Origin of the sequence: uncultured Ferrimonas sp. (genome assembly GCF_947489035.1) — a bacterium.
Classification (GTDB): domain Bacteria; phylum Pseudomonadota; class Gammaproteobacteria; order Enterobacterales; family Shewanellaceae; genus Ferrimonas.
In genome coordinates, this window is the sequence record NZ_CANLCI010000011.1 from 1 (window position 1) to 57671 (window position 57671).

Genomic DNA, 57671 nt, shown 5'->3' on the forward strand with positions numbered 1-57671 from the left:
TAGTTAAAGCTATGATTTTACGACTTTTTCTTTATGAGTCGCCTGCTCTAACCAACTGAGCTAAGGGGCCTGATTGTGTGCCGGTGTTGCACCAGCGAGGCGACAGTATACTCAAGCCATTTGTGCCTGTCATCAGCCCTAAGCCACTGTATTAGTGCAAGTGGGCAACAATTCGCCAGCAACGGTTTGGTCACCACTGCTGGCGCTGAGGGTTCAGTCTTTCAATCGCACCATCAGTACGTCGCAACCCACATTGTGCAGCACGCTGTTGGCGGTCGACCCCAGCAAAGATCGCAGCCCCGATTGGCCGTGGGTGCCAATTACAATCAGATCGATATCCAGCTCTTTTGCCGCCCGATGGATCTCATCAGAGGCCACCCCTTCGCAATGCAGTAACCGTTCTGAACTTACCCCTAAGCGTTCGCCAATATCCAGCAGTTGCTGCTTGGCGTTTTCTCGAATGGTTTGCTTCATCGCCACCATTTGATTCGCAAAATCGACCGCGGCCAGTGTGTAGGCGGTGCTGATGGGCTCCATCACGTGCAGCAGGTGCAGTTCGGCTTGATGATCGGCGCAGATCTGTTGCCCTTTAACGATGATCTGCTCATTGTCGCTGTGAAAATCCAGCGCCATTAATACTTTGTTGTATCCGTTCATGCTGACTCTCCTTATTGATGATGCCGCAGCGTGGCGGCCCCTGCCCTGACTGACATATCCAACCTTGGCAGCATGCCCAACAGGGGGATCTGAGTGCCTTTCTATCAAAGCGCGAATTGGCCACCCTCGCCATGATCCTAATCAACAGGGTAATCGATAGTTGTGCTTGCATGGCCGCCACTGACAGCGTTTAGTGCGATAAATGCTGGCGTTTAAAGTAAATTAATTCGCAATTCGGCGGTGTTGAAAGCACTGCTGCGCCCTGCCGGTCTGCTTTTGCACTGCGTATTAACAAGGAAGGAAAACACAATGAAACGATTTTCACTGTTCGGGCTGCTGGCGCTGCTGGCGTTGCCGGTGTTGGCGCAAGTGGCCGACAAACCCGAGGCCGTCTCGCCGCTGCTTAATGGCATGGATGTGCCACCGATTAAGGTGCAAAACAGCGATGGTAAGCTGCTGTCGCTCAATAAGCTGTTGGCACAAAAGCCCTCTTTAGTGCTGTTTTACCGTGGCGGCTGGTGCCCTTACTGTAATGCTCAGTTGGCGGGATTGAAGCAAATTGAAGCCCAGCTGGATGCGCTGGGGGTGCAAGTTTTGGCGCTGGCACCAGAGCCGCCAGAGGCGCTGAAAGAGGGGGAAGGCAAAGGCAATTACACCCTGTTGTCGGATCGCAATTTAGAAGCCACTAAGGGCTTTGGTTTGGCGTACACCCTATCTGGGGCAACCAACATCGCTTACAAAGCTAAGATGGGCGATCGCTTAACCCTAAGCGATAACGGTAAGGTGATTTTGCCCGCGCCCGCCGCGTATTTAGTGGATGCCGATGGCTTGGTGCAGTTCTCTTACGTTAACCCCAACTTTAAGGTGCGTGCCCACCCAGAACTGCTGCTAAAAGCCGCCGAGCTGATGGTGGCGAACAAGTAATGCAGGGTTAACAGCGAAGCTGCGGCTTTGAATAGAAGCCGCAGCCGGGGTTGCTGCCCTGTGGATCCCAAGCTTAACGCGCCGTTTGGCGGCGTTCGTTCAGCGCATTCATCCAACCGTTCAGCGCCCCCTCTTAGATCACAACGGGGCGATGGCCACAATGTTGGCTTCGCGCCGCCCTAATCGAGTCAGCACTAAGTTGCCTTGCTGATCCCGCGACAGGCTGCGATTAATTTTGATGCTGCCCCGCGCAAAGGTCTGTTGCACCGTTACCTTACCCGCCTGCCACAACAACAGCTGATCCGCTTCGGTGGCGCGGTGCAGATAAAGGATCCCGTCGGCGGTCAGCGCCCAGTTGCCCCAATCGTCACTGGCCAGATCATCAATCACCCGTTGGCTGGGGCCATCGCCCTCTTTCAGCCACAGCCCCGCTTCGTTGGGGCGAGTAAACCACAGCCGCCCTTGGGGATCCCGCCGTGCAAACAAGCCGCCGTTGTCCGTCAGTTGCTGCATCTGCCCAGATTGCAGTTCTAACTGCCAGATCTGCCAACTGCCGCTGCGGTTGCTGGCCAGCAACAGCGATTGACCATCGGGGCTCCAATGGGGGTTACGGAACTGGAACGACTCTTGAAGCAACGTGCGTTTCTGGCCGCTGACCAGATCAAACATAAGGATCCGGCTTAAGTTGCTGTCGGTTGCCGCCAGTGGCACCACCAAACGCTGCCCATCCAAAGACCAAGCGGGCAGTTCCACCAAGCCCTCTTTTTGCGTCAACGGCCGCGCATTGCTGCCATCACGCGCCGCCAGCCACACTTCAAACTGGCCAGAACGGTTGGATAAAAACGCCATTTGCTCGCCATCGGGCGACAGGTTGCCATACAGATCGCGGCCTGCGGAATCGATGTCTTGGCTGCGTTCGCCCGCCCAACCTTGCAGGTATTCTTGCGAGGCGTGGCGGCTAAAGGCGTAATGATCCGGCTTGGCTAAGGCCACAATATTGAACGGAGTGAAATCGCGATACAGCGGGCGCAGGCTGCCGCTATCCAGCTGCAGCTGCCACAGGCTGTGGCCGCCATCGCGCATGGTGTTGATCACGATTTTTTGATCGTCGCGGCTCCAGCTCAAGCCGTGGATGGCGGCTCGGTCAAAGGTCAGCTGGCGCTCATTGCCATTAATGTCCACCGTGTGCAGATCCGCCCAATACGCCCCTTGCGAGCGCACAAACGCCAGTTCATCTTTTTGATGAGCCCAGATCAGCTGGGTGTCGCGCTGCCCTTGCTGCGGTTGGGTTAGCTGACGCCGTTGGTGGCTGTTGAGATCATACAAAAACACCGCGCTGTGCTCTTGTTGCGGCACCTTATCCACCACCGCCAAGTAGCGGCCAGAGGGCGACCAGCTCAACACGTGATGAAAGCGTTCTTGCACGCAGGTGGTGATCCGATGCTCCTCTAATGTATCAAGGGATTTGATCCACACATCGCACTGGCCGCTGTCATTTAAGCGCAAAAAAGCCAGCTGGCTGCCGTCCGGCGACCAACTGGGGTTGGATTCATTTTCGTTGCCAAAGCTGATTTGTCGCAGCGACGCGCTGGGCTGCTGCAGATCTTGAATAAAAATGCGCCCCGGCTCGCGATCTCGTTCCCACATAAAGGCCAAATAGCGGCCATCGGGCGACAACGCAGGGGTTTCTTCCACCCCTTCTAAATAGGTTAGGGGCTTGGCTTCGCCGTACTCCGGCAACCGCTCTGTGGTTTGTGGCCAACGCTGCCACATCAAGAGCGCCAACAGCCCCAACGTTATCGCCAGCAACCCAGTAATGCCGCGTTTTTTCAGGCTGGGATCTGGCCGCACTTCGGCGGGCTCTGCCGTGGCTTGTGCAGGGATTTCGATCACCGGCAACAACAACAACTGATAACCGGTTTTGGCAATGGTGCGGATCGCTTCCTCATCGCCGTTATTCAGTAGCTTACGCAGCATATAAATGGCGTTGGTAATGCCACGACTGCCCACCGCTTGATTGCCTTGCCAAATGGTGTCGATCAGGGTTTGACGAGAGACGGTTTGACCGGATTGCTGCACCAATTGCAGCAGCACTTCAAACACCTTGGGCGGTAGGGTTTCTTCTTGATTTTTGCCTTCATCTTGGCGCGTTAGCCGCAGCTGTGATGGGCTAACGTGCCAGGCTCCAACTTGATACTCACTGGTATTCATTCAGGCCCCATCCTTGCCGTTTTTATTGTTCTTATGCCTTGCAGGAATACCATATTCAACCCCGCCAGTGCCAGTTTCAATTGCATAAAGCCAAGGGCAAAGGTGCATAAATCACACAGAACAATAGGCGTTTCTCTACCCCCTAAGCTATTGATAAAAAACATAATGACAAATAAATGACAATAACTTGAGGCGCAACTGATGCGGTTTTCTTTCCAAATTTATTTTGCTTCGGTATCAACGATGAAGGCCGCAAAGAACGGCCACGGTAAAACCTGTTAACGGCGTAAAAATAACAATATCAAACGCGCCTATACCCAACCCAAAAGGAACCCAGGGATGCAAACAAACCACTTTACCCTATCGAAATTGGCACTGTGTGTGAGCTTAGCGGTGGCGCCATCCGCCCTGCTGGCCAGCCAGCAAACCGACGCTCGTTTACAGCACGTGAGCGCTGAACAAGCAACCCAGACCAACGACTACATTGTGGCGCTATCAACCCCGGGTAGCTGGAAGAGCGGCGATGCCTCTGCCGAGCAAGCGCAGCAACGCCTGCTGGCTTACGTGCGCTCTTTGGATGCCGAAGTGCAAGTGGTTGCCAGCAACACCAAGCTGACCAACAGCCTGCATTTACGTGTTTCTGCTGCCGTTGCCGCGCAGCTGCAGCAACACGCCGATGTGGCCTCCCTTAGCCAATTCCACGCGCAAGCCACCACGGTTGATACTTCAATCCAACGCATCCAGCAGCAACAGCAGCAAGCGGCAATGGCCGCCATGCCAGCGCTGACCGACATGGCCGATGCAGGCAAAGGGGTGAAGATCGCGATCCTGTCTACCGGCATCGATTACACCCACGTTGCGTTGGGTGGTGACGGCAGCGAAGACAGCTACAACAGTGCCTTAGCCAACGCCGCCACCGACTATGACGGCTTCCCAACCGCCGTTGTGACCGGTGGTCACGATTTTGCTACTGAAGCCGGTTTCGGCGAAGATCAGAACCCGTTGGATGGCAACCTCGAATTTACCAATTGGAATGGTTACGAATTTCCAACCGGTCGCGGCACCATGCTGGCGTCGTTGGTGCACCGCTTAGCCCCAGGTGCAGAGCTGATGGCGTATAAAGTGGCCGGCGTGTCTGATCCTTACGGCAATGGCCCGCAGATGACCGTACCGTCCATCCCCACCATCGCCAACGCCATTGAGCACGCGGTTGAAGCCGGTGCCGACATCATCATGGTTGACCACAGCATCTACGGTTACCACGTTGCTGCCTACAACGAGCCAGGCGAAGGCCAAGGCTCGCCACTGTCACTGGATATTGAGATGGTCGCCACCGCAGCGGCCAAAGGGGTATTGGTGGTGAGCACCGCCGGTGCTGCTGGCACCTTGCCATCGAAATACAACATCGCTTGGATGGGCGCGGCTGACGACGCCTTGACCGTAGGTGGCATTGTGGCCGACGGCGACAACGCCATGAGCACCGCTGAGTGGAGCCCACACGGCCCGGTACGTGGCAGCCAAACCATCAAACCCGATTTGGTCAGCTACGCCAGCGATGACGCCCTAGCGGTAGCCGGCAGTGGCGACCAGGTCGCGGCGCTGGATACCCCCGATCTGTCGGTGGCCCGCATGGCCGCCGCTGCCGCCATCATTCAATCCAGCCGCGCCGATCTGTCCAATCTGGAAATCAAAGCGCTGCTGACCAACACCGCCAATCACAACATCAATCGCAACGGCAGTGGCCAACAGGCGTCCGTGACCCAAATCGGCAGCGGTATCGAAAACATCGATGCGGCGTTAACCACTCCAGTGGCGCTGTGGGAACAGGGCAGCAACCAACCGCACCTCAGCTTTGGCCATCAAGTGGTGGACAACAACGCCCGCCTGATGAAAGAGATTGTGCTGCGCAACTACAGCGACAGCGCCCAAACCTATCAGCTGAGCATGGAAGTGGGTGCCGATCGCGATGGCAACGCCGCCATCAACTGGAGCTACCCAGCATCGGTCACCGTACCGGCCAACAGCACCATTACCGTGCCGATGATCTTGGAAATTGACGGCGCTAACCTGCCGCAATGGGCCCTAACCAAGACCGACGATTACAGCATCGAAAATTGGGAAAAGATGGAGCTTAACGGCTACCTGCAGTTAAGTGCTGAATCCCAGCCAACCTTGAGCATGGGCTGGTCGGTACTGCCCCGCGCCAAAGGCGAAATTAAGCGCCATTTCGAAACCTTTGAAGATTACTTCGACGGCGACCACACCCTGCCTTGGAGCCAGTTTACCGAAGGCCGTAAGCAATCCTTCACCAACGCTGGCGCCCACACCATGAACATGATGGCGCTGCCAATCATGCATTCGCGGGTGAATCGCCCTGAAAGCAAGTACGACACCAACAACCTCATGAAGCACGCCGCGGGTGGGGTATTTGATGCCCAGCAGTGTGACTCCGGCAAAAAGATGGTGCTGGCCACCAACATGCACGCGCCGATGGACATCGCCATGTCGAACCACTTCGATAAGCTGGGCGAAATGGTGGTCTACTTCGACATCTTCAGCAACGACATCGTGGTTCAACTTGAGCTGGATAAAGTGGTTGCCGGCCAACCCTACGTGGAAGACAGCGATCGCATCGGTTACGGCTGGGTCAGCTTGGATGCGAACGGCCAACCGGTCACCACCATCATTGATCTGAACCAACCTTACGACCACGCCACCCCAACCGCCCGTTACAAGCAATCGAAGCTGCCCGCTTATTTTGTGCCCGGCGGCACCAATGTAGTGGCTCAGTTCTGTTTGGAAGAGATGTACCACCACGACGTGGACAGCGTTGAGGACTTTGACCAAGAGATGGGGTTTATCTTCTCCACCGATCGTGATGCCTTTCCCGATTTAGGCGAGCCAATCGTCATGTTTAACCCGGTGAAATATGGCGCCGAAGTCACCACAACCCGTTTTGACTGGTTTAGCGGCATGGAGATCGAATCCACCAGCTACGGCACCGCCGAACTGCGGATGAATAAGATCGGCGCCGACGGGGTGGAAGGCGATGACTGGAGCATGAGCATGGAGCTGGCCCCAGGCGAGTCCGCCATGTTTTACGCCCAAAAAGATGGCGCCTGTGGTGGCCCAAGCTTAGGCGGCGGTGATGGTTGCTCGCCATCGGGCATGCTGCTGATGGACTTAAACAGCGACTTAACCATCGCAGGTGAAAGCCAGCCTACCGGCAACACCGTCACCAGTGTCAAAGCCAACCAGCACTTTGATGTTGCCGAAAACATCGAAAACGGCACCGTGATTGGCCAGCTTGAAAATGACATCCCCGGCTTCTTTGGCCTTGGTGGCCCAACGGAAGATGAATGGCGTGCGGTTGACTTTCAGCTGGCTCGCGCCATTCCTGGCAACCCAGTTACCGTGGAAACCGATGGCACCATCATCGTCGCTAACAGCGCTGCCTTTGATTACGAAAACCAGCAACAGCTGATGCTGCAAGTGCAAACTCGTCAGGGCAACTTAGTTACCCCTGAGCAAGCGGTTTACATCAACATCAGCAACGTCAACGACATCGCCCCAACCGTTACTGGCAGCCTTGACGCGGTCAGCATCACCGAAGGTGACGCAGTGAACCTGTCACTGGCGGGCTTGTTTAGCGATGCCGAAGGCGATCTGTTGACCTACACCGTTTCTGGCTTGCCAGAGGGCGTTAACTTTGATGCCGACAGCATGACCATCAGCGGTACCCCAACCATGGCAGGGGAATACACCGTTACCGTTGAAGCCAGTGATGGCACCAACACCGCAACCTCCAGCACCACCATCAGCGTGGCAGAACAGCCTTCAAGCAGCAGCGGCAGCTTGGGCTTTGGTTTGCCATTGCTGGCATGGCTGATGTGGCGTCGTCGTCGCTAACAGCCATAGGGCAGCCACCGAGCGGTGGCTGCCCGCAACATAATTACAATAAAAGAGGAATCAACGATGTTCCGACTTACCTTACTTGCCAGCGTAATCTCCTGCTCTGCCATTGCCGCAGACGGGCCAACCAATTCTTTAGCGGATCCCATCGCGCCAATGGCGCCAGCGGCGTTAAAAGCGCAGCAAGGGGATCGCTACTTTGTCCACTTTGCCCAGCAACCGTTAGCCTTTGCCGCCCAAACCCTGCGGGCGTCTGGGGTGCAATCGATGCACGACGCCAACCAGCGTCTTAACGTCAACAGCCGCGCCAGCAGCAGCTACCTAAGCCAAATTGCCCAAGGCCGCGAACAAAGCCGCCAGCAGTTAAGCAAGGTGTTGGGGCGCACGCTGTCGTTTGAGCACCAATATGGGGTGGTACTGAATGCCGCTGTGATGCGCTTAAGCCAAGCGGAAGCGCAGCTGCTGGCCACACAAGACGGCGTTACCTTGGTCGATAAAGTCACCACCCATCAACTGCACACCGATTCTGGCCCAGAGCTGATCGGCGCCAACCAAATTTGGCAAGGGCTTGGCAGCGATCTGCCCAGCAAAGGCGAAGGCATTGTGGTGGGGATCATTGATACCGGCATCGACGCCGATCACCCCTCTTTTGCCGCCACCGCCAGCGATGGCTATGAACACGTTAACCCACTGGGCGACGGCAACTATCTTGGCGATTGCCAAACCCACGACAACATCTGTAACGACAAACTGATTGGGGTCGTTAGCTACTCGGAACTGCGCGAACTCTACCCGAGCCCTAACGCCGATTTTGACCGCACCGAGATCATCGAAACCGGTTGGGACATGCAGGGTCACGGCACCCACGTGGCCTCGACCGTGGCCGGTAACCCGTTGACCAACGTGCCGATGTACAACACCAGCGGCAATCAGGCTGAATTCGTTATGGGGCAGATCAGCGGCGTGGCCCCACGCGCCAACATCGTCTCTTATCAGGTGTGTGTGCCAGAAGGGGTTGATGGTGGCTGTTATCCAGAGCTGACCGCCCGCGCCCTAGAGCACGCCATCGCCAACGACGTGGATGTGATCAACTACTCGGTGGGTGGCGGCGCCCAAAGCCCGTGGAACAGCACCGACGCCATCGCCTTTTTGGCGGCCCGTGCTGCAGGCATTCACGTGGCGACGTCGGCCGGTAACAGCGGCCCAGATCCGCAAACCGTCGGCACCCCCGGCAACGCCCCGTGGATCACCACCGTGGCAGCCTACACCCACGATCGCGGCTTTAGCGACAAACAGTTAACTGACTTCAGCGGCGGCGCCAGCAGCTTGCCCGCCCTGGATGGCAAAGGCGCCACCAGCGGCATCACTGCCGCCATTGTCGACGCCAACAACTACGGCGACGGCAGCTGTAACAGCGAATTTAGCGCCAACACCTTCAACGGCGAAATTGTGGTTTGTCGTCGTGGCGACATCGCCCGCGTCGACAAAGGCAGTAACGTGCTGGCCGGTGGCGCGGGCGGCTTGGTGCTGGTGAACGTGGATGCCGACATCGACAACGTCGAGTCCGATCTGCACGTTTTGCCTGCCATTCAGCTGGATGTTGCCCAAGGGGAACAACTGCTGAACTGGCTTGGCAGCGGCAGCGATCATCAAGCCACCATTGGCGCTTCGGTGATTGAACGGGACATGGCCAACGCCGATGTGGCCGGTACCTTTACCTCCCGTGGCCCGATCTTGCCTTACGCCAACGTCCTGGCACCGGATGTGGCCGCCCCTGGGGTGGACATCTTGGCTGCCCACACCACCGAATGGCCGTTTAGCGCCAACACCGCAGCGCCCTATGCGGTAATGAGCGGCACTTCCATGTCGAGCCCGCACGTGGCGGGCGCCTTGGCGCTGATCAAAGCCCTGCGCCCAGACTGGACCCCAGCGCAAGCGCAATCGGCGTTGATGACCACCGCCAAACGCACCACCTTCACCGACGACGATCTGGATGGCGAATTAACCCCGTCGACCCCGTTCGATGCCGGTGCTGGTCGCATCCAAATCACCCAAGCGGTACAAGCTGGGTTGCTGTTGGATGAAACCGAAGCCAACTACCAAGCGGCGGATCCGGCCAACGGTGGCGATCCCACCACACTGAACATGGCGTCGTTGGCGGCCACCGATTGTGTGGTTAGCTGCAGCTGGACTCGTACCGTAACCGCCGAGCGCGCAGGCAGCTGGACCGTCGATTTTAGCTATGAAACCCAAGGGTTCAGCCTAACCGCCAGCCCAGCCAGCTTCAGCTTAAACGCCGGTCAGTCGCAGCAGATCACCATCACCGCCAATGCCACCGAAGCGCTGGAAAGCGAATGGGTGTTTGGCCGAGTGTTACTGAACGGCAGCGACAGCGGCCAGCAGCATCTAACCGCAGCAATCAACTTCACCGGCGGTCTGTTGCCCGAAGTGGATGACGGCGCTCGTGGCCCAATCATCAGCGTGCATCGTGACAGCGACAGCCACAGCTTGCCTGGGTTTATCACCATCGATACTGACACCTTGCAGTTGGCGCCGTTTGGTGTCAGCAAAGTGGATGTTTACGATGCTGAAACCACCGGCGACGACAACACCAATTTCCCAACCGAATTTGAAGAAAATCTGCACGTTGTTCAAGTTCACACCAACGCCGACACGCGCCTGTTGTCAGCGTGGATCCGCTCTGCTGACGCGCCGGATCTGGATCTGTACATCACCCGTGATTTCAACTTGGATGGCAAGGTATCCGCCATTGAATTGGATAACTTCACCTGCATCAGTGGTCGTTTCGATAGCGCCGAATCCTGCGTGATTGACAACCCAGTGCCTGGGGCCTATTTGGTGGTGGTGCACAACTATCAAGGCAGTGCACCAGAAGCGTTAGATAGCCACAGCTTAGCCGTTGCAAAAGTCAGCAAAGACTCGCCAAGCTTTAGCGTCTCTGCCCCAGAAAGCATCAGCGCCAACGAGCCTTTCAGCGTTGAGCTGAGCTGGGATCAAGAGATGGCACAAGGCGACATCTACTACGGTGCCTTTACTATGGGCACCCACCCAGATTTGCCAGAAAACGTCGGCATGGTGCAGTTTGAATTGCACCGTGGTGCCGATGATGTCAGCGTCGAGGTGGATGCAGACAGCGTGCCTGCTGGCACCGCCATCGACTACACCGTGCAGCTGTTGGCCAACACCAGCGGCGTGGATAAGCGTTACCAGATCAGCACCACGGTGCCCGCTGGGTTTGAGGTAATGGCCGCCGAAGGCGCCAGCATCAATGGCAACCAAGTCAGCTGGGATCTGGTGCACAGCGCCAATGCCGCCGCCGTGGAACTGCCACTGAGCATCGGCACCGCCGGCATCAGCGCCAGCACCGATTTGGCGCTGAGCTTTAGCCACCAAGTGGGCGAACAACGCGCCTTGTCTTTGCAAAGCGACAGCGTGGCCGTTCAAGGCCGCCCAACCGCGATGATCAACGGCGGCGACGCGGTTGAAGTGGACGTGACCGCCTCAACCAGCACCACTTTAAGTGCCGAAGGCAGCCACGGCAGCGACGGCGAAACCGTTAGCTACCAATGGCGTCAGCTGACTGGCCCCGCGCTGACCTTAAGCGGCAGCGACAGCATGACTCTGTCTATCGAGGTTCCGGCGCTCAGCAGCGATGCCGTCGCCACCATCGAACTGATCGTAACCACCGAATCAGGCACAAGTTTACCGGTGATCGCCACCCTGAACTTGATTGCCGAACAAACCACCCCGCCAACGCCAACTCCTTCCAGCAGTAGCGGCGGTGCAGTTAACGGTTTCGGATTAGCCTTGCTGATCTTGGTTGGTTTCATCCGCCGCCGCCGTTAACGATCTCAGCCCAACCAAGCAAAGCGCCCTTTCGGGCGCTTTTTTTGTTTCGGCACCAATCACCGCAACCATGGCACCTTTGCCCCTAACAATGGCGTTAGTGCCTTGGGATGTTTGGGGCTATCCATTCTCTTGTTGGAGCCGCCCATGGCCACCTTACGCACCCCAGAACATCGCTTTGCTGATCTGCCGGATTTCCCCTTTGCCCCCCACTACCACCAGATCGACGATCCCCAGTTTGGGCCGTTGCGGCTGCACTATCTGGATGAAGGCCCCCGCGATGGCAAGGTGATTTTGTGTTTGCACGGCGAACCCAGCTGGTGCTTTTTGTACCGTAAGATGATCCCGATCTTGACCGCTGCGGGGTATCGAGTGCTGGCGCCGGATCTGATCGGCTTTGGCCGCTCGGACAAGCTCAGCGACATCGACAGCTACAGCTATCAGCGCCACCTAGATTGGCTGCAACATTGGCTGGATGGGATGCAGCTGCAAGAGATGGTGCTGATCGCACAGGACTGGGGCGGCTTATTGGGGCTGCGCTTGGTCAGCGCCCAACCCGAACGCTTTAGCCACCTCAGCTTGGCCAACACTGGCCTGCCCACCGGCGATCTGCCGATGCAAGAGGCGTTCTTAAAGTGGCAACACTACGCCCTAACGGTGCCAGAGTTTGATGCTGGGGCGATTTGCGGCGGCTTAATTCAGCACAACACCGCCACCTTGGCCGACGATGTGGTGGCTGCCTACCGCGCGCCCTTCCCCGATCAATCCTACTTAGCCGCCGCCCGCGCTTTCCCCAGCTTGGTGCCCACCCAGCCAACGGATCCCGAAAACAGCAACAACCGTGCGGCCTGGGCGCAGCTGCAGCAGTGGCACAAGCCAGTATTGCTGTGCTTCAGCGACGGCGATCCGGTGACCCGTGGCGGCGATAAGATCTTCCAAAAACTGGTGCCCGGCTGCGCCAACCAACCCCACCTCACCCTGCACGGCGGCCACTTCATTCAAGAACACGACGGCCAACGCTGGGCCCACGCCGTTGTAGCTTGGTTGCAGCCGTAGCACGGATGTTCGATTACGCCTGCGGCGAATCAAACCTACGGCCATCACACCATAACCCATAGGTCACGTTAGCCGCTCTTTGGCGTAACGTGACATCTGGCGTGACGTGACATCCACACCATAACCTGCACCACAGCATTGTTCGATTACGCCTGCGGCTAATCAAACCTACGGCCATCACGCCAAACCCGTAGGTCACGTTAGCCGCTGTTGGGCGTAACGTGACAAAGCCGTAACGTGACAAAGCCAACCATGCCCATGCCGCACCATCAGACCATCCGGCTCGATTACGGCTGCGGCCAATCAAACCTACGGCCATCGCCGCAAGGTAAAACACGAAAAAGCCGCCCAAGGGCGGCTTTGGTTTTTGCAGGGTAAGGGCTACTTGGCTTTGTGGATCTTGCCGCCGTAGTTGTCGCTTAGGCTTTGTAACTTGCTGCCTGGGGCGTGGCACTCACCGCAGGCCCAGGCGTCTTTAAGCATTGGGTTCATAAACTTGCCATCGTCGGTCAGCTGGCTCTTGTCGCTGAACAGGTCGATGTTCATTACGTGAGTCATCTCGTCCCCGAAGGTAACCCCTGCGCGGGTAACGCGGCTGGTGGCGTTCTTCACCACTTCGGGCATGTGACAGGTGGTGCACTCAAAGCTGGCGTGCAGGCTCACCATGCCGTCATTAAAGCCTTGATCGGTGTGGCACTCGTTACAGCTTTTCACTGCATTGGTGTGTTTGCCATCGGCGCTGTCTTGGTTGACCGTGGATTTGTGGGGGTTGTGGCAACTGGCACAGGCCGTAACGTGACAAGGCCAACCACGCCCATGCCGCACCATCAGACCATCCGGCTCGATTACGCCTGCGGCCAATCAAACCTACGGCCATCACGCCAAACCCGTAGGTCACGTTAGCCGCTGTTTGGCGTAACGTGACATCCACACCATAACCTGCACCACAGCATTGTTCGATTACGCCTGCGGCTAATCAAACCTACGGCCAACGCACCAAGGTAAAAAACGAAAAAGCCGCCCAAGGGCGGCTTTGGTTTTTGCAGGGTAAGGGTTACTTGGCTTTGTGGATCTTGCCGCCGTAGTTGTCGCTTAGGCTTTGTAACTTGCTGCCTGGGGCGTGGCACTCACCGCAGGCCCAGGCGTCTTTAAGCATTGGGTTCATAAACTTGCCATCGTCGGTCAGCTGGCTCTTGTCGCTGAACAGGTCGATGTTCATTACGTGAGTCATCTCGTCCCCGAAGGTAACCCCTGCGCGGGTAACGCGACTGGTGGCGTTCTTAACCACTTCGGGCATGTGACAGGTGGTGCACTCAAAACTGGCGTGCAGGCTCACCATGCCGTCATTAAAGCCCTGTTCGGTGTGGCACTCGTTACAGCTTTTCACTGCATTGGTGTGTTTGCCATCGGCGCTGTCTTTATTAACGGTGGATTTGTGGGGGTTGTGGCAACTGGCACAACTTAGGCCAGCGTTGTAGTGCGGGTTGGTGGTTTCGCCGGTTTCTGGATCGATCCCCATAAACTCATCGTGGCCTTGGTGGTGACGGGTTAAGCCGCCTTTGGCTGCGATCCGACCCCCGAACTCTTCGCCATCAGGGAAGGCGGTTTTGTAGCCGTTGATGTAGTCGTTCCCCGCGTCACCGCCAGCGCGGTTACCATCTCGGGTATGACATTCCGCACAGTGCATCGGTTCGCCGTAACCCATGCTGGCGCTTTGCAGCAATTCGGTGCTGCGCGGTTCGGCCACTTTGGTGATGTTGGCCGACGATGGCCCAGCAATGTGCTCGGAACCCGCGCCGTGGCAAGCTTCACACTGCACCCCGGCGTAAGCAAAGTCGCCGCCAAAGCCGGGCAGATCGTCTTGCCGATGTTCGTAGGTTTCGGTGGTGTAAGGGCGCCAACCGGTGTTGTGGCAGTTGCCGCAGTTGTAGACCATGTCGACGTCGCTGGCGTGGTAACCGCTCATCTGTTGATCCGAGGGGGTGCCATACAGGTTGTACTGCACGGCATCGCCGGTAACGATGTGGCCGTTCTTATCAAACCAGCGGATCTTCTTCCAGTAGCCACCGGTGGTGTAGGTTACGTCATCGTAAGAATCCGGTGCCCCTAAGGTGTTCATGGTGGCAATTTCGTTGCCGTCGGCATCGTGATGGCGGATCAACTGCATGCCACCGCTTACGTCGGTGTAGGGGAAGCTGGGCATAACCCCATCTTCCACCTTGCTGATCTTAAAGTTGTGGCCATGCAGCTGGTGGGTTTCGTATTCGCTGGCGTGACAGCCCTGACACGCGGACGAACCCACGTAACTGAGGGTAACCTCTGCCTGCGTAACGGTTACCGTAACGGTGGCGCTGGTTTCATCGCTGCCGTCGCTAATCGCAAAACGGATGCGGTCGGCGCCAACGTAGCCCTTGGGATCGTATTCAATCTGACCCTCTTTGATGGTGGCACTGCCGTTGCTGGCCTCGGCACTGGCGATGGTCAGGGTGTCGCCGTCGGCATCACTGGCACTGCTGAGCACGTTGATCATCACTGCGCTGGCGCTGGTGGTTTGCGCGCTTACGTCTGCCACCACCGGCGGGGTATTAACCGGCGCGGGTGGCGTGCTGTTGTCGTTGTTATCGCTGTCATTACAGGCCGTCATCAAGCTGGCGGCGATGAAAGTGGCGAGCAACCGATATTGAGTTTTCATGTCTAATCTCCTGCGGTGGACAATATTGGTTTTGTCCTGCAGTGACTATCTACCTCGTGCTCGCCGCCATCCAGATTAGCGGGATTGACCGTTTGCAGCCAGTTGATAAGTTCTCTTGTCAGATTTAGATAATTACCCTTATATACAAAGAGTTAACCATCGCCCGCGGCGGTAAGAAATTGCATCATTTGCGCCCCCTCAGCAGTCAGAAAGTAGATCTTGTTCACGTTTTGCTGCACCAAGCCGCTGTGCTTTAACTGGCGCAGGTGGAAATTGAATTGGGTGTGGTTTTCCACCCCAGACAACCGGCACAGATCCATAAACTTCAGCTGCTTGTGCTTGGCCAGTTGTTCTAGCACCGCCCGTCGCATCGGGTTCGCCAGCGCCGCAAACACCTTGTTGGCCTGATCTTCCGCTAAGGCGATGGTCGGTTGCCGCTGCGCGTGTACCCGCCGCAAGGTGGTGGCCAATACCGCCAGATTAAACGGCTTGGTAATAAAGTCATCGGCACCGCGTTTCATCGCATCAACGGCGGTATCCACCGTGGCAAAGGCGGTGGTGATCACTATGCCTAGCCCTGGCTGGAGTCGCCGCAACGCCACGATGGCGTCCACGCCGGTCATGCCTGGCATCACCAGATCCAGCAACGCCAGATCGAACTTCTGCTGTTGCGCCCGATCCAAGGCTTCTTCTGCACTGCCACAGGCCACCACCTGAAAACCGGCGTAGGTGAGCGCTTCGTCAATGGCGCTGTTCAGCTCGCTGTCGTCTTCCGCCAGCAAGATGGAAAGGTTCATGCGGCACTCCTTGGCAAAGTAAATTGGATCACCAGCCCACTGGGGCCGTTCTCTAGGCTTAATTCGCCCTGATGTTGCTGCACGATCTGCTGGCAGATGGCCAAGCCCAATCCGGTGCCCTTCCCCTGAGCCTTGGTTGAGAAAAACGGGCTGGTAGCTTGCGTAATCAAACTGGGATCCATGCCGCCGCCCCAATCGGTTACCCCCACCACAATGCGCGTTCCTTGGGGCTGGGCCCAGATCCGCACACGCTTAATGTCGGTGCAGGCATCAATGGCGTTGTTCAGCAGGTTAATCACCACCTCTTCCAGCTTCACGGCATCCCCCAATACATGCAGCGGCGGCGCCAGTTCAAGACGAATATCAAACGACTTTAAGCGGTACTGCATCAGCGCCAGCGCCGATTGGATCACCTCGGTCAGCTCCACCTCTGTCACCTGATCTTCGCTGTGGCGGGCAAAGTGCAGCACCTCTTGGCTGATGTGGCTGGCACGCTCTAGCCCATGGCGAATGCGGGTTAATTGCCGTTGTGGCCCCTCTGCTCCATGCAATTGGGCTTCCAACAGATCGCAACCCAGCGTGGCGTAGCTCAATGGGGTTTTGATCTCGTGGGCGATGCCCGAAGCCAACTCCCCCATCGCCCGCAGCTTCTCGCCGCGTAAAATGCGCTTTTGCTGCGCTTCGATCTGATCTTGATGCTCTTGATCAAACAGCTTCAGCGCCCGCAATAAAGCCAACAACAACACCGCCGCACACAGCATCCGCAGCAGCGGCACCCACAGCCCCCAGTGGCTATCCAGCAGCCCCGCGCTCAGCGCATAGGCGATCAGCGCCAACCCAGCGTAACTAAACGCTTGCGCCCCTTGGTGGCGGCTGGCCGACAGTTCGCGGCCATACAGGATCAACGCCAGCCCCGCTAAACTGCCGCCGAGCAAGCCAAACATCCAGCGAGTCAGGTGCACCGACAGATGCAGGGAATGGTTAATCGGGAACACCGACCAATGCACCAAGGCGGCCACGGTGTAGATCGCCAGCAAGGCGGGCACCAGATAGCGGAACCAGCGCCGATGGCGGGTTACTAAGATCTCCAGCATCTGCCAGGCGAACCACATCAGCGCCAAGAACGACAGCAACAGCTTGCCAATTCGCAGCAGTTGGATCTCAACCCACCAGCGCTGCAGCCGCTGCCCATCCGCCAGCTGCAGGTACAGCTCTGACCATTCATGCAACGCGTGGCTAAAGCCAAACAGCGCCAATGCCGGCAGTGCCGATGCAATGGCCAACTTGCTGAACTTCAAATTACGGAAACTGATAACGCAGCCGATGGTGAAGAACACCAGACCGTACAGCAGGTAAACATTAAACAGCAGCAGCTCGTTCATGCCGCCATGCTAGATCCCCCTCTGCACTTTAAGTGTGATCTGGGTGCGTTACCGCCGCGATTGCCGTGAAAAAATCGCAAAAAAAGGCCGCCCTCACACAGGCAGCCTTTTTGCAGAAAACTATTTATTGCAGGGAGTTAGCTGCTCTTTGCAGCGTAAATCGGCCATTGGTGTTCGATTACGCCTGCGGCGAATCAAACCTACGGACATCACGCCAAACTCGTAGGTCACGTTAGCCGCTGTTTGGCGTAACGTGACGATATCAACTACGCCCATCCTGTTCGATTGCGCCTGCGGCTAATCAAACCTACGGCCACCGCACCAAACCCGTAGGTCACGTTAGCCGCTCTTTGGCGTAACGTGACGATATCAACCACGCCCATCCTGTTCGATTACGCCTGCGGCGAATCAAACCTACGGCCATCGCACCAAACCCGTAGGTCACGTTAGCCGCTCTTTGGCGTAACGTGACGATATCAACCACGCCTATCCTGTTCGATTGCGCCTGCGGCTAATCGAATCTACGGCCATCGCACCAAACCCGTAGGTCACGTTAGCCGCTGTTTGGCGTAATGTGACGATATCAACCACGCCCATCCTGTTCGATTACGCCTGCGGCTAATCAAACCTACGGCCACCGCACCAAACCCGTAGGTCACGTTAGCCGCTGTTTGGCGTAACGTGACGATATCAACCACGCCCATCCTGTTCGATTACGGCTGCGGCTAATCGAATCTACGGCCATCACGGCAATGCGAATCAAATTGGCCGCTGGGGATCTCCAATTCGGTTATGCCCCAATCGACGGGGTATACCCCATCGGCAACGTATCGATGAAAGGTGGAATAGGGCCAATCGGCCACTTGAGTAACCAAACCATGTTTAACCGGGTTGTAATGAAGGTAATCAAAATGGGCTTGGTAATCGGCGGGATCTCGAATCAGGTGCTCCCAATAGCGCCGTTGCCATATTCGTTCGCTCATATTGAGTGATTTAGTAAAGCGGGTTTTGAACAACCTGAGACGAGTAGGAAAGTCGTCATCATCTTGGGGCAGGGTCAACATCAGGTGCAGGTGATCCGGCATAACGCACAGCGCATCAATGGTGAATGGTCGCTGCCTTTGCGTTATTAGCAACGCCTCTTTTAAGCGTGGCCATTGCGGAAGCAAGAGATCGGTTCGGCGTTGATGGCTCACCAAGGTAAAGAAGTAACAACCTCCAGATTGGAACGCTCGACGATATTGCATAACCACCCTCGTTGTTTTTAACAAGAGAACGCGGTCTTTATCCAATGATGTTCAATATCATGCCACACCATTGTTCGATTACGCCTGCGGCTAATCAAACCTACGATACGATGCCAATGCCGTAGGTCACGTTAGCCGCTCTTTGGCGTACCGTGACATCCACACCATAACCTGCACCACACCTGTTCGATTACGCCTGCGGCGAATCAAGCCTACGGCCACCGCACCAAACCCGTAGGTCACGTTAGCCGCTGTTTGGCGTACCGTGACATCCACACCAGAACCTGCACCACACCACTGTTCGATTACGCCTGCGGCTAATCAAACCTACGATACGATGCCAATGCCGTAGGTCACGTTAGCCGCTGTTTGGCGTAACGTGACATCCACGCCATAACCTGCACCACACCACCGTTCGATTACGCCTGCGGCTAATCAAACCTACAAATGCCAAGCGGCAAACCGCAGAGACAAAAACGCCACCGCGATTGCGGTGGCGTTTTTCGTTAACGCGTGGTGCCGGTAACAGGCAGCAGCCGTTACAGCGCTTTGAGCTGCTCTTTCTGCTCTTCCAGCTTGGCGATGTCGCGCTTGGCTTCATCCAGCTTGGCTTGCTCTTTGGCCACCACCGCTTCCGGGGCCTTGGCCAAGAAGCCTTGGTTAGACAGCTTCTTCTCAACCTTGTCAGCGTCGATGGCCAACTTGCCGATCTGCTTGTCGATGCGCGCCATTTCGGCGGCAACGTCAATCAAGCCAGCCATTGGGATCAGCAGCTCCATCTCACCAATCAATTGCGTGGTGGACATCGGTGCGTCACCGGCCAGTACGGTGATCGACTCCAAGTTCGCCAGCTTGGTCAGCATGATGCGGTTGGCTTCAATGCGGGCCAGTTCGGCGTCGCTGGCGTTTTTCAGCAGCACGTTCAGTGGCTTGGATGGGGCTACGTTCAGTTCGCCGCGAATGTTACGTACCGCGGTGATGAACTCTTTCACCCACTCCAGATCCGCAGTGGCAGACTCGTCTACCAAGGCGTCATCAAAGCTTGGGTAGCTCTGCAGCATGATGGTGTCGGCGTTCAGATCGGCGTGGATCATCGGTGCCACGGTCAACCAAATCTCTTCGGTGATGTACGGCATCAGTGGGTGCAGCAGACGCAAAATGCCTTCCAGCACGGTCAGCAGGGTGTGGCGAGTGCCACGCTGCTGCGCTTCGGTGCCGTTTTGCAGTACCGGCTTGGTCAGCTCCAAGTACCAGTCACAGAACTGGTTCCAAGTGAACTCGTAAGCGATGTTGGCGGCGATGTCGAAACGGTAGCCGTCCATCGCTTCGCGCAGCGACTTAACGGTGTCGTTGAACTTGGCCAGTACCCAGCGATCCGCCAAGCTCAGCTCCAGTTCGCCGCCGTCTTTGCCGCAATCCTGCGCTTCGGTGTTCATCAGCACGTAGCGGCTGGCGTTCCACAGCTTGTTGGTAAAGTTGCGGTAGCCTTCTAAGCGGTTCATATCCCAGTTGATGTCACGACCGGTAGAGGCCATGGCAGCAAGGGTGAAACGCAGCGCGTCGGTGCCGTGCGGCACGATGCCGTCTGGGAACTGCTTGCGGGTCGATTTTTCAATCTTGGCCGCCAGCTGTGGCTGCATCATGTTGCCGGTACGCTTGGTCACCAGAGTTTCCAAGTCGATGCCGTCGATCATGTCCAGCGGGTCAAGTACGTTGCCCTTGGACTTGGACATCTTGTCGCCCTGCTCGTCACGAATAAGACCGGTCACGTAGACGGTCTTAAACGGCACTTGCGCCTTGCCCTCTTTATCTTTGTTGAAGTGCATGGTCATCATGATCATGCGCGCAACCCAGAAGAAGATGATGTCAAAGCCGGTCACCAACACGTCGGTTGGGTGGAAGGTCTCCAGCTCTGGGGTTTTCTCTGGCCAGCCTAGGGTCCCGAAGGTCCACAGAGCAGACGAGAACCAGGTATCCAGCACGTCGTTGTCTTGGTTCAAGCTGACGTCGTCGCCCAAGTTGTGCTTGGCGCGTACTTCGGCTTCGCTGTTACCAACGTAGACTTTACCGGCTTCGTCGTACCAAGCTGGGATCCGATGGCCCCACCACAGCTGACGGGAGATACACCAGTCTTGCACGTCGCGCATCCACGCGAAGTACATGTTTTCGTACTGCTGCGGCACAAATTTGATGTCGCCGTTTTCAACCGCTTCTACCGCGGGCTCGGCCAGTGGTGCAACGCGCACGTACCATTGATCGGTCAGCATCGGTTCAATCACCACGCCACCGCGATCGCCGTACGGTACGGTCAATTCGTGATCTTTGATTTCGTCCAGCAGGCCTAACTCTTCAAACTCAGCCACGACCGCACGACGAGCGGCAAAGCGCTCCATGCCGTGGTATTTGGCGGGCAACTCGGCAGAGTAGACATCGGTGGCTTCGCCGTTGGTGTCCAGCACTTCGGCTTCGTTGCGGATGTCGGCGTTGAAGGTCAACACGTTGATCATCGGCAGGGCGTGACGCTTACCCACTTCGTAATCGTTGAAGTCGTGGGCTGGGGTGATCTTCACACAGCCGGTGCCTTTGCTCATGTCGGCGTGTTCATCGCCCACAATTGGGATGCGACGGCCAACGATGGGCAGTTCGATGAACTTGCCGATCAGATCTTGGTAGCGTGGATCTTCTGGGTTTACCGCCACGCCGGTATCACCGAGCATGGTTTCTGGACGCGTTGTTGCTACCACGATGTGATCTTTGCCATCGGCGGTTGTCACGCCATCGGCCAGTGGGTAGCGGAAGTGCCACATGAAGCCTTTCTTATCTTTGTTTTCTACTTCCAGATCAGAAATGGCGGTGTGCAGCTTGGGATCCCAGTTAACCAAACGCTTACCACGGTAGATAAGATCGTCGTTGTAGAGGCTAACAAACACTTCTTGAACCGCAGCAGACATGCCCGGATCCATGGTGAAGCGTTCACGCTCCCAATCCACCGAGGCGCCCAAGCGACGCAGCTGTTGGGTGATGGTGCCGCCAGATTCCTCTTTCCATTCCCACACTTTGTCGATAAAGGTTTCACGACCTAAATCTTGGCGGGTGATGTTTTGGGCTGACAACTTACGTTCAACCACCATCTGGGTTGCGATACCGGCGTGATCGGTCCCGACCTGCCACAGGGTATTTTTGCCCTGCATCCGCTGGTAACGGATCAGGGTATCCATGATGGTGTCTTGGAAGGCATGACCCATGTGCAAGCTGCCAGTCACGTTTGGCGGCGGGATCATGATGCTGTAAGCGTCTTTACTGGTGTCGCCGTGAGGCTTGAAGTAACCGGCCTCTTCCCAACGCTGGTAATGGCGCTGCTCGATTGACTGTGGGTTGTACGTCTTATCCATGGGAGCTGAATTCTCTACAAAAACTAAAACGGCTGACTGGCTAAATCGTGCATGCTTGGGGCGATCCCAAGTTGGCGGTAAGCAGCAAATCGCCGCCTCGCCTGCGCTTTAGCCTGATCATCAGCCGGAACAAAATCGATAATTTGGCTGAATTGTACCGCAAAATGTGGCGGTTCGGGGGCAAGGTTTAGCAACTGCGGGCGATTTTCTAACCGACTGTGATCACCACCATGCCAATGGATCACTATCGGTGCGCCCCCTTGCGGGCCTTCACCCTGCAAATTGTGGGGAATAAAACGCTCGGCATCGAACTGCCACAGCAGTTCATCCACTCGCTCCGCTTGGGCGCGATCGCCGCAATAGATCAGCATGCCTTGGCCTTTGCTGTAACTGCGCGCGGCCAATTGGCACGCCAGCAGTTCGCTGTTGCCTTGGGGCGCATCGTTGGCAGAGGTAAGCAGGTAGAACAGCGCGTTGGCCATCGGTTTTCCTTGCGGCGTAATCAAAGGGCGAATGGTGGCACAAATAACAGGCACAAAAAAGGAGCTCCGCAGAGCTCCTTTGGTTGGCGCCGTCTGGGCACCGAGCGGGTGGACTTAGCGGTAAGCTAAGTGAGCCGCTTACTCGGCGTCGGTTTCGCCAGCACGCCCCAACAGGTATTGGGTCAGAATTGGCACCGGACGACCGGTTGAGCCTTTATTGGCACCGCTGTTCCACGCGGTACCTGCCACATCCAAGTGGGCCCAAGAGTACTTCTTGGCGAACTTAGACAGGAACAGGGCGGCGGTAATGGTACCGGCGGCACGACCACCTAAGTTGGTCATGTCGGCAAAGGGGCTGTCGAGCTGATCCATGTACTCGTCCCACAGCGGCATGCGCCAGCAGCGGTCGCCAGAGGATTCGCCGGCGGTCACCAGATCGTGAGCCAGGCTGTTTTGGTTCGACAGCATGCCCGTGGCGTGTTTACCCAAGGCCACCACACAGGCACCGGTTAAGGTGGCGGTGTCGATCACCACGTCTGGATCGAACTGCTCGACGTAGGTCAGCGCATCACACAACACCAAACGGCCTTCGGCGTCGGTGTTCATCACCTCAACGGTTTGGCCAGACATGGTGGTGAGGATGTCACCGGGACGGTAAGACTTACCGTCTGGCATGTTTTCACAACCGGCCAGTACCGCCACCACGTTGATGTTAAGGTCGAGTTCACACAGCGCCTGCATGGTACCGATCACGCCGGCCGCGCCGCCCATGTCGTACTTCATCTCGTCCATGCCTTCGCCGGGCTTCAAGCTGATGCCGCCAGAATCGAAGGTTAGGCCTTTGCCCACCAACACGATTGGCTTCTGCTCGGGATCCGCCGCGCCGGTGTAGGTCATCACCGTCATGATCGACTCGTTTTCCGAGCCACGGCCGACAGCGAGGTAGGCGTGCATGCCCAGCTCGGCCATCTGTTCTTCACCAATGGTACGCACTTGCAGCTTGTCGTGTTGCTCCGCAATCTGCTTGGCTTGGCTGGCCAAGTACGCTGGGTTACACACGTTTGGCGGCATGTTGGCCACGTCTTTACACAACTTAGAACCGTGAGAAACGGCCAAACCGTGGGCGATCGCTTTCTCGCCAATGGTCAACTCGCGACGAGTCGGCACATTGAACACCATCTTACGCAGTGGGCGACGGGTTTCATCCTTCTTCGATTTCATCGCATCGAAGGTGTACAGGCACGATTCCGTGGCTTCCACCGCTTGGCGTACTTTCCAGTAGCTGTCGCGCCCTTTAACGTGCAGTTCGGTCAGGAAGCACACCGCTTCCATCGAACCGGTTTCGTTCAAGGTGTTGATGGTTTTGCTGATGATCTGCTTGTACTGACGCTCGTCCAGTTCGCGCTCTTTGCCGCAACCCACCAACAACACGCGCTCTGACAGCACGTTAGGTACTTGATGCAACAGCAGCATTTGCCCCGGCTTGCCTTCTAAATCGCCGCGACGCAACAGATTACTGATGTAACCTTCGCTGATTTTGTCCAATTGCTCGCCTACCGCAGACAATCGACGTGGTTCAAACACGCCAACTACAATACATGCGCTACGCTGCTTTTCTGGACTGCCGCTTTTTACACTGAACTCCATGGCATCTCCCTGTTCTTAAAGACATGACGTTATTATTGTTAGATAATACGTCTTTTGCTGGCCAAGTGGCGGCGAACAAATGATTGTTCGCATATCGCGCAGAAGGTTTTTACAATTAACCTTGCGTTAACACCCTATAAAAGCTGTTTGAAAAGTATTAAAACAAACAGTCTACTTAAATAGCGGCCCGTTACCAGAGAAATTACTAGTTTACTAAGTGGACAACCAGCGTTGATTTTACTTCGATATCTGCTCAAAGAAGCCTTAAAGTCACAGATGGCGGTGTTGGCAGTATTACTGACCATTTTCGTTAGCCAACAGTTTGTGAAGATCCTCGCCGAAGCCGCCGAAGGACAATTCCCCGGCCAACTGGTGGCCACCTTACTGGCACTGAATCTGCCAGAACTGCTTACCCTAATTTTACCGTTATCGCTGTTTTTGGGCGTCATGGCCGCCCATGGGCGCATGTACGCCGACAGCGAAATGACGGTGCTGCATGCCGTGGGCGTATCGGAATGGTACGTCACCCGTGTCACCTTGATGCTGGCCATTGTAATGGCCGGCTTATCGGCGGTTTCCTCGCTGTACCTCGCGCCGTGGGCGAAAGAGGTGGAATACCAAGTGTTAGAGAAAGCCAAAGCGGAAGCGGGCTTGTCGGCACTGGTGCAGGGGCGGTTCCAAAAAACCGCCAATGGCCAAGCGGTGATCTACGTTGAAGAAGCCAAAAACGGCAAGCTTTCCAAGGTGTTTGTGGCGCAGTTGCCCAAAACCACCGACGGCGTTGAAACCCTCACCAGCGAAGAAGCGCAAACCGGCATTGTGGTGGCCAGCGCCGGCTCGATTAAAGAAGCCAGCGACGGTTCGCGCCGTTTGCACCTAGACGATGGCATGCGCATGAGCGGCGTCATCAATGCCCTTGAATACCGCCGTGTGGGCTTTGAAGAGTACGAGATGGAGATCCGCGAACAGCAAGCGGAAGCCACCCGTCGCAAGATGTCGGCCTTAAGCGTGCAACAGCTGCTGGATAACGGCAGCAACGACGCCTTAGCCGAACTGCACTGGCGCATTGCGGTGCCGTTTGCGCTGCCGCTGCTGGTGCTGATTGCGGTGCCGATGTCGCGGGTGAACGTGCGCCAAGGCAAATACGCCAAGATGATCCCCGCGATTTTGATCTTCCTCGGTTACTTCGGCTTGCTGATGGCTGGCCGTAAAGCGCTGGAAAACGGCTCGGTGCCGATTCAATTAGGGCTGTGGTGGATCCACCTTACCGCCTTGATGATCGGCATGATCTTGGTGGGCAAAGGCCGCCCAACAGGGGTGAAACTCTTATCACGTTTTAGCCTGCGTAAACTGCGGGGGCAAGGCGCATGATTAAGCTACTGGATCAATACATCGCCCGCACCATCATCGGCAGCACCACCGTGTGCTTGCTGGTGCTAACCGGCCTGTCCGGCCTGATTAAGTTTGTTGATAAGCTGCGCTGGGCGGGCAAAGGCGACTTCACCACTTGGGACGTGGTCACCTACGTGCTGTTTTTGGTGCCGCGGGACATTGAGATGTTCTTCCCGATTGCGGCCATGCTGGGGGCGCTGATCGGCATGGGCATGTTGGCGCAAAGCTCAGAATTAGTGGTGATGCAAGCGGCGGGATTGTCGCGGCTGAACATCGCCAATTCGGTGCTGAAAACCGCCATTCCGTTGATGCTCAGCGTGATGCTGATTGGCGAGTACGTGGCGCCGGTGGCCGAGCAAACCGCGCGGGAATTTGCCGCCCAAAAACGCTCTGGCGGCAGCTTGATTCGCGCCAGCCAAAGCGGCACCTGGGCCAAAGATGGCGACCGCTTTGTGAACATCAAAGAGGTGGTGGATGCCGATCACCTAACCGGGATCACCATCTATCGCTTTGATGACAACAATACCTTACGCCACATCACCCACGCTGAAACCGCGCAATATCAGCAAGATCGCTGGCATATGAGCACCGTAACCCACACCGATTTTGAGCCACAGCAGATCCGCACCAGCACCGAGTTGGTTAGCCAGTGGCAATCCAATCTGACCCCAGACAAGCTGCAGGTGGTGACGGTAAAACCGGAATCGCTGTCGATCTCAGGCTTGGTGGATTACCTCGACTATCTGGACGCCAACCAACAGGATCCCACCCGCTACTGGCTGGCGCTGTGGCGAAAGGTGTCGCAGCCGATCACCGTGGCGGTGATGATGATGCTGGGCTTGTCGTTTATCTTTGGGCCACTGCGCAGCGTCACCATGGGCGCGCGCATTTTGCTTGGGGTGGTCACCGGCTTTAGCTTCTACATCAGCAATGAGATCTTCGGCCCCATGAGCTTGGTGCTGGGCTTACCCACCTTTTTAGGGGCGATGCTGCCCAGCATGCTGTTTGCCGCCGCCGCGTTCTGGCTGTTGCAACGGCGTTAGCGCCGACGCACGCTGAAGTGAAACACAACAACGGCACCATTACGGTGCCGTTGTTGATCCTGAGCCTGAGTCTTAGCGTGCGATAACCGCGCCTAGGTGCTGCACCCATCTGCGGTGTGCGCTGCCGAGATCACCAAGCGATCACGCCCCTGCTGCTTCGCCTGATACACGTTATCGTCGGCCGCTTTAATCAGATCATCCAACTCTAGCAGGGCGTTATGCCATTGCGCCCCGCCCATGCTGAAAGTCAGGGTAAAGTCTTGCTCGTCACCCATGCCATCGGCCTGCAGCTTGCTGCGCAGCCGTTCAAAAATGCGCGGCAACTGCTCTAATTGGGTGCCCGGAAACACCAGCAGCCACTCTTCGCCGCCAAAGCGACCAAACTGATCTTCATTCCGCAATTCGGTTGCGCAAATATGGCTGAACCGTTGCAGCATCTTATCGCCGACGTCGTGGCCGTGGTTGTCGTTAATGCGCTTGAAATGATCCAGATCGACAATGGCGATGCACAGCGGTTGCTGATTGCGAATGGCGGCGCTTAAACACTTTTTGGCGTAGGCAATAACGGCGCGGCGGTTGGGGGCGCCGGTCAGGAAATCTTGCATCGCCATCTGTTGCAGCTGGCGTCGAGTCAGCACTTCGCGATACCAAAACAGCACAATCGACACACTGATCAACCCGCCCACAATCACCAGCAGATAGAGGATGGTGATCTCGTTCTCGACCTGATTGATCTGCCCCTGCTTCAGCTGGTTATTCTGCTCAAGCAACTTATTGGTGGCGGCGGCTTGCTCTACCCCAAACTCCACCATGAGCTGCTGCACGGTGCTTTCCCGCGCTTTATCGGCGCGGGTGACTTTCAGATCCGCATACTGCTGATAAGCGGCTAATGCCTGTTGGTATTGGCCGCGCTGCTCTGCCAGCTGATAGCGCAACTGAAAGTAGTGCTGCAAGCCTTTGCTGGGCTCGTTCGGATCCAGCTCAATGGCCACATAATCCAGCAGTTGTTCGGCCTCATCAAAGCGGTTTAACCCCAACAATGCCTGCGCCTTATAGCGCTGTAACTCTAAGTGGGTGTGGACACTGCGCTGATGGGTAAAGATCGGGGCCACTTGTTCAAGCTGGTTGAGGGCGTGCTGATATTGCTGTTGTTCCAATTGTTGCTCGGCCAGCAGCAGATCAACGTAGGCCACGCCGATCTCATCTTGCAAAGAGACACTCAGCGCCCGCGCCTGCTGCAGATAACGCTGGGCATTAACGTAGTCTTCTTGGTTTTTATAAGAGGCGCCAACGTTATACAACAGCACCGAGCGATCCATGGGGCTTAGCCCATCGTCTGGCGAGTTAAGCAGTTGCAGGTAGCTTTGGGTGGCCAACGTGTTGTTGCCCAGTTGGCTGTGAATGTTGGCCAAACTGCCACTGGCAACATCCAGATTACGCTGATCGTTGTGGGCTTGGAATAAGCGCGAGGCTTGCTTCACAAAGGGCAAGGCTTCTTCATTTTGGCCAAACAGCACCAGTCCGTTGCCGATCTCCAACAACAGTTTGCCCTGATCAATGAAGCGTTGCTGCAGCGCCAGTTGCTGCGCCAACGCCGCGGCCACTAACTTTAAGTTGGTGAACTGCTGCAGATCATTACGCGAGCTGGCGATGTACATCTTGGCGCTCAGCAAGTAGCTGCGGCTGACGCTGTCGATGCTATCCACGTCGCGGTAAGCCTGCATCAATTGCTCGGCCTCATCAAAACGCTCAAGCCGCGTTAACAGGTTGGCCAAGCGGCTGGTGGCCATCACTTCGACTGCCGGCCACTGCGCTTGCTGTGCCTGTTGCTGCAACAGCCTAAGCTGCGCCATGAGCTGCATTGGCTCGCTGGGGCCATTGTCACTGAGCTGAACGATCTGATTGCTCAGCTGCTGTTCGGTCAGCGAGTTGCTCGCCTGCACGGGGAGGATCAACAGCGCCAAACAGGCCCACACAACTGACAACAATCTAAGGTGATTCATTGGCCTTCCTCTTCGTCCGAGGCAGCAGTGTAACGCAGAGCAAAAAGCGGACGAAGCGCGAGCCACGATTTTATGACCGAAACACCCCTAAGAGCGCGTAAAGCCGTAAGGAAAACGCCATGGTAGTCATAGCGTTAACATCAATGTTAGCCCTAACATTGGCGTCGGCGTTATTGGCGGTTGTGTTTGCCGCCATCCCAACCGCCTTGGGCCAGCACTTCCTGCCCCATAGCCAGAGCTGGGGCTTCGATTTGGGTCGCCATCGAATCGTTCCAACGGTTCAAAAAACCGTACAGCGATATCGCCCCTAAGATCTCGACAATCTGCACTTCGCTCCAGTGCTGGCGCAGCTTGGCCATTAACGGTTCATCAACCCCGTTGGGCACGCTGCCCGCCGCCAAGGCGAAATCCAGCGCCACGCGTTCGGCTTCGCTATAAAGAGGGCTGGTTTGATATTGCCACAGCGCCTGCACTTTTTGATGGGGCACATCGTGCAGTTCGGCGGCGATCAACGAATGGGCTTCGCAGTACTGGCAACCGGCAGCGCGGCTGCAAAAGTGCGCCAAGATCCGTTTAAAGCCAGGATCCACTTCGCCGTTGGGATCCATCACCGCTTTGGTTAAGGCCCCAAAGCCGGTCACCATTGCAGGCACCCGTTGCATGGTCAGTAAACTGTTGGGCACAAAGCCTAAGATGCGCTCAAACAGCGCAAAATCATTGGCAAGCTCGGGGGTGGTGTCGGCACTCAGGGGAGTAAGTAAAGGCATGGGGCATCCTTGCTGATGAAAGAATCACCAACCTAGCAGGATGCCCCAACCCAGAACAACGAGGAAAATCAGCGCAGCTTGCTGTTATTTAGCAGCTCACGGTTTTGTTCTAGGGTTAATTGCACCACTTCCGAGCCGGATAGGCGATCGTGCAGCGCGGTTAAGGTGCTGTCCCACAGCAGGGTTAAGTTGGCTAAGCCACCAAAGGCGTACACCGCTCGGCGCCAACCTTGGCCGGTGCTGATCAGGCTGCCGTCGGTGCGCTGCACCCGGATCCGCCAAGCACGCATTCCTAAGGTTTGGCCGCTGCGGCTCCAGCTCCACACAAACAGGTAGCCCACCGCCAGCAACTTACCCAGCTCGTTCACGCCACTGAGCACGGGGCTGGTGGTGATCAGATCCGACATATGCTCAGTCTCGCCCATGCTAAGCAAGCCCATTTTTACCAGAACGGTGAACAAACCAAACAGCAGTGAACCCGCCATCATGTACACCGCCAACCCCACCAGAAAATCGTATGCCCATGCAGCCAAACGGCGTACTAGGGTCGCGCGGGGGGCATTTGCCAACGACATCGTAAATCCCTCTATCCATTGATGAAGCCGCAGTGTACCACCGCTATTTCAGCAAGGATGGCGCTTTTGTGTGCAAACAAACCAAATCCCCTTGCCCTAAGCCAACTTGTGTATATAATTGGCCCCCGTAATGCCGAGGTGGCGGAATTGGTAGACGCAGTGGATTCAAAATCCACCGGTGGTGACACCTTGAGGGTTCAAGTCCCTCTCTCGGTACCAAATTTAGAGAAAGGCCCAGTCGAAAGACTGGGCCTTTCTCGTATCTGCGCTGAATGTGGCGCTCGCGGCAACGTATTTGCCACCTAGGCGGCCCGTGCTTGAACCGGCGACACCAACGGAACAAACCGCGCCCGCCAATCCGCCCCAAAGTGAAACCAAGCCCAGTTTTGACGCCTTAGCGCCAGCGTTGCCAAACCGATGGCCGAGCCCGACGGGTGTTTGCGACCGAAAAAGCCCGCGCGATTGAGGCCAATCTGCTGGAGATCATCGGCCAGTGGAACGCCATTTTAAGCCAGGGGATCAGCGCCGACGAGCTGGCGCTGTTCAAATCCATCCAAACGCGGATGATTGCCAACGCCAGCGCCCACAAAACGCTTCTCTCACGTTAATTGGCGCGCTCAGCCGCCCGCAGCCACGTTGCACGCTTCGGGTTACTGAATGGCACAGCACGCAATGGCGCTGTCGATAAGCCGCGGCTGTTTTGTGTGTGGGGGCGTGGGGGTTCGTGGCTGCTTGGTGGGTGTTTTCTGACCACACACATGGTCAAGATTCGCACACCGATGAGGCTTATCCGACCGTTCCTGTCAGTTATTCACACAAAAAAAATTGCCCGCCGTTCGCGGTGACAATAATTGAACAGACAGGCGATTTCTTCTCCAGTCTGGATATTGCTTTACCCCGGTAACATTTACGAGTGTTCACCTATTTTTCCCCAGCAGAATAAGGTTTTGCTCAGTTTGTCACTAGAAAAGCGTTAAATTTCGAACAATCCCCCCTCTTATTGCTGCTCAAGAAACACCCAACTCAACCATGTGAAAAAATGAAAACACCTGCGAAACCAATCAGAATGCGACTTTAAAGTGTGACCATTGTCACAGCTCATTCATTCGCAAACGATATACTCCGCCGCACCCCAAGTGAAAAATTGTGAACTCTCTGTTCCAATAAAAAGTCAATCAAAGGTGCCGTTGTGAAAAAGAGTCTGATCGCTACTGTTGTTTTGTCCACTCTTGCGTTATCCGCATGTAACTCTGATAACGATAAAACCGTTATTGAACTACCTGAAGAAGCCACAGCACAGCTACGTGTCCTCGAAACCTCTGATATCCATGCCAACGTAATGGATTTCGATTACTACAAAGGCCGCGAAGACATCACCATCGGTTTAGCTCGTACTGCTGCCGTTGTTGCTACGGCTCGTGAAGAAGTAGCCAACACTGTACTGGTCGACAACGGCGACTTGCTGCAAGGCAGCCCTATGGGTGATTTTGTTGCAGCTGAATACAACGAAGATCGTAAATTTGACACCCACCCTGCCCACAAAGTCATGAACACCATGAGCTACGCCGTGGGTAACATCGGTAACCACGAATTCAACTACGGTCTAGAGTTCCTAAAGCGCGCTATCGATAGCGCCGATTTCCCATACATCAACGCCAACGTATTGTGTAAGAGCGATTGCTGGGAAGGGAAATCTGCTGGTGAACCGCTGTTCAAGCCATACGATATTCAGAAAACTGAAATCATTGATGACAATGGCGACAAGCGCACCATCAACATTGGCTACATCGGCTTCGTGCCACCACAGATCCTGCAGTGGGATAAGCAAAACCTAGACGGTAAAGTGGATGTGTTGGGGATCGCACAAGCGGCCAACCTATACATCACAGAAATGAAGAACAAGGGCGCAGATATCATCATCGCCATCCCACACTCTGGTTTGGGTTCTTCAGAGCAACCTTCTGATCTGATGGCAGAAAATGCTACTCACGAACTGAGCTTGATTGACGGCATCGACGCTATCATGTTTGGCCACAGCCACGCGGTATTCCCTGGCTCTACCTTCTCTGGTGACGTGGATAGCCACAACTTAGATTTGACCAAAGGCACCATCAACGGTGTACCAGCAGTAATGCCGGGCCGTTGGGGCGACAACATGGGTCAAGTGGATTTCCAGTTGGCCTTTAAAGACGACAAATGGTCTATCGTCAGCGGTACCGCTGAAGCTCGTTCCATTTACATAAAGAATGAGCAAGGCGATAAAGTTGCCTCTGCTGATGTAGAAGCAAACCCAGAAGTAATCACTGAAGTACAAACTCTGGTTGCAGATGAACACCAAGGGACTCTGGACTACGTGGATGCTCCTATCGGTGAATCTGATGTAGACATGTACAGCTTCCTGGCACTGGTTCAGGACGATCCAACCGTACAGATTGTTGGTGACGCGCAGATCGCTTACATCGAAACCAACCGCAGTGTGTTACCAGAAGCAATTCGCGATCTGCCAGTGCTGTCTGCTGCCGCACCGTTTAAAGCGGGTGGTCGTCACTCCACTAGCAGCGATGCCGACTCTTACGTAGGTGTAGAAAAAGGTCAACTGACTTACAAAAACGCAGCTGACTTGTACCTGTACCCGAACACCGTAGTGGTACTGCAGGTTGAAGGTTCTCACGTTAAGAGCTGGTTGGAATGCTCCGCAAACCAATTCAACCAGATTGACCCTGAAAGCCCTGCAAAACAGGAACTGATCAACTGGGATACTCACCGTACCTATAACTTTGACGTTATTGATGGCGTGACCTACCAGATTGATGTCACCAAGCCAAGCGCCCTTGATGGCGACTGTGCTCCACGCTTGGATGACCAAAGCAACCCAATTCCGCAAGAGCGTATCGTTGACTTGGCTTACACCAATGCCGACGGCATCACCATCACCGGTGAAGAATTTGCTCAGCAGAAGTTCGTTGTTGTTTCCAACAACTACCGTGCCTTCGGTGGCAAGTTCGCCGGAACTGGTGCCGATTTCGTCGTGTACGAAGCACCAGACATGAACCGCGACGCACTGTCTAAGTACATCAGTTCATTTGAAACGGTAGATCCAAGCATCGACAACAACTGGAGCATCAAACCAATCGAATCCAACGTAACTTTGGATATCGAGTTCCCAACTCAAGATAGCGAAATTGCAAATGCCTTTGTTGCAGAGCATGCCGCATACCCAATGGTTAAGAAGACCACTGATGCACTTGGCTTTGCCATCTACAACATCGACCTGACTGCAGCGGGCGAGTAATCCCCCTCCCCCCTGAGTGAATCAACGGCCTCCCTTGGAGGCCGTTTTTTTTGCTCTTTCACAAAATCCCCCAGCGTAACCGTCCGTGTCGCGGGCTCCTTTTTCCCGCTCAACACACCAAACCGCGCCTTGAATCTGGCTCACACAAAAGCGCAAAAATCAGCGCAACCACCGCAAAAATCGCTGTTAAAAAGGTGATCCCCGCCACCCTTGTTAATGGCTTGTACTCAGTTGTGAGCAACTTGCACAATGCGATCTAACTCACATTTCTGTTTTCTCTGTTCCTTATACTCGTGCCCATCTGTGAGCTTCTGTGAATCCGTGTCGCTTGTGGTTCGTTTCCACCTGATGTTGCAGCAGCCACTCCACCAATTTCGTTGTCTTGAGTCTGGTGCCCGCACCGCTCTATCGTCCTGATGAGGTTCTAATGCGCTTTACAAAAACTCTGCTTGCCGCTGCGATCGCCACCACCGTATTAGCCGGTTGTAACGACGACACCACCAACAACACCATTGTGCAGCCAGAGCCAGCACCCGCTACTGACGTTCGTATTGCCAGCTACAACCTGTCTTTTGACCATTCCAACTTTGAAGAGCTGGTTGAAGTAATGGGCCTGACTGCGGCAGAGCAGGACGCATTAGTCGCCGGTTGGGCCGATGGCAGCATCACCGATGATGCTGAGCTGAAGAAAGCGGAAAAAGTCATTCAGATCCGCAACACCGCCACCGTAATTCAGAAAGAGCGCCCCGCGGTTCTGTTGATGAAAGAGTTCAACAACGACGGCACCGGTGAAGACCAGACCGCACTGAACGGCTTCCGCAGCAACTACTTAGCGGTGCCACAGCAGTTCGAAGGCGCAGCACTCGAGCCAATCCTGTTTGATTTCGCGCGCAGCTACGCCACCAACACCGGCCTCAACAGCGGCTTGGATCTGGACAACGACAACGACGGCAGCACCACCAATCCGGGTGATTCATACGGCTTTGGCTTCTTCCACGGTCAATACGCCTTTGCGCTGTTGTCGCAGTACCCAATTGATGACACCAACACCCGTACTTTCCAAAAGTTCCTGTGGAAAGACATGCCGAACGCCATCAACCCTGCAGTTAACTGTAACGAAGGCAACGACGCCACTTGGTGTAACGACGCCACTTGGTTCAGTGCTGAAGAATGGGATGCAGTACGCCTGTCCTCTAAGAACCACGTTGATGTGCCCGTCATGCTGCCAAACGGCAACAACGTGCACTTGTTGCTGTCGCACCCAACCCCACCAATCTTTGATAAAGGCGAAGAAGCGCCGTACAACAAGGATCACAACGCCGCTGAAATTCAGTTCTGGAACGACTACATCGACGGCGAAAGCTACATCGTGGACGACGCCGGCGTGAGCGGTGGCTTGCCTAATGGTGACAGCTTCATTGTGATGGGCGACTTGAACGCCGATCCAATCAAAGGCGACGGTCACCGCGATGTGATTGCGGCACTGATGAACGACGACCAAGTGAACACCATGGCCACCACCGGCGTATACGCGCCGAAATCCTACGGTGCCCAAGAGTGTGTCGTTCAAGGCGCCACCACCGAGTGTCGTGAAGACAACGCCGACACCGAATTCCCAGCCCGCGCCACCTCCACTTCCGGTCTGCGTCTGGATCACGTGATCCCATCACAGGATCTGAACGTGGTGGACTCCGGCGTATTCTGGCCAGCCAGCTTCGAAGATGGTCGCATCCTGATGAACGACGACCGCCTGACGCTGATCGACAAATGGAACCCAGGCGTAGGTAAAAACGTCAGCTCCGATCACCGCATGGTGTGGATCGAACTGGAGCTGTAATTGCCGTAACTCGGCCAATCACAACTCGCGAACGAACGGCTTCCTACGGGAGGCCGTTTTTTTTGGGCGGCCACCAGCGTGTGGCCTCGGCGCCGTTGGCTCGCCCCACAGCACAAGTGGCTGCCATTGGCGCCGCACTGGGGTTTTTCCGCTACTGGCGCTATACTCCGCGCCGCTTCGGCGCCGCTGACCAAGGCTTCCCACGGGGAAGCCTTTTTACTGGCAGCCACACTCAGCCGATCCGGCACCAACTAAGATAACCACACGCTGTTTACTAGGAATCACCATGAATAAGCTCCCCCTCAGTCTGGCCCTTGCCTGTGGCGTCCTTAGCGGCTGCCAAAGCCAAACAGAAGCCCCAACGGTTACCGCCCAGTTGCGGATCTTAGAAACCTCCGACATCCACGCCAATGTGATGGATTACGACTACTACCAAGGCCGCGACGATCTGACCATCGGCTTGGTGCGCACCGCCGCCATGCTGGCAGCGGCCCGCAGCGAAGTCAGCAACTCGGTGTTGGTGGACAACGGCGACTTGATCCAAGGCTCGCCCATGGGCGACTACTTTGCCGCCGCCAATAAAGGCAAGGCGTTTGCGGTGCACCCTGCCCACCGTGCTATGAACACCATGGGCTACGCCGTGGGTAACTTGGGCAACCACGAATTTAACTACGGCCTCGACTTCCTGCAGCAGGCGATTGACGGGGCTCAGTTCCCTTACATCAACGCCAACGTGGTGTGTAACGTTGATTGCGGTGGCAAAGCCCAAGGCGAGCAGCTGTTTACGCCGTACCGCATCATCGCCACCGAGATCACCGCCAATGACGGCTCGCGCCATCAGTTGAACATCGGTTACATCGGCTTTGTGCCGCCGCAAATTATGCTGTGGGACAAACGCAACCTCACCGCCGCCAATGGCGAGCCACGAGTCACGGTAATGGGCATTGTCGACGCGGCGCAGAAATTTGTGCCGCAGATGCAGGCCGAGGGCGCGGATCTGATCATCGCCATCCCTCACTCCGGTGTTGGCAGCAGCAGTAACCCAACCGACGCTGGCGCGGAAAACGCCGTCCATGCCCTCACCACGGTGGCGGGCATTGATGCCATCCTGTTTGGCCACAGCCACTCGGTATTCCCATCCCAGCGCTTTGCCAGCCAAGCCGCCAGCCACAACATGGATCTGGCCAAAGGCACCATCAACGGCGTGGCCGCCGTGATGCCGGGCCGCTGGGGCGACAACCTTGGCCAAATTGACCTCACCCTGCGTCAACAAAACGGCCAGTGGCAGGTGGTGGACTCGCAATCCCAAGCGCGCGCTATCTACCTGAAAAACGATCAAGGCAAAAAGGTGGCCGCCACCGAGGTAACCCGCCACCAAGCCCGTTCAGCGCAGCTGCGAGCGCTGCTGGCAAGCGAGCACCACGCCACCATCGATTACGTCAATGCGCCGCTGGGGCAATCCAGCGCCGACATGTTCAGCTTCCTGTCGCTGGTGCAGGACGATCCCACCATGCAGATCGTCTCTAACGCCCAGCTGGCCTACGCCGAACAACACTTAGCCCCCGCCCTGCGCGGCATGCCGGTGCTGTCGGCCGTGGCCCCCTTTAAAGCCGGTGGCCGCCACAGCACCCTCGCCGACGCCGACAGCTACACCCAAGTGGCCAAGGGTCAGTTAACGGTGAAAAGCGCCGCCGACTTGTACCTGTACCCTAATACGCTGGTGGCGCTGAAAGTCACTGGCGCCGAGGTAAAACAGTGGCTGGAGTGCTCCGCCAACCAGTTTAACCAGATCGATCCCAGCAGCCGCGCGCCACAAGCGCTGATCAACTGGAATGGTCACCGCACCTATAACTTCGACGTGATTGATGGGGTGAGCTACCAGTGGGATCTGACCCAGCCAAGCCGCTACAACGGCGAGTGTGAACAGGTCAGCGACGGCAACCGCGTGGTTAACCTGAGCTACCGCGATGGCAACGGTAAGGTGATCCGCGGCGACCAGTTCGCCCAGCAGCCGTTTGTGGTGATCACCAACAACTACCGCGCCTTTGGTGGCAGCTTTGCCGGCACCGGCGGTGATTTTATCGCCCAAGAGTTTCCCGACATGAACCGCGATGCGGTCGCCGCCTACATCAAGGCCAATCAGCAGGTGGATCCCAGCGCCGACAACAACTGGTCATTCGCGCCCATTAACGGCCAAGTGGATGTGCACTTTGAAACCCAACACAGCGCCATCGCCGCCGCGTTCATTAAGGCCAACCAAGCCAAGCCGATGACCCAAGTCGGCCAAGATGAATTGGGCTTTGCGGTGTACCGCCTCGACATGAGCCAATAACACTCGCTGACAACCTAGGGCGGGATTGAGCCCGCGACTACGTAACAGCAGCGACTCAACCGCGACCCCCAAGCGGGCACAGCACCAAAAAAAACGGCTTCCCTTGGGAAGCCGTTTTGACGAGGTTTCAGCGCCAAGTCACTTGGGCACCGGACTTGGTTTATTGCCGCTTCCCGTTGGCCTAAACGCCAATCAGTGAACGACAAGTGGCGGGCTGAACCACCTGCGGTTGGCGGGTTAGGCAGTCGCCAACCGCAAAACCATTAACTGCGGCGACGCAGCAGGTAATAGAACACAGGGGTCAGCACCAAGCCGAACAGGGTGACCCCAATCATGCCGGAGAACACCGCCACCCCCATCGCTTGGCGCATCTCCGCGCCCGCGCCGGTCGACAGCACCATCGGCACCACCCCCATAATGAAGGCGATGGAGGTCATCAAAATCGGCCGCAGACGCAAGCGCCCCGCTTCTTTGATCGCCTCGACCACGCTCATGCCCTGCTGTTGCAGCTCTTTGGCGAATTCGACAATCAAGATGGCGTTCTTGGTTGCCAGCCCCACCAGCACAATAAAGCCGATCTGGGTAAAGATGTTGTTGTCGCCGCCCCAGAGGATCACCCCGGTCATGGCGCTCAGCAGCGTCATCGGTACGATCAGGATGATCGCCAACGGCAAGCTGAAGCTCTCGTAGGTGGCCGCCAGCACTAAGAACACCAACAGCACCACCAGTGGGAACACCAACAAGGCGGTGTTACCGGCGAGGATCTGCTGATAGGTCAGCTCGGTCCACTCGTAGCTCATGCCCACCGGCAGCGTCTCGTCCAAGATCTTCTCGATCGCGGCGCGAGCCTGACCCGAAGAGTAACCCGGTGCCGGTGCGGCGTTGATCTCGGCGGTGGCAAAGCCGTTGTAGTGCATCACCCGATCCGGCCCAGCGCTGTGATTAACGCTTAAGAACGAACCCAGCGGGATCATCTCCCCTGCTTGGTTACGCACCTTCAACTGGCCAATCTGATCGGGTTCTTGCCGATACGGATCTTCGGCCTGCACGTTAACCTGATAGGTACGGCCAAACTGGTTGAAATCGTTAACGTACAGCGAGCCTAAGTAGGCCTGCATGGTGGTAAACACCTCATCGATGCTGACCCCTTGGCTTTTGGCCTTAACCCGATCCAAGTCCACGTCCAGTTGCGGCACGTTCACTTGGAAGCTGGTGAAGATCCCCGTCAGCTCTGGCGCCGCCCACGACTTACCAATCACCTGCTGGCTAACGGCGTACAGCTCTTCGTAACCTAAGTTGCCACGATCTTCGATCTGCAAGCGGAAGCCACCAATGGTGCCCAGCCCCTGTACCGGCGGCGGCGGGAAGATCGCCACAAAGGCTTCTTGGATAGAGCCAAACTGGCTGTTCAGCTGCCCCGCAATGGCGTGGGCCGACAATGCCTCGGTGGTGCGCTGCTCAAACGGCTTCAAGGTCACAAAGACGATGCCGCTGTTGGAGCTGTTGGTAAAGCCGTTGATGCTCAGGCCGGGGAACGCCACCGCACTCTCTACCCCTGGGTGCGCCAAGGCAATCGAGGACATGTCGCGGATCACCGCTTCGGTGCGATCCAGCGAGGCCGCATCCGGCAACTGCGCGAACGACACCAGATACATCTTGTCCTGCCCCGGCACGTAACCGGTTGGGGTGGTTTCAAACTGGTGGTAGGTCAGCCCCAACAAGCCAGCGTACAGCACCACAATGATGCCGCTCATGCGGATCAGCTTAGCGATGCCGTTGGTGTACCCCCGTGCCGCGCGGTTAAATAGGCGGTTAAACGGGGCAAACAACCAGCGGCCAAACAGCGCGTCGATGCCACGGCTCAGCCAATCTTTTTTGGCGCCTTCGCCTTTGAGCAACAGCGCCGACAGCGCCGGGCTTAGGGTTAACGAGTTGATGGCCGAGATCACCGTCGAGATGGTGATGGTTAAGGCAAACTGCTTGTAGAACTGACCCGTTAAGCCAGACATGAACGCGGTTGGGATAAACACCGCCGCCAGCACCAAGGTGGTGGCCACAATCGGCCCGGTCACCTCTTTCATCGCTTGCTCGGTGGCCTGCATCGGGCTTAAGCCTTCGCCTAAGTTACGTTCGACGTTTTCCACCACCACAATGGCGTCGTCCACCACGATGCCGATGGCCAACACCAAGCCAAACAGCGACAGCGCGTTAAAGGAGAAGCCCAGCAGGTGCATGATGGCAAAGGTGCCCACCAAAGACACCGGCACCGCCACCAAGGGGATCAGCGAAGCGCGCCAGGTTTGCAAAAACAGCACCACCACCAGCACCACCAGCAGCACCGCTTCAAATAGGGTCTTGATCACCGCTTCGATGGAGCCGCGCACAAATACGGTCGGATCGTAGACGATGGAATAATCCATCCCCTGCGGGAAGCTCTGCTTCAGCTCGGCCATGGTGGCGCGCACGTCATCGGAGATCTGGATGGCGTTCGAGCCAGGCGCTTGGAAGATCGGCAAGGCCACCGCGGGCTTGTTATCCAGTAACGAGCGCAGCGAGTAGGAGTTCGAGCCCAGCTCTAACCGTGCCACGTCTTTTAGGCGGCTGATCTGGCCATCCTCACCCACTTTAATGACGATGTCGCCAAACTCCTCCTCGTTGGCCAAACGCCCTTTAACGTTAATCAGCCACTGGAAGTCGCTGTCGCCGCTGGGCTGTGCCCCCAACGATCCCGCCGCCGCTTGCTGGTTTTGCTCGCGGATGGCAGCGATGATGTCGCTGGGGTTCAGCTGCAACGCCGCCACTTTGTCGGGGTTTAGCCACACTCGCATCGAGAACTCACCAGCGCCAAACAGGCGTACGTCACCCACGCCGCCAATGCGCGCCAGCTCGTCCTTCACCTTTAAATTGGCGTAGTTGGACAGATACAGCATGTCGTAGCGATCGTCCGGCGAGGTGATGTGCACCACCATGGTTAAGTCCGGCGACGATTTCTCGGTTACCACCCCTAAACGCTGCACCTCTTGCGGCAACCGTGGGGTCGCTCGCGCCACGCGGTTTTGCACCAAGGTTTGGGCGTCGTCGGCGTCGGTGCCGATGGCAAAGGTCAGGGTTAGGGTCATGCGGCCATCGGCGGTGGCCTGGGACGACATGTACAGCAAGTCTTCAACGCCGTTGATCGCCAGCTCCAGCGGCGTTGCCACGGTATCGGCGATCACCTTGGGGTTGGCGCCGGGGTAGTTGGCGGTCACCACCACCGTGGGCGGCACCACTTCGGGGTATTCGGTGATCGGCATCTGCCACACCGAGATGGCACCGGCGATGAAGATCAGCAGCGATAGCACCGCGGCGAAGATCGGCCGCCGGATAAAGAAACTGGAGAAAGACATCTTAGCCACCGGTTACGTTACGCTCGCCCGCTTGGGCGATGGTTAGGGCTTGATTGGCGGCGTCCACACGGGCTTGCATGGTCGCCAGTTGTTGCTGTTGCGCGGCACTGGCCATCGCCACCGCTTCGGCATTGACCGTTACGCCTGGGCGCACCCGCTGCAGGCCATTGACGATGATGCGTTCACCGGCGCTCAGGCCACTGCGGATGATGCGCAAACCATTGAGTTTTTCGCCCATCACCACGGGACGGTAGTGAACGCTGTTCTGGCCATCCACCACCAACACAAACTTGTTGTTCAAGTCGGTGCCAATGGCCTTGTCGTCAATCAAGATGCCGTCGTAACTGGCGCTGCCAGACAGACGAATGCGGGCAAACAGCCCCGGCACAAACTGATCGCGCTCGTTGGCAAACACCGCGCGGCCACGAATGGTGCCGGTGGCGGGATTGACTTGGTTGTCGATAAAGTCGATCACCCCTTGGTGGCCAAAATCGCGTTCGTTGGCCAGCGCCATCTGCACCGGCTGTTGCACATCGCGGGCGCTCGGGCGGCTGCCCTCGTTGGCTAAGCGGATGTACTTCAGGTAGGTCTGCTCGTCGGCATCAAAGTAAGCGTACACCTTGTCGGTGGACACCAAGCGGGTGAGCACGTTTTGACCGGCCGCGACGTAGTTGCCACGGGTGACGTTGGCGCGAGAGATGCGGCCACTGATGGGGGCGCGCACGGTGGTGTAGCTTAAGTTCAGCTCGGCCAGATCCAACGAGGCCTGCACCGACGCCAATTGCGCCTTGGCTTGCGCCAAGGTGGTTTGGCGTTGATCAAACAGCTCTTCAGAGATGGAGGCGCTGCCTTTGAGGGCACGGGCGCGATCAAAGCTCTGCTGCGCCAGTTGCAGCTGCGCTTGGGCGTCGAGGCGCTGCGCTTGCAGGCGGTTCAATTCCATCTGAAACGGCTTGGCGTCGATGTAAAACAGCGGCTGCCCCGCTTGCACCAGCGCCCCTTCACTGAAGGCGATGGCGTCGATGTAACCGGACACCCGTGGCCGCAGTTCAACCTGCTCTGGCGCTTGCAGACGGCCAGTAAATTCATCCCACTCGGTTAGGCGCTGGCTTAACACTTCGGCCACCGACACCGTCGGTGCCATTGGCGCCGCCGCTGGGGGCGCGGCGGGCTCATCACTGCAGGCACTCAGCCCCAATATCATGCTGGTTAGCAGCGCGGTGCTAACCCAATGTCGACTCAAAAATTTCATTCTTAGGTGCCTTAAGAAACGGATAGGGGGCGCAGTATGCCGACGGCAAAACCATAAAAATAATTATTTATTGATATAAGTAACATTCACCAAAATGATATGATTGAAATTCGAACCGATAATCGACCCTGTTACTGAGTTATCTCGATGAAAAGTCAGGAATTAAATTTGATCGTGGTGTTTGACGCCATCATGACCGAAGGCTCCATCACCCGCGCCGCCGAGCGCTTGGCGCTGTCGCAACCGGCGGTATCCAACGCCTTAAGCCGCATGCGCCAGCAGTGGCAAGACGAGCTGTTTGTGAAAGATGGCCGCGGCATCGCCCCCACCCTATACGCCCGTAATCTGTGGCAGCAGATCCGCGAACCGCTGCAACAGTTGGAACAGGCAATGGACAATCAAGAGTTTGATCCGGCCAGCGCCCAGCGCACCTTTCGCATCGCGGTGCCCGATGCGGTGGTCGACATCGTCTGGCCAGCACTGCGACGGTTAATTGAAACCCAAGCGCCGGGGATCAACGTGCACGCGGTGCCCTACACCATCATCAACGCCGATTCGGTGCTGATCGACGCCGAAGTGGATATGGTGATTGGCGGTGGCGCGCCCGAGGTGCACGCCTCGGTCTTACGCTCGATGTACGTGTATCGCCCCAGCTACGTGGTGGTGATGCGACTGGGTCATCCGCTGGCAACGGCGCCGATGACGCTGCAACAGTTTGCCGAGGCGGATCATTTGCTGGTGTCGCTGTCTGGCGACAGCTTTGGGGTCACCGATCGGGCACTGGCCGAGCACAACATCGAACGGCGGGTAGCGATGACGGTCAACCACTTCGCGGTGGTGCCGAAAGTCCTCAAACAAAGCGATCTGATCGCCATTGTGCCCTCCACCACCATCGAAGACGCCATCTTCGAACGGCAACTGGCGGTGCAGGCGCCGCCACTGCCGCTGGAAGCGACGCCACTGACCTGTACCTGGCACAAACGCCAAGATCACGATCAAGGCTTACAATGGCTGCGGGATAACGTCATCGCACTGGTGCGCGCCCACAGCGAGCAACACAATCTTCGCCTCGAAGCCCTGTGCAGTCAGTATCGGATCTGCCCCGAACAAGCCGATTAACCACATAAACCGCTGCCTTAACGCCACCCCCCATCAGCAAACGAAAAGGCTGTGTACCAATTAGCTGTTGAACTTATTGTGCATGACCAGCTGCGGCATAAAGGTCATTGCCGGGACCGCCCGGCGGCGGGCAAGGGACTCGTCCCTTTGCAATCCCGACCGCCTCCGAGTGACGACAGCCCCTCGTTCTCGCAGCATTACGTTGCAGCAACGGCCAGATGCGCCATCCATGGCTTAACTGGCCTCTGCGGCATCCTGCCTTCGGCTTTACTTCATCACTGCTTCACTCGGCGTCACCAAGTCGGCCTAAAACCCTCATCGTCCGCCGAACAAATCACCGTGAGAACGACGCCGCACTTGCGCTATTGCCGCATCGCAGCGTTGAGCGGTGTACTGCAAAATGAGGTTGAGCAACAGGATGTTGCCAGTGCATCGCTAAGCCATGGATAGCGCATCGAAGCCGTGCCGAATGGCGCAGTGCAAGGAGCGAAAGTTGACGCTGTGCTAAGACAATGGGATCCCAAAGGGAGGATCCCCCCTCTTTTCTACGAGTTAGTGTGCCGTCGCCACTGCGACATAAGCACTTGAAAGCAGTGCCATCGAAGCTCGCCGCAGGCGACAATAGCTACCGCGCAGCAACGCCAACAGTTAACTAATACACAGCCAACCAAAAGGCGCCCGAAGGCGCCTTTTTTAGGCCATCGCAAGCCGATATCAGTGTTTCAGCGCCCGCGCCAAAAACTGGCGGGTGCGGGGATCTTGCGGGTTCTCGAACAGCTGCGCTGGTGGCCCCTGTTCAACGATGCGACCGCCTTCCATAAACACCACCCGATCGGCAATCTCGCGAGCGAACTGCATCTCGTGGGTAACGATGATCATCGTTTGCCGCCGCTGCGCCAGTTGCTTGATCAGCCCCAGCACTTCATCCACCCATTCAGGATCGAGCGCCGAGGTGGGCTCATCAAACAGGATCACTTTCGAGTGCGCTGCCATGGCACGGCCAATGCCCACCCGCTGCTGCTGGCCACCGGATAACGCCGACGGATAGGCGTTGGCCCGATCCCCAAGGCCGATGTCGTTTAAGATCGCCTGCGCTTCAGCATGGGCTTTCTCTTTCGGCTGCCCCCAAACGGTGATCAGCCCTTCGGCGATGTTTTCCAACGCGGTTTTGTTGGCAAACAGGGCGTAGTTTTGAAACACAAAGGCGGCGCGTTTACGCAGCTCGATGATCGCCTTTTGACTGCGCTCGCTCGCCTTAACCTGATGGCCATCGATTTCGATGCTGCCTTGGGTCGGGGTTTCTAAGAAGTTAATGCAGCGCAGCAAGGTGGATTTGCCGGTGCCCGAAGGCCCAATCACCGCCACGATCTCCCCTTGCTTGATGTTCAGATCAATACCATCAAGTACGGTGTTATCGCCGAAACGTTTGCTTAAATTTGATAGCGTTAACATCAATAACTCCTCAGTAGGCCGCGTTTAAACGCTGTTCCAGTTTGGTTTGCACAAAGGTGAAAAACACCACCACCACCCAGTAGATCAAGGCCACCGCCATAAAGCTTTCGAAGAAGCGGAAGCTGGATGAGGCTTCCATCTGCGCTTTGGCCATGATCTCGGTTACCCCAAGGGTGAACGCCAACGAGGTGCTTTTGATCATGTCGATGAAGTAGTTCATCAACGACGGCAAGGCGATGCGCGACGCCTGCGGCAAAATAATGCGCCGCATCGCTTGTAAGCGGGTCATGCCGATGGCCATTGCCGCTTCGGTTTGGTGGCTGGCAATGCCGTTAATGGCGGCGCGGATCGATTCGGCCATGTACGCCGAAAAGTGCAGCGACAAACCGATAATGGCGATGGTAAAGGCATCGATCCCCGCCAGCGCCGGAATGACCTGCGGCAAGCCGTAGTACAGCAAAAACAGCTGCACCAATAACGGTGTGCCCCGAAAGAACGAGATATGCAGCCGCGCCAACGGATCCAACACTGGCACCGTAAACACCCGCACCAACGCCAGGGCCAAGGCCATTACCAATGCCAGCGCAAAGCCTATCAACGCCATCTCCATGGTAATACCAAGGTACTTCAGCAAGATGGGCAGCAGGTTAACGGTGTAGTCCAGATCTAGGGCCATCGCGGCCTCCTAAAAAAATCACGCCAAAACGAGCGCTGTCTACAAACTAAGACGTCCACCGCAGGCGGTGGACGCAAAAATATTCAAACTCGGTGGAATTTAGTGGCTGCTGATATCCGCGTTAAACCACTTTTGCGAGATTTTGCTTAGGCTACCATCGGCTTTCATCGCCGTTAATGCCGCATCCACTTCGTCGCGCAATTTAATCTGCGCTGGGGTGTTCAAAAACGGCAGGGCGTTTTCGATGGTTTGGAACGGTTCGCCCGCCAACTGCAGCGGCAGCGGCGACTCTTTGATCAACTGCGCCGAAGAAACGCGGTCCATCACAAAGGCATCCATCCGTCCCAGCGCCACATCTTGTTCGATGTTGGTGTCGTAAGTCACGATGGTGATCTGCTCGGCGTTCGGCTGCTTACGCAGGATCTCTTCAAAGTTAGAGCCTAAGTTCACCGCCACTTTCTTACCGGACAGATCCGCCACGCTTTGAATGCTGTTGTTGCCACGACGCACGGTCAGCTGGGCGCCGTCGTAGACGTAAGGCTGGCTAAAGGCGTACTTGGCTAAGCGGGTTGGGTTGATGGTGATCTGGTTGGAGATGGTGTCGACTCGGCCGGTTTCCAGCATGCCAAACAACCCCGAGAACGACGCGGTAATGAACTCCACTTGGTAGTCATTACGCTTGGCGATCTCTTGCCACATATCCACTTCAAAGCCTTGCAGCTGATCATTCTTAGAGAAAGTGAACGGGAAATAACGACCGCTCATGCCGACTTTAACTTCCTGTGCCGCTTGAGCCGCGCCAGCCAACATCGACAACCCTGCAGCGAGAACCGCTAATTTTTGTGCTTTAGACAACATATCCATGCTCCAACAAAATCTTTGATGGGCGGATTATGCGAGCAAATCGCGCCAACACCTTATAACCAATAGCTATTGCTTATATACCATTTTGGAATAACAAACACCTTAGCAACATCACCGCAACCGAGCACCAACCAAACCGTTGCCTTTTGCCAACCGTGGCGGCTGCGGCGTTCACCACTTAAATTTTAACTTACTGATAATTATCAAATTAAGTAAAATAGATTGGGATAAGTCGCCAGCAAAGCCAAGCCCGCATATCGATAAAATTCATTGCTGCCATCGGCATTTACTATCAAGGATAGCGCCCTTTTGTGGGTTGCAGATCCCCCCCCACAACACCGCCTGTCGCTGCCGATTCCCCAGCCCATTTTCGGGTAAAAACTTTCACCGCTCGAAACTCGAACAACCAAAAAATTTCAGCCTTTTTTAACTTTATTTAGATTGCTTGAGGCCATTCACAAGCTGCACCGCCAACGGCATAACCACTTTATTTATGTGGATAAACTGCAGTGGCAATGCACTAAAGCTTCAACATAGAAGCAAGGATGATGGATGAACAATGTAACGAAACTGCTGGCCGGATTAGGCTTAGCCGCGGCGCTGCTGGCACCGGCTTCCGCCGCCTGGGACAGCGACAAAGGCTGTTTGACTTGTCACGAAGGGATCGAGCGTTTTGCTGATACCAAGGTGATGAGCAAGCTCTCTTGCACCAAGTGTCACAACGGCGATGGCAAAGCCACCGAGTTCGACAGCGCCCACGCGGATCTGTGGGCCAACCCAACCGATCTGCGCGTGGTGGACAACACCTGCGGCAAATGCCACAGCAAGGACGTAAAAAACGCCAAGACCTCGATCCACGCCACCATGTCAGGGATGATCTCTGGCACCCGCTACGACTTTGGCAGCCAAAGCCGCGATTCAATCCACGCCACCTACGACGTGAAAGCGCTGAAAACTGGCCGCGAAGGCACCGTAGAGTCCTTAAGCCAGATCCCAAGCTACGATCCGACGAAAGCGGAATCCGACACCAACTCCATTGGCGACGATTACCTGCGTAACCAGTGTTTGCGTTGTCACATCTGGAGCGATGGCCACCAACGCGACGGCGACTACCGTGGCTCAGGTTGTGCTGCTTGCCACGTTGAGTACAGCAACGACGCCACCTACCAAGGCGGCGATAAGGCGATCGACAAAACCCAGAAAGACCGCCCAATCAAGCACAAGATCACCCGCGCCCCATCGGTGGATCAGTGTCAGCATTGCCACAACCGCGGCAGCCGCATCGGCGTCAGCTACAAAGGCATGATGGAGTCCGACGGTTACGGCACCCCGTACAAAGACAACGGTGGCAAGCAAGGCAAACTGCACGGCAAGCACTACAACTTCTTGCAGGCCGATTTGCACTACGATGCTGGCCTAAGCTGCATCGATTGCCACACCAAGAACGAGATGCACGGCGACGGCTACCTGTACGAGAAAAAAGAGCACGCGGTTGAGATCCGTTGTGCCACTTGTCACGGCACCACCACCACCCCAGCAACCTTGAAAACCACCCACGGTGACAAGATGAACAACCTTGAGCGCAACGGCGATCAGGTGATCATCAACCTGAAAGGGCAGGACAAGTCACTGGAGGTGCCGCAGCTGATGCCGATGAAGCAACAGAGCAACGGCGAGCTGACGCCGATGCCACTGGCGCTGTCGCCAGCGGGCAAAGTGGCGATGATGGACATTCCGGTGCACATGGAAAAACTGGAGTGTCACACCTGCCACAGCGGCTGGGCACCACAGTGTTACGGTTGCCACGCCAAGCAAGATATCTCGAAGCCAAACGGCGACTGGTTATCGGGCAAGTCGGACGATCTGTCGAAGCAATCCAACAAAGCCAATCGCGACAAAACCGCCTTTGCTTGGCAGGAATCTCGCAGCTACGTGCGTTGGGACAGCGCCGGTTTGGGCATTAACCACCGCGGTAAGGTATCCACCTACGTGCCCGGTTGTCAGGTGTTCTTAACGCAGGTGGATGGCGACAAGCCGATCATCTCGAACAAGGCCTACACCACCAAAGATGGCACCAGTGGCATTGCCCACAACCCCATTGTGCCGCACACCACCAGCAAGCAGGCCCGTACCTGTACCGATTGCCACACCAACCCGAAAGTGTGGGGCGTTGGCAGCGGCATCTATAAGGTTGAGCGTAACTTCCCTGCCGGTGAAGCCCCAATCGACTTTGAACTGGAACGCTTTGTGGATGAAAGCGGCAAGCAACTGCAAGCCACCAACCACAAAGGCGCACGGCCATTTAACAAAGCCGAGCAGGATAAGATCAAGCGCGTAGGCACCTGCATCGCTTGTCACGCCAGCGAAGCGAAGAAGATGGGCCAAGCGGCACCGAACGACATCACTCACAGCAAACTGATCCGTGAGCAGATGAACAAGTAACAGTTACCTGCAACACTGGATAAGGGCCTCTTTTGAGGCCCTTTTTTATTGATTCTTGGCCATAACGGGCGCTGCTCATTTTTTACCCCAACACGCCCATTACGCCCCCCCATCGCAGCACAATGTGACCCCCTTGTCGTTTTCCTCAGCGCCGTTATGGTTAACGACAACCGCCAAAATCAACCCACTTGTGACTGAATGGTGAACATCTTTCATTCCTTGTTACCAAGATCACAACAAACCACTTCGGCTCGTGTGTTCATAAATTCACCGAGTACACTATGCCCCCAACATATTCCTCTCTCGTTGGAGTCCTTAAAATGCAAAAACTCGGCATTAAGGGAAAAATCCTACTGCTGGCGATCACGCCACTGCTGGCCACCATTATCACGGTTGCCATCAGTTCCAACTATTTAAAGCAACAAAGCACCGACGCCCTGCTGTCCAGTTTCCGCCAAGATCTGCGCGCGGAAAAAGTGGAGCAAGTGAAAGACGCCACCACCATCGCCTTAGCTGCGGTACGAAATCAGATAGCCAATCAGCCCAACCGCGAACCACTTGATGTGGTACGTGAAACCTTGGCTGGGGTTGAATTTGGTCAAGGCGGTTATTTCTTCCTGTACGACATGGAAGGCACCAATTTGTTTCACGGCCTTAAGCCCGAAGTGGAAGGCAAGAACCTGCGCCACTTGAAAGATCCTAATGGCGTTGCCTTTATTGAAGATCTGATCCGCGCCGCCAAAAATGGCGGCGGCACGGCCAACTACTTCTATCAGAAAAAAGGCAGCAGCAGCCTGATTGAAAAAACCAGCTACGTACTGCCGTTAACCGAGTACAACTGGTGGTTGGGCACCGGCGTTTACATTGATGAAGTGGATGCCGCCGTGGCCAGCTTTGGTCAAGTCACCAAGCAGCACGCCCAGCAAGAACAACTAAGCAGTGCCGTGATCAGCGCCATCATCGCGCTGCTGGCTTTGGCACTGATTATTCTGTTTTGTCGCCGCACCGTGGCGCCCATCAATGCCATGCTGGTTAACCTGAACGAAATTGCCCAAGGCGATGGCGATCTCACCAAACGATTGGAAGCCGATGGCCACGACGAAATCGCTCAGTTGGCCCAAGCCTTTAACCAATTTACCGCCAAGCTGCAGCAAACCATTGGCGATGTCGCCACGGCCACCGAGCAGATGGCCGACGCCGTTACCCACATCAACAGCCAAACCAACACCATGGCGCAGCAGTTGAACAGCCACAATAACGAAACCGAGCAAGTGGTTACGGCGGTCACCGAGATGAGCGCCGCCGCCGGACAGATCGCTGGCAGCGCCACCCAAGTGGCCGACGCCACCCAAGCCGCCAATGGCGATGCCGAGCAAGCGCAGCAACGCTTACAGCACGCGGTGCAATCCATTGGCGATCTGGTGGGCCAAGTGGATCTGTCGGCGCAGCACATGCAAACCTTGTCGGCTCAGTCTGCGAAAATTCACAGCGTGTTAGGGGTGATTGGTGACATCGCCGATCAAACCAACTTGCTGGCACTGAACGCCGCCATTGAAGCCGCCCGCGCCGGTGAACAAGGCCGTGGCTTTGCGGTGGTTGCCGATGAAGTTCGCAGCCTCGCCAGCCGTACCCAATCCAGCACCTTTGAAATTAAAGAGATGCTGGATGAGTTAGCGCACTCCATGGAGATGGCCGTTACCACCATGGGCAACAGCCAGAGCAACGGCAAAACCACGGTGGAATCTTCAGGTCAGATCACCACCAGCTTGGATGCCGTATCCGGTGCCATCATCGGTATCAACGACATGACCGCCCAGATCGCCACCGCTGCTACCGAGCAAAGCTCGGTCACCGAAGAGATCAACCGCAACATGGTGGCCATTCGCGAAATCGTCACCGAGCTGCTGCACGCCAGCGAAGAATCGGCGCAGATCACCCAGCAGTTAGACGATTCCGGCAACGCCCTGCGTCAGTTGGTTGGTCAATTTAAGCTCTAATAGCACAGTAAAACAGCAACGGCACCGACAGGTGCCGTTTTTGTATGCAGTTGCCCAGTTCAGGGGTTGCACTTAAAAACTCTCTGCCTATAATGCACAAGCTCAAAGCCGAGGTGGCGGAATTGGTAGACGCAGCGGATTCAAAATCCGCCGGTGGTGACACCTTGAGGGTTCAAGTCCCTCTCTCGGTACCAAATTCAGAGAAAGGCCCAGTCGAAAGACTGGGCCTTTTTCGTATCTGCGATATAGCCAGCCCAGACCCCCTCCGCCGAGCAGCCCCTTGCTGAGCAAACCGCCGCTTTCCATGCCTGTACGCCTACCCTGCAGCCACCGTGGCGGAAGCACCATAAAACAGCAGCACGAGCGCCGATGGCCTGATTCGCCGTCATCAGCAGGCGTTACTGGCAACAATGCCCTGCGTTCCGAAAGCCCACTCAACAGATGGGACACCAGTCCACATTCACTCCAGCTCCAGCCCCAGCTCCAGCTCCAGCTCCAGCTCCAGCCCCAGCTCCAGCTCCAGCTCCAGCTCCAGCTCCAGCAGCCACAAACTAAACCCAAACCTCAACCTCAACCTCAACCAAAGAGGGTGACATTAGCCGCGCCGACGCGCAGCGGATCTTGAGCCCAGCGCTACGGCAACAGCGCCCAAACCGAAAATCACCGATTTCGACCACTGCTCATCATCCAGATTGAGCGGCAATAACGCGCATTGGCCCTTGCAGCAGCACAATGGGCTGGTCAACGCCCGCCGTTGCGCCTCGGGCTAAACCAGTGGCAAAGGCTGTGATAGCGCGATTAACGCTGGGTTCAACAACAACCGCAACAGTAAATGCAGCCATCTCCTCACCGTTCAGTCATTTCCCCTGCCTCAGCCCATTGAGCGGATCGCCACCAAGACCGTTGCCACGCCATCGCCCTCATATTTAACCGAAAATCCCCTTTATCAACCACTGCTCACCTTTATCCGGTTCCCCAACCGGATTTAATTAGTATCAATATCAAGCCAAGCGGAACAGGCTTAAAAATTAAATAACTCATTAAGGAATAAACATGAAACTGAATAATACCGCAGAACTTAACTCTCAATTTGGCGTTGCCGGTGCTTCACAACTGCAAGTGGTTGGCGGCCCTATCTGTATCGGCATCATGGTTGTATTGATTAAGTAATCATTGCCCACCTCGCCATTAACATTTATTAACTTATTTAAAACTTAAGGAATAAACATGAAACTGAATAATACCGCAGAACTTAACTCTCAATTTGGCGTTGCCGGTGCTTCACAGCTGCAAGTGGTTGGCGGCCCTATCTGTATCGGCATCATGGTTGTATTGATTAAGTAATCATTGCCCCTTCACCATAAACATCTTTTAACTTATTTAAAATTAAGGAACACCCATGAAACTGAATAACACTGCGGAACTTAACTCTCAATTTGGCGTTGCCGGTGCATCACAGCTGCAAGTGGTTGGCGGCCCTATCTGTATCGGCATCATGGTTGTATTGATTAAGTAATCATTGCCAACCTTTACTCGAATTTACTTTTACTACCACCCAATCAAACATTAAGGAAATACCCATGAAACTGAATAACACTGCGGAACTTAACTCTCAATTTGGTGTTGCCGGTGCTTCACAACTGCAAGTGGTTGGTGGCCCCATCTGTATCGGCATCATGGTTGTGTTAATTCGCAAATAATACAGTTAAAACACAAAAGGGTAATTCATGAAACTGCAAAATTCAGCTGACCTAAAGTCCCCATTAGGCGTAGCAGGAAGCTATCAACTTCAAGTTGTCGGTGGCCCACTATGTTTTGGTGTCTTTATTGGATTTGTTCTTTAATAAACAATTCAATTTGTTTATTAAAGACGTATTGAAAGAGTGTTGTGGCAGCTTCGCCTGCGGTATGAAGCAGCCACACCTCTTCAGCAACGTTCATGGCTCACTCTGATACACTCTTCAGGAGCAGAAGATGAAACCAAATAAAAATGTGGAAGCGTTTATTAACGATCCAGATGCCATTGCGGCAACAGTAAAAAAAATTGAAAGCAGCCGAGAAAAAAATCTTAATTTTGAATTAGTCTCAAAATTAAATACTGCTTTTGCTGCTGACACTCAACCACAGCAAGCGCAATTAGCCGCCATTGTAAAAGCTTACTCGACACAAGCCATAGCAGAAATCATGGCGGAAACAATGCAGCACCAAGCCAATGACGATTTCTACGTCTACCCATTAGCTGGGCACACCAGCACGTTTGCACAACGCATTATTCTCGCCAACACCGATCATTACGATCTCAGTATCGATATGATTGATGCAAAGCAACTGAACAATTACAAAGCTGAAAGCAAGCAAAACCTAGCCCAGCGTGGCATTCAGTTTTGGGGTCGTGAAACCATGACCTACTTTATCCACACCGGCGGCCTGAAGGTCTCCTCCTGGCGCCACGACGTCAGCACCGACAACTTTGTCGAGCAGTACTGCCACCATGCCGGCACTCGTGCACTGGATGATGGCGAGGTGATTTTTAGCCGCGCCAACGAAACCATTATGTATGAATCTGCCGATGAAAATGTGCTGGCCATTTCGCTTGAATTTAAGGCCAACAAAGCACCGGTAACCTTGATGTTTTCTGCAGCAGACCAACAACTAAAATTTCAGAATCCATCGGACGAATTAGACTCACGAATTCAATTAAGCATGTTACTGCTAAAGAAGCTTGATTACGCTAAAGCGATCCCAACATTAAAGAAATATTTAACCAGTTCAAGCCACTTTATTCGCTGGTATGCGATGCAACAAATATTAGGTATTGATGCATTAACCGTTTTAGATGAGCTCGCACAGATGGCACAGGAAGATGACCATCATGAAGTACGACTTGCCGCTCAACAAACGTTAGACATCATTCGCCAAAAGGAGTTTTCTCATGCCTGTTAATTTAAATCTTGACCACATTACCGAATCAATCAGTTTAGAAGAGTGTCATCAACAGTTAGTCGACAGCAAGTTTGATCCTAACGATGAAGAAAGCTTTATCTCGGTTGCTCCATCATTAAAGAAATTAAATAACAACCGCACTTTTTTGGCTGATATTTTAATCCAAGAATTGGAAGATCACTGCACCAACCAAGAAAAAAGCAACACTTATACGCCGCAAGTGATTATGCTCAAGCCAGCGGAAAAAGATTTAAACTTCTTTATGCGTGCCAATATCTGGTTGCCGAAGTCTGATCCATTATTGCAAGCCTCTGGCGAGAAGTCGTTTTTCTACCGCGTGCCCCATGATCATAACTTTAATTTTTTAACAACCGGCTACATGGGTTCTGGTTATCACAGTGATTATTATGAATACGATTATGAAAAGGTCGTTGGTTTCCCTGGCGAAGTGGCTAACCTGCGCTTTGTAGAACACAAGCAGTTAAGCTTGGGGCAAACGATGTTGTATCGTGCTTATAAAGACGTGCATAACCAACTGCCCGCTGACGATTTATCCGTAACATTAAATGTGATGCCAGCAACCATGTTTAATCACTTACGGCCGCAATATATTTTTAATGAACAGTGCAATAAAGTTGAACGCACCACCGTAACCACCAACTCGTCGGTTGAACCCACTTTGCAATTAATCGCGCAGTGCGGTGGCGAAAAAGGGCGTGATTTTATCACCCGAATGGCCACCAATAGCGTGATTGATGAAAACCGATTCAGCGCAATTAAAACCCTAACCTCTGTACAGCGCAGCACCGATGGCAAAGCCAATGTATTAGAACAATATGGGCTGGCGTCTTCATCTGAATTAGTACGCGAGATGTCTAAAGTTCACCTGCACGCCCTAAGTTTAGGGTAAGGATTAACGATGCTTTCATCACTGAGTAACATCGAACTGATTGTTATTGTTCCTTGTATTTTATTACTTTACTTTTTACCCAGCATTGTGGCGTTTTTACTTAACCGCAATCATAAAATGAAGATCCTCGCGGCCAATGTGCCCGCCGGCATATCCTGGGTCATGTGGTTTGCGGTGATGGCCTGGGCCATTACCGGCAAACCACGCCAAACGACCGCCTAAGCGACCCGTTGCTCCATCAAGCCCCGTTTACTGTCAGCGTAAGCGGGGCTTTCTTCGTTCTGATGCCGCTTATCCTGACGATCTGCCGCTTATCCTAATGTCACCTTGCTCTGTTGAAGCCGCTGGTAACTTTTACCTCAACACGTTATCGAGGTATTAAAAATGAACTCTTCAGCCCCAAGCATTGGTACTGCTTTTATTAATGGATTGGTCGCCCCAAGCGCCCTGTTTGGCGAAATCAAACTGCTGCGTCGCTACGGCCTCTATGCCTTAATGGCAGTGCTGTTGCTGTCGCTCTTCAGTAACTACACCTTCTTCAGCAACATGTCCGAGCAGCACTTGCTGTCAGAGCAGTTGGCGCAGGTGCAAGGGTTGTCGGCCAGTGAAATGGAGATGGCCGCCGAAATGATGCAAAAGACCCTGCCCTACACCGGCTTGATCGCTGGCGCCATTAGTGCCGCATCCTTGCTGCTGCAAATCTTGTTACTGTCGGTTTACGTAATGATGGTGGCCAAGCTAACCGCCGCCAACAGCCAGCTGCGCTTCAGTGATTACGTTAACTTCAGCAGCTGGTGTTACCTGCCCGCTTGCGCCTCCGCCTTGGGCTTAACCCTGCTGGTGTTCACCTCGTCCACCCCGGATCTGCCGCTGTCGTTGCAGTACTACGCCTCGTTTAATCAGCTGTTTATTCACTACAGCAGCGATGCGCCACTGCACAATTTAGCGCAATCCTTTGCCCTGTTTGATCTGTGGATCATCGCCTTGCTGATCACCGGTTTCATCACCAGTTTTAAGCTGTCGTTCGGCCAAGCCATTGTCGCCGGTTTGTTGCCCTACGCGCTTATCTACGGCACCTGGTTCGCCATCGCCTAACGTTCGGATCATCGGTTTAAGGAGCACATCATGAAAAAAGCATTGTCATTACTGGCGCTGTTTGCCGCCGTTGGCTTTCTGGCCATGTCGCAAAACACCTCTTCAGCGGCGTCGAACACGCCGATGGAAACCCACGTGGTTGAGGTGGCCGACATTCACGACAGCATTCTGGCTTCGGGCAATTTCACCTTTGCCGATCAAATTGAACTGCGCTCCGAAGTGATGGGGGTGGTCACCAAGGTGTTGGTGGATGAAGGCACCTTTGTGCGTAAAGGCGAATTGTTGCTGGAACTGGATAAAACCCAGTTTGCCGCCAACGTTGCCCAAGCCAAGGCATCCGTTGATATTCAAGCCGCAGAGATAAAACGCTTAGACGAAATGGCCACCGAGCGCGAGCGGGTGCGAACGCAACTGGCCACCTTAGCGAAAGCGGGCACCATTGATAGCGAAACTTACGCTCAGGCCATTAGCCACGCCAAAATCGCGGTTATCGATTTAGAGGCAGCGCAGCACCGCTTGGTGCAGCTGCAAGCGTTGCTGGCGCAGCACGAAATCAACTTGAACAAAACCCAATTTACCGCCCCCTTAGATGGCTTGGTGCTGAACGTTGGGGTGAAGGTGGGCGAAACGGTGATCGCTGGCAGCACCAACATTGTTGGTAGCGCCCTGATGACCTTGGCAGACACCAATACCTACGTTGCCCAAGTGCGCGTGGATGAGGCCGACTTAGCCAACATCAGCCGCGGCCAATCGGTGGATCTGTTTGCCGCCGCTCTGCCCAACCAAGCCCTCAGTGGCCAGATCACCAACGTCAGCACCACCGCCCAGCGCAGCAATCAAGGCCAAGGGCTGCACTATCAGGTGGAAGTGACGCTGGCATCGTCAGAGTATCTGTTCCCCGGCATGAGCTGCCGCGCCGAGATCTTAGTGCAGCAACAGGCGAACGCACTGGCGGTGCCGATTGCCGCCATTCAGCAACAAAACGGCGAACATTTTGTCTGGGTGGTCGACAACCAGATTGCCGAAAAGCGCAAAGTATCGCTGGGGGTTTCCTCGGATCTGCAACAAGTGATCACCACCGGGATCCAACCTAACGAGCGGGTGATCATTGGCCCAAGTCGTCAGTTGAACGGCTTACAGCCGGGCCACAAAGTGACCCTGATGGAGGGCTAAGCCATGAACGCCAACCCGATTATCGAGCTGCAGCAGATCACCAAATCCTACCGGATCGGCACCGACCGTTACTTGGCGCTGAAGGGGATCGATCTGCGCATCAACAGCAATGAATTTATCGCCATTACTGGGCCCTCGGGCTCGGGCAAGTCCACCTTAATGAACATTCTTGGCTGCTTATCCCAGCCAGACAGCGGTCATTACCGTTTGGGTGATAACGACGTGGCCAGCGCCAGCGAGGACGATCTGGCGGGCTATCGCAATCGCTCCATCGGCTTTATTTTTCAAAGCTTCAACCTGTTTGCCCAGCTGACGGTATTGGACAACGTTATCTACCCGCTCAAGTTCCGCTGGGGCCAAACCCAAGCGCAGCGCAAAGCCAAAGCACTGCAGGTGCTGGCCAGCGTAGGCTTAAGCGACAAAATCAACAATTTGCCCAATCAGCTGTCCGGTGGCCAGCGGCAACGGGTGGCCATCGCCAGAGCGCTGGTCACCGAGCCTGAGATCCTGTTGGGAGACGAACCCACCGGCAACTTAGACAGCAACACCACCGACGAGATCATGGCCTTATTTCGGCAGCTGCACGCCAATGGCCAAACCATTGTGCTGGTCACCCACGAGCCGGAAATTGCAGCGCAATGTCAGCGCGAGCTGCGCTTGGTGGATGGCCAAATTGTGCAAGACCGCCGCCGCGAAGGCGCTCAGTTCGCCCCCGTTTCGCCCGCCTTCCGCGCCAAAGCACAACAGGAGATCGCATGTTAGTACGGCTGCTACACGGCATTTACGAAGGCGGCTCTTCCGCCATTCAAGCCATCTTCGCCCACAGCTTTCGCAGCGCCTTAACCACCCTTGGCA

At 55.5% G+C, this 57671-nt stretch carries 38 protein-coding genes and 2 tRNA genes (1 of these 40 running past the window's edge); 22 read left to right on the forward strand and 18 right to left on the reverse strand.

Annotated features, from left to right (window positions below; all coding sequences use genetic code 11):
* Positions 1–213: 213 nt before the first annotated feature.
* Positions 214–657, reverse strand: coding sequence for a universal stress protein (locus tag Q0796_RS08535; RefSeq protein ID WP_298441967.1), 444 nt, complete (start codon positions 655–657; stop codon positions 214–216).
* Between the two features lie 309 nt (positions 658–966).
* Here Q0796_RS08535 and Q0796_RS08540 point away from each other — a divergent pair, with 309 nt between their 5' ends.
* Positions 967–1581 carry a peroxiredoxin-like family protein gene (locus Q0796_RS08540; protein WP_298441968.1) on the forward strand — a complete coding sequence of 205 codons (615 nt, stop codon included), beginning with the start codon at positions 967–969 and terminating at the stop codon, positions 1579–1581.
* Between the two features lie 138 nt (positions 1582–1719).
* Here the strand turns inward: Q0796_RS08540 and Q0796_RS08545 are convergent, their stop codons facing one another.
* A complete protein-coding gene (locus tag Q0796_RS08545) occupies positions 1720–3792 on the reverse strand; it encodes a winged helix-turn-helix domain-containing protein (RefSeq protein ID WP_298441970.1) in 2073 nt (690 codons plus the stop codon).
* A gap of 339 nt (positions 3793–4131) precedes the next feature.
* Between Q0796_RS08545 and Q0796_RS08550 the strand changes: the two genes are divergently transcribed.
* The 3 genes from Q0796_RS08550 (at position 4132) to Q0796_RS08560 (ending at position 12627) form a co-directional block, all read left to right on the forward strand.
* Positions 4132–7701: a putative Ig domain-containing protein gene (locus Q0796_RS08550; RefSeq protein WP_298441972.1), complete on the forward strand. Its 3570-nt coding sequence runs from the start codon at positions 4132–4134 to the stop codon at positions 7699–7701.
* 66 nt (positions 7702–7767) lie between these two features.
* A complete protein-coding gene (locus Q0796_RS08555) occupies positions 7768–11571 on the forward strand; it encodes a S8 family serine peptidase (RefSeq protein WP_298441974.1) in 3804 nt (1267 codons plus the stop codon).
* Between the two features lie 147 nt (positions 11572–11718).
* Positions 11719–12627 carry a haloalkane dehalogenase gene (locus Q0796_RS08560; RefSeq protein ID WP_298441976.1) on the forward strand — a complete coding sequence of 303 codons (909 nt, stop codon included), beginning with the start codon at positions 11719–11721 and terminating at the stop codon, positions 12625–12627.
* Between the two features lie 381 nt (positions 12628–13008).
* Here the strand turns inward: Q0796_RS08560 and Q0796_RS08565 are convergent, their stop codons facing one another.
* From Q0796_RS08565 to pepA, 8 genes are all read right to left on the reverse strand, one after another.
* Entirely contained in the window at positions 13009–13488 is a 480-nt protein-coding gene (locus Q0796_RS08565) for a hypothetical protein (RefSeq protein ID WP_298441978.1), read from the reverse strand.
* 193 nt (positions 13489–13681) lie between these two features.
* Positions 13682–15319 (reverse strand): Ig-like domain-containing protein, encoded by a 1638-nt coding sequence (locus tag Q0796_RS08570; protein ID WP_298441979.1) that lies wholly within the window; start codon positions 15317–15319, stop codon positions 13682–13684.
* A 152-nt stretch (positions 15320–15471) separates the two neighbouring features.
* Positions 15472–16116: a response regulator gene (locus tag Q0796_RS08575; protein WP_298441981.1), complete on the reverse strand. Its 645-nt coding sequence runs from the start codon at positions 16114–16116 to the stop codon at positions 15472–15474.
* Positions 16113–17498 carry a HAMP domain-containing sensor histidine kinase gene (locus Q0796_RS08580; protein ID WP_298441982.1) on the reverse strand — a complete coding sequence of 462 codons (1386 nt, stop codon included), beginning with the start codon at positions 17496–17498 and terminating at the stop codon, positions 16113–16115. Before Q0796_RS08580 ends, Q0796_RS08575 begins: the two co-directional genes overlap by 4 nt.
* A 725-nt stretch (positions 17499–18223) precedes the next feature.
* On the reverse strand, positions 18224–18745 hold the full coding sequence (locus Q0796_RS08585; RefSeq protein ID WP_298441983.1) for a transposase: 522 nt from the start codon (positions 18743–18745) through the stop codon (positions 18224–18226).
* 539 nt (positions 18746–19284) lie between these two features.
* A complete protein-coding gene (locus Q0796_RS08590; protein WP_298441985.1) occupies positions 19285–22137 on the reverse strand; it encodes a valine--tRNA ligase in 2853 nt (950 codons plus the stop codon).
* Between the two features lie 23 nt (positions 22138–22160).
* On the reverse strand, positions 22161–22619 hold the full coding sequence (locus Q0796_RS08595; RefSeq protein WP_298441987.1) for a DNA polymerase III subunit chi: 459 nt from the start codon (positions 22617–22619) through the stop codon (positions 22161–22163).
* A 138-nt stretch (positions 22620–22757) separates the two neighbouring features.
* Positions 22758–24266, reverse strand: a complete 1509-nt coding sequence (gene pepA, locus Q0796_RS08600) for a leucyl aminopeptidase (protein ID WP_298441989.1) — start codon at positions 24264–24266, stop codon at positions 22758–22760.
* Between the two features lie 231 nt (positions 24267–24497).
* On the opposite strand from pepA, the gene lptF reads away from it, so the two are divergent.
* Complete coding sequence (lptF, locus tag Q0796_RS08605; protein ID WP_298441990.1) at positions 24498–25637, forward strand: LPS export ABC transporter permease LptF; 1140 nt, start codon at positions 24498–24500, stop codon at positions 25635–25637.
* Complete coding sequence (lptG, locus tag Q0796_RS08610; RefSeq protein WP_298442100.1) at positions 25637–26701, forward strand: LPS export ABC transporter permease LptG; 1065 nt, start codon at positions 25637–25639, stop codon at positions 26699–26701. The genes lptF and lptG overlap by 1 nt, the downstream gene beginning before the upstream one ends.
* Positions 26702–26793: 92 nt before the next feature.
* Here the strand turns inward: lptG and Q0796_RS08615 are convergent, their stop codons facing one another.
* The 3 genes from Q0796_RS08615 to Q0796_RS08625 all read right to left on the reverse strand — a co-directional run bounded on the left by Q0796_RS08615 (position 26794) and on the right by Q0796_RS08625 (position 30046).
* Entirely contained in the window at positions 26794–28704 is a 1911-nt protein-coding gene (locus tag Q0796_RS08615; protein WP_298441992.1) for a diguanylate cyclase, read from the reverse strand.
* Between the two features lie 170 nt (positions 28705–28874).
* Entirely contained in the window at positions 28875–29471 is a 597-nt protein-coding gene (locus tag Q0796_RS08620; RefSeq protein ID WP_298441994.1) for a carboxymuconolactone decarboxylase family protein, read from the reverse strand.
* Positions 29472–29539: 68 nt separating this feature from the next.
* Positions 29540–30046: an RDD family protein gene (locus Q0796_RS08625; protein WP_298441996.1), complete on the reverse strand. Its 507-nt coding sequence runs from the start codon at positions 30044–30046 to the stop codon at positions 29540–29542.
* Between the two features lie 132 nt (positions 30047–30178).
* Between Q0796_RS08625 and Q0796_RS08630 the strand changes: the two genes are divergently transcribed.
* The 5 genes from Q0796_RS08630 (at position 30179) to Q0796_RS08650 (ending at position 37507) form a co-directional block, all read left to right on the forward strand.
* Positions 30179–30265, forward strand: a tRNA-Leu gene (locus tag Q0796_RS08630).
* A gap of 215 nt (positions 30266–30480) precedes the next feature.
* Positions 30481–30654, forward strand: a complete 174-nt coding sequence (locus Q0796_RS08635; protein WP_298441998.1) for a hypothetical protein — start codon at positions 30481–30483, stop codon at positions 30652–30654.
* Between the two features lie 581 nt (positions 30655–31235).
* Complete coding sequence (locus Q0796_RS08640; RefSeq protein ID WP_298441999.1) at positions 31236–33338, forward strand: bifunctional 2',3'-cyclic-nucleotide 2'-phosphodiesterase/3'-nucleotidase; 2103 nt, start codon at positions 31236–31238, stop codon at positions 33336–33338.
* A 427-nt stretch (positions 33339–33765) separates the two neighbouring features.
* Complete coding sequence (locus Q0796_RS08645; protein ID WP_298442000.1) at positions 33766–35175, forward strand: endonuclease/exonuclease/phosphatase family protein; 1410 nt, start codon at positions 33766–33768, stop codon at positions 35173–35175.
* Between the two features lie 286 nt (positions 35176–35461).
* A complete protein-coding gene (locus tag Q0796_RS08650; protein ID WP_298442001.1) occupies positions 35462–37507 on the forward strand; it encodes a bifunctional 2',3'-cyclic-nucleotide 2'-phosphodiesterase/3'-nucleotidase in 2046 nt (681 codons plus the stop codon).
* A gap of 263 nt (positions 37508–37770) precedes the next feature.
* Here Q0796_RS08650 and Q0796_RS08655 read toward each other — a convergent pair whose 3' ends face one another.
* Together Q0796_RS08655 and Q0796_RS08660 are read right to left on the reverse strand one after the other, a co-directional pair.
* Positions 37771–40893, reverse strand: coding sequence for a multidrug efflux RND transporter permease subunit (locus Q0796_RS08655; protein WP_298442002.1), 3123 nt, complete (start codon positions 40891–40893; stop codon positions 37771–37773).
* Position 40894: 1 nt separating this feature from the next.
* Positions 40895–42145, reverse strand: a complete 1251-nt coding sequence (locus Q0796_RS08660) for an efflux RND transporter periplasmic adaptor subunit (protein ID WP_298442003.1) — start codon at positions 42143–42145, stop codon at positions 40895–40897.
* Between the two features lie 147 nt (positions 42146–42292).
* Between Q0796_RS08660 and Q0796_RS08665 the strand changes: the two genes are divergently transcribed.
* Positions 42293–43264, forward strand: a complete 972-nt coding sequence (locus Q0796_RS08665) for a LysR family transcriptional regulator (RefSeq protein ID WP_298442004.1) — start codon at positions 42293–42295, stop codon at positions 43262–43264.
* A 714-nt stretch (positions 43265–43978) separates the two neighbouring features.
* On the opposite strand, the gene Q0796_RS08670 is transcribed toward Q0796_RS08665, so the two are convergent.
* The 3 genes from Q0796_RS08670 to Q0796_RS08680 all read right to left on the reverse strand — a co-directional run bounded on the left by Q0796_RS08670 (position 43979) and on the right by Q0796_RS08680 (position 46250).
* Complete coding sequence (locus tag Q0796_RS08670; RefSeq protein WP_298442005.1) at positions 43979–44716, reverse strand: amino acid ABC transporter ATP-binding protein; 738 nt, start codon at positions 44714–44716, stop codon at positions 43979–43981.
* A gap of 10 nt (positions 44717–44726) precedes the next feature.
* Positions 44727–45392 (reverse strand): amino acid ABC transporter permease, encoded by a 666-nt coding sequence (locus tag Q0796_RS08675; RefSeq protein WP_298442007.1) that lies wholly within the window; start codon positions 45390–45392, stop codon positions 44727–44729.
* Between the two features lie 99 nt (positions 45393–45491).
* Positions 45492–46250, reverse strand: coding sequence for an amino acid ABC transporter substrate-binding protein (locus Q0796_RS08680; protein WP_298442009.1), 759 nt, complete (start codon positions 46248–46250; stop codon positions 45492–45494).
* Positions 46251–46808: 558 nt separating this feature from the next.
* Here Q0796_RS08680 and Q0796_RS08685 point away from each other — a divergent pair.
* From Q0796_RS08685 to Q0796_RS08730, 10 genes are all read left to right on the forward strand, one after another.
* Positions 46809–48698 carry a multiheme c-type cytochrome gene (locus Q0796_RS08685; RefSeq protein WP_298442011.1) on the forward strand — a complete coding sequence of 630 codons (1890 nt, stop codon included), beginning with the start codon at positions 46809–46811 and terminating at the stop codon, positions 48696–48698.
* Positions 48699–49018: 320 nt separating this feature from the next.
* Positions 49019–50695: a methyl-accepting chemotaxis protein gene (locus tag Q0796_RS08690; RefSeq protein ID WP_298442013.1), complete on the forward strand. Its 1677-nt coding sequence runs from the start codon at positions 49019–49021 to the stop codon at positions 50693–50695.
* A 107-nt stretch (positions 50696–50802) separates the two neighbouring features.
* A tRNA-Leu gene (locus Q0796_RS08695) sits at positions 50803–50889 on the forward strand.
* A 1780-nt stretch (positions 50890–52669) separates the two neighbouring features.
* A complete protein-coding gene (locus Q0796_RS08700) occupies positions 52670–53638 on the forward strand; it encodes a hypothetical protein (RefSeq protein WP_298442015.1) in 969 nt (322 codons plus the stop codon).
* Positions 53628–54548, forward strand: coding sequence for a hypothetical protein (locus Q0796_RS08705; RefSeq protein ID WP_298442017.1), 921 nt, complete (start codon positions 53628–53630; stop codon positions 54546–54548). Before Q0796_RS08700 ends, Q0796_RS08705 begins: the two co-directional genes overlap by 11 nt.
* Before the next feature lie 9 nt (positions 54549–54557).
* On the forward strand, positions 54558–54770 hold the full coding sequence (locus Q0796_RS08710) for a superinfection immunity protein (RefSeq protein WP_298442019.1): 213 nt from the start codon (positions 54558–54560) through the stop codon (positions 54768–54770).
* Positions 54771–54932: 162 nt separating this feature from the next.
* Complete coding sequence (locus Q0796_RS08715; RefSeq protein WP_298442021.1) at positions 54933–55643, forward strand: YIP1 family protein; 711 nt, start codon at positions 54933–54935, stop codon at positions 55641–55643.
* A gap of 30 nt (positions 55644–55673) precedes the next feature.
* Complete coding sequence (locus Q0796_RS08720; protein WP_298442022.1) at positions 55674–56816, forward strand: efflux RND transporter periplasmic adaptor subunit; 1143 nt, start codon at positions 55674–55676, stop codon at positions 56814–56816.
* A 3-nt stretch (positions 56817–56819) separates the two neighbouring features.
* Positions 56820–57578, forward strand: coding sequence for an ABC transporter ATP-binding protein (locus Q0796_RS08725; RefSeq protein WP_298442023.1), 759 nt, complete (start codon positions 56820–56822; stop codon positions 57576–57578).
* A protein-coding gene (locus tag Q0796_RS08730) for an ABC transporter permease (protein WP_298442025.1) crosses the window boundary here: on the forward strand, positions 57572–57671 show its beginning. 1136 nt of this gene lie beyond the right edge of the window; only the first 100 of its 1236 coding nucleotides appear in the window; the start codon lies at positions 57572–57574; the stop codon falls past the right edge of the window. Before Q0796_RS08725 ends, Q0796_RS08730 begins: the two co-directional genes overlap by 7 nt.

What these genes read in the sequence shown, in the direction of transcription:
- Q0796_RS08535 (WP_298441967.1), bottom strand. Translation starts at nt 657, where the DNA reads ATGAACGGATACAACAAAGTATTAATGGCGCTGGATTTTCACAGCGAC.
- Q0796_RS08540 (WP_298441968.1), top strand. Translation starts at nt 967, where the DNA reads ATGAAACGATTTTCACTGTTCGGGCTGCTGGCGCTGCTGGCGTTGCCG.
- Q0796_RS08545 (WP_298441970.1), bottom strand. Translation starts at nt 3,792, where the DNA reads ATGAATACCAGTGAGTATCAAGTTGGAGCCTGGCACGTTAGCCCATCA.
- Q0796_RS08550 (WP_298441972.1), top strand. Translation starts at nt 4,132, where the DNA reads ATGCAAACAAACCACTTTACCCTATCGAAATTGGCACTGTGTGTGAGC.
- Q0796_RS08555 (WP_298441974.1), top strand. Translation starts at nt 7,768, where the DNA reads ATGTTCCGACTTACCTTACTTGCCAGCGTAATCTCCTGCTCTGCCATT.
- Q0796_RS08560 (WP_298441976.1), top strand. Translation starts at nt 11,719, where the DNA reads ATGGCCACCTTACGCACCCCAGAACATCGCTTTGCTGATCTGCCGGAT.
- Q0796_RS08570 (WP_298441979.1), bottom strand. Translation starts at nt 15,319, where the DNA reads ATGAAAACTCAATATCGGTTGCTCGCCACTTTCATCGCCGCCAGCTTG.
- Q0796_RS08575 (WP_298441981.1), bottom strand. Translation starts at nt 16,116, where the DNA reads ATGAACCTTTCCATCTTGCTGGCGGAAGACGACAGCGAGCTGAACAGC.
- Q0796_RS08580 (WP_298441982.1), bottom strand. Translation starts at nt 17,498, where the DNA reads ATGAACGAGCTGCTGCTGTTTAATGTTTACCTGCTGTACGGTCTGGTG.
- Q0796_RS08585 (WP_298441983.1), bottom strand. Translation starts at nt 18,745, where the DNA reads ATGCAATATCGTCGAGCGTTCCAATCTGGAGGTTGTTACTTCTTTACC.
- Q0796_RS08590 (WP_298441985.1), bottom strand. Translation starts at nt 22,137, where the DNA reads ATGGATAAGACGTACAACCCACAGTCAATCGAGCAGCGCCATTACCAG.
- Q0796_RS08595 (WP_298441987.1), bottom strand. Translation starts at nt 22,619, where the DNA reads ATGGCCAACGCGCTGTTCTACCTGCTTACCTCTGCCAACGATGCGCCC.
- pepA (WP_298441989.1), bottom strand. Translation starts at nt 24,266, where the DNA reads ATGGAGTTCAGTGTAAAAAGCGGCAGTCCAGAAAAGCAGCGTAGCGCA.
- Q0796_RS08615 (WP_298441992.1), bottom strand. Translation starts at nt 28,704, where the DNA reads ATGAATCACCTTAGATTGTTGTCAGTTGTGTGGGCCTGTTTGGCGCTG.
- Q0796_RS08620 (WP_298441994.1), bottom strand. Translation starts at nt 29,471, where the DNA reads ATGCCTTTACTTACTCCCCTGAGTGCCGACACCACCCCCGAGCTTGCC.
- Q0796_RS08625 (WP_298441996.1), bottom strand. Translation starts at nt 30,046, where the DNA reads ATGTCGTTGGCAAATGCCCCCCGCGCGACCCTAGTACGCCGTTTGGCT.
- Q0796_RS08645 (WP_298442000.1), top strand. Translation starts at nt 33,766, where the DNA reads ATGCGCTTTACAAAAACTCTGCTTGCCGCTGCGATCGCCACCACCGTA.
- Q0796_RS08650 (WP_298442001.1), top strand. Translation starts at nt 35,462, where the DNA reads ATGAATAAGCTCCCCCTCAGTCTGGCCCTTGCCTGTGGCGTCCTTAGC.
- Q0796_RS08655 (WP_298442002.1), bottom strand. Translation starts at nt 40,893, where the DNA reads ATGTCTTTCTCCAGTTTCTTTATCCGGCGGCCGATCTTCGCCGCGGTG.
- Q0796_RS08660 (WP_298442003.1), bottom strand. Translation starts at nt 42,145, where the DNA reads ATGAAATTTTTGAGTCGACATTGGGTTAGCACCGCGCTGCTAACCAGC.
- Q0796_RS08665 (WP_298442004.1), top strand. Translation starts at nt 42,293, where the DNA reads ATGAAAAGTCAGGAATTAAATTTGATCGTGGTGTTTGACGCCATCATG.
- Q0796_RS08670 (WP_298442005.1), bottom strand. Translation starts at nt 44,716, where the DNA reads ATGTTAACGCTATCAAATTTAAGCAAACGTTTCGGCGATAACACCGTA.
- Q0796_RS08675 (WP_298442007.1), bottom strand. Translation starts at nt 45,392, where the DNA reads ATGGCCCTAGATCTGGACTACACCGTTAACCTGCTGCCCATCTTGCTG.
- Q0796_RS08680 (WP_298442009.1), bottom strand. Translation starts at nt 46,250, where the DNA reads ATGTTGTCTAAAGCACAAAAATTAGCGGTTCTCGCTGCAGGGTTGTCG.
- Q0796_RS08685 (WP_298442011.1), top strand. Translation starts at nt 46,809, where the DNA reads ATGAACAATGTAACGAAACTGCTGGCCGGATTAGGCTTAGCCGCGGCG.
- Q0796_RS08690 (WP_298442013.1), top strand. Translation starts at nt 49,019, where the DNA reads ATGCAAAAACTCGGCATTAAGGGAAAAATCCTACTGCTGGCGATCACG.
- Q0796_RS08700 (WP_298442015.1), top strand. Translation starts at nt 52,670, where the DNA reads ATGAAACCAAATAAAAATGTGGAAGCGTTTATTAACGATCCAGATGCC.
- Q0796_RS08705 (WP_298442017.1), top strand. Translation starts at nt 53,628, where the DNA reads ATGCCTGTTAATTTAAATCTTGACCACATTACCGAATCAATCAGTTTA.
- Q0796_RS08710 (WP_298442019.1), top strand. Translation starts at nt 54,558, where the DNA reads ATGCTTTCATCACTGAGTAACATCGAACTGATTGTTATTGTTCCTTGT.
- Q0796_RS08715 (WP_298442021.1), top strand. Translation starts at nt 54,933, where the DNA reads ATGAACTCTTCAGCCCCAAGCATTGGTACTGCTTTTATTAATGGATTG.
- Q0796_RS08720 (WP_298442022.1), top strand. Translation starts at nt 55,674, where the DNA reads ATGAAAAAAGCATTGTCATTACTGGCGCTGTTTGCCGCCGTTGGCTTT.
- Q0796_RS08725 (WP_298442023.1), top strand. Translation starts at nt 56,820, where the DNA reads ATGAACGCCAACCCGATTATCGAGCTGCAGCAGATCACCAAATCCTAC.